We start from the raw sequence: 57,671 nt of genomic DNA on the forward strand, positions 1-57,671 counted from the left end.
TCCTTATCCATCGGCTGCCAAGCGTCCATAAGATGACGCCTACCTGCCTGTTTTTTCCATAGGCAACCAGATCAGGTACATTGATGGCATCCTTCGGATGGGTGATGTCCCAGGTAGACCGGGACCATCCCCATCGAGGATGATGTATTCCAGACCGAATCTGGCTGCAAAGTCGATATAGTATTTATAAGTTTCGTTATTGATACCGAACGGAAGTCAACACCATAGATATTATTATCATTCCACCAGTCCCACGCCGCTTTCCCGGGTTTAATCCAGTCTGTTTCTTTGAGGATATTCGGTGATGCCAGCTGATAAACAAGGTTGTTTTCGATTAGTTCCTTATCCTCGTTGGCTACCATGATCAACCGCCATGGGAAAGACCGGTTGCCATTCGTTCTCGCAATGTAATCAGCCGTTTCTTCTATTTTGGTCACCCTATCCCTGACCAGACTTTCTTTCAATATTACTTTGGGAAAGCCACTGGTAATCTTATTACTGCCTGTACCAAAGAAAAACAGATTAGAATAATCCAGCAGATCAGCTTCACTGAAAAGCATTTTTGTACCCGAAGATGAAGACATATATAGCGGAAGGCCGCAATGTTGTTCATGTGAAAATGAAGCCAGTGTAGTGTCTTTAAACAGCAACTCGAAATGGGAAAGGAATTGTTGTTTTCCTCTACGCCCCATAACACACGGTTGTTGTCCGGAAACAGATAATCGACGATCTCATTTTTAACATTGATGGAGTCTTTAAAATGTGTTATCCATCTGTAGGCAACTCCATTGTCATAAGCCCGGAAAACAATTGTATGGCCACTTTTGAGATCTATTGTAAGCTCATTGTAAATATCGCTTATCACACTTTGTCTTACAGCAACAAGCGGATGTAGAAGCTCATTTTTAGTAGTACGCTTAGTTGATTTTACACGTTCGTCGAACCCTATGTAAGCGTTGTTTTCTATGTCAATACCTGCTATAGCACGTTGGAGTAAAATTTTCTTTCCTTTTGTCAGCCGCCACGACAGACTATCTTTTGTATTGATCTCGATAGTTAAGTTATTATCAGGAGATTTCAGCAGTATAACTGACTGAGGTAATGCGTTCACTGAAAATAAACTGCATATACATATCAAAAATCCCTTTAAATACTTATGCCGGATCATGCTAAATAGTTGTGTTTTAAAACGTCAGGTGAATCTCGTCTGGTACTTCCAAAAATAGCATCCATTTATACCAGTACTTACCCACATATTAACCGATGAAAGACGGAAATTAACTTACTGCAGATATGGTTAATAACAGGTGAATATCTGCGCAGGCTTAGTTAAATACAATGAAATGCCGACTTATTATGAGGGGTATTTTAGTATTCATTAACCCAACTAAAGATGACAAATTTATCTGCTGTCTCACTGTAGCAATCAGTACACTTTTTTATTCCTGTGCTAAAAAGAATATGGCTGAACCATTGGCATCGGTTAAGCGGCTTGCTCCTGTGAAAAAGTATATATTCCGAAAGTGATCTGGAATGTACCCAATAACAATGATTATAATAATGACGCCAGTCTTTATAGCAACCAGCGACGGGTAGAATCGGCGGATTTCGTTGCATTCTGGGCGAAGGATTTTGGCGCTACTCCGGCTGCTAACACTGATCCTGCAAAGCGATTTGATATTACACAGATCCTGAATGAGTGTGAACGCTTTTTCCAGTACTATGCGGATACGCTGAAATTTGTTGATAAAGGCAGGTCTGTTTCAGATAGTCTGAAGGCACTGATATATGTTACTAATTCTACTGATGGCACTGCATATGGAGGCGGTGCCGAGAATAAGGTAGGCATACTGTGGGTAACGCCTCCCCGCATTAATACCTATCCGTTTGGCGCCGTTGCGCATGAGTTAGGACACGTATTCCAGTATTATGTACAGTCGGACGGGAATTGGGGCTATTCCAGTTCTCCGCAGGGAAGTAATGGTCAGACGATATTTGAAATGACTTCGCAGTATATGCTCTGGCAGGTATATCCGCAATGGCTGACTTTTGAGAATTATCATTTACAGGCATTCATGAAGTATACCAACTATGCATTTCTGCATGAGATCAACCAATACCACTCTCCTTTTGTATTGGAGTACTGGTCAGATAAACGGGGAAAGGATTTTGTTGCGAAATTATGGAAAGGCGCCACGCGTGGAGAAGATGCGGTGACAACTTATAAGCGGCTTACCCAGATTAGTCAACAGACATTCAATGATGAACTGTTTGATGCATACAGAAAATTTATCACATGGGATATACCAAGGATCAGGAGCGTGGCCGCTCAGTATGCGAATCAGCATATTTCCAAGCTCAATGCTGCTGCGAACGGCTGGTATACGATCAGTCCGGATGTATGTCCGCAGAACTATGGATATAACGCTATCAGATTAAATGTACCTGCAGCCGGTACGACTGTTCGTTTACAGTTTAGAGGCATTGCCGGACAGACGGGATTCAGAAGTATTAAAATTGATAAAGCCGGATGGCGATATGGATTTGTGGCAGTGAAAACAGATGGCAGCCGTGTTTATGGGAGTACTTATAGTAATGCCAACGGAGAGGTCAATTATACTGTTCCCGCCAATACTGCTTTCCTGTGGTTAGTGGTAAGCGGTGCGCCTTCTGAGCACTGGGAACATTTAAATGATAATAATGATAGCAATGATGAACAATGGCCTTATCAGATAAAGCTGGAAGGAACGACTATCAATAGCAGTTTTATTCAGTAACTTGTTATTAGTAATCAGTAGTCTGACTATACTCATCTTACGCTAATGCTACGTTTTAAACGTAGCATTAGCGTAAGATGAGTATAGTCAGACTATATCTTAAGCCTTCTCATATGTGGCAGGATATAATTTCCTGAACATAACGTAGGTTACAGATAAAACGGTAAATGCAATGATTGCATCAATTGTTGCTGCGAAATTAAGTACAGCCAGTTTGGAGAAGAATGCAAAAGTAATGTCGAAGAACATGCCTGCAAATACCCATTCTTTCAGTCGGAGCAGTTTCTCTGGCGTTAATAGCACGACAACACCGGCGATCTTGGCAACGCCCAGAATATAGATGAAATGTGGAGGATAACCCAGTTGTACGGTGATGTCCCATACGATCGGGTTGTGAGTTAATTCAAAGAAGCCGCTTGCCCCGAACCATAAAGACATGAATACTGCACCTATCCAATAAATTAATCTTGTTGTTTTTGCGTTCATGGTATTGTTGGTTTTAGTTGTTTTGTGTAATTGTTTGTTTGATGACACAAAGATGTTCTAAAACCCATGGCCGGCACAGTAGTATCTGTTGAGGTGGACAAATGAGGTGGGCGACCAGACAATCCGGTACGTCAACGTATATAGTACAGCTACCCGGATATAAAAAACCCACGGTATTATACCGCGGGTCTGACTTAAAATAAACACAACCAAAAAGGCAGGCCAGCTTTCGCCGGCCTGCCCGATCTGCTATACAGCCAAAACTTTTTCCTGTCGTTTCTTAAACTCCGAGAAATTGTAGCCTGTCTCTTTCTTGAATAACTTGCTGAAGTAGCAGATATCCGTGAACCCTAAATCCCATGCGACTTCTTTCATGCTGGCGTCTGAATACGCAGCATATCGCTTGGCTTCAAGTATTACACGTTGGCGGATATGGTGACCAGCGGTATACCCCGTGGCCTTCTTTATAGCTTCGTTCAGGTAACTGGGAGTAACGCACATTTGCTCTGCGAATTCAGACACTTTCTTGTATGTTCTGAAGTTCTGGTCTACCAGCTGAATAAAACGTTTCGCCTGTCTGACGTTATGATGTTGCTGGGTCACCGGTTGCTGACTGTGCGACTGGCGGGACATATGTATGAATAGTATGTTGAGATAACGACTCAGAATATCCGGGCTGTAGAGCTGCTGATGACTGAACTCCTGAATGAGTTTGTCCATGATGGATTGCATCTCCTGACGGATTTCCTGACTGTATCTGATATTAGCGGATTGTATGAGGACCAGAAGCAGATCTGCATGATATACTGAGTTATACTCCTGGAGGAAGAGTTCATTGAAACGGATGATGTAACCGGCTGAATCGTCATCATCATCAATAGAAAAATGATGTGTCTGATTAGGCATGATACAGAATATCTGATCGCCCTCAGGAGAATAAGTTTGCATGTCAACTTTTAGAAAACTGTTGCCAGATACGGTCCAGATAATTTCTATAAGGTCATGAGCATGTGGGGTATTACCGTTGAATTCACGGTTATTGCTGATCTGTTCGAATGTATAGATTTCAAAGAATGGTTTCGCGGTGGTCATAACATCAGTATTTGAGCGTTAAGGAGGAGGATTTTTAGAATGCCATTTCTTTCAGTGTGATGGCGTAGCGACAAGTCTTATATAGGCTGGCATAGTGAAGATGCCCGTTGTATTTTTTGCCATTGATGAAGATCGTAGGAGCAGTATCTACACCACTGCGTTTTGCACCTTCATAGTCATTGATGATTTTATGAAATACTTCCCGGTGCTTTCTGCCTTCTTCGAAGAAAGCCATATCCACACCAACGGCAGATGCGAGATAAGGAAATATACTGCGTGATAAGCGTGATTGGTTTTCGATGATAATATCATGCATTTCCCAGAACTTATTGTATTTGGCAGCTATTTCTGTGGCGATGGCTGCATCCAGTGACAGCGGATGTTTATCAGGTGCCGGATAGTGCCGGAATACAAATTTCAGTTCATTACCCATGATGCTGCGAAGGTGTTGGATCGCTGGATATATAGAAGCGCAGGTTGTATTATGCAGATCAGCGTACATCACCAACTCAACAGGGGCAAATGGATCTCCCTGATAGTGATCGCGAGCGGCGTTAAATATAGGACGTAGCATATGGGTCGCTTTAGATTTTAGTGAATTAATTGCTTGCTGTAAGTGTTGATATAAAACTACTTTAAATGAAAGGCGAAGGGAAGTGTCGTTCGCTAAACAGGCAAAAACTGTCGCTGTCGGAGGAAACTTAAGGGCACAAAAAAAGAGCAGTAGTGAGCTGCTCTTTTAAATGACTGGGTTAACATTACACCTGTGAGTAAAAATCTTCTGCCTCCTTTATTGCATTGTCTGTAAATGATTGCAACAGATCAATATGAAGCTGTAATGGTGGAGTGATGACTGGTGCTGATTCCAGCTCATCCAATGTGGGAGATAGGCGCTCTGTCAGCCCCATAATAGAAATGGTGGTTTTCAGATTGTGTGCCGTACTTCTTAATGTTGTGATGTCGTTGTTGTCAAATGCGTTTTGTAACTGTGCCAGTTCAAGTGGCATTGCGTCAATAAACTGTCTGGTTACTTTCTTCTCATAGACCTTATTGCCCTGACTGATCTCTTTCATGTAATCCAGATTGATATATTGATAAGCTGGTACTGCTAAAGGAACAACCGGTGCCGGTTTATCCTGTCTGACATTGGAGATGGCAGCAAAGCGATTGATCAGCTGATAGAGTTCTTTTTCATTGATGGGCTTGGAGATGTATTCATTCATCCCGTTGCTCAGGCATTTTTCCCTTTCTCCTGCAAGTGCATGCGCAGTCATAGCGACTATCGGCACTTCCAGTTTCATCTCTTTACGGATGACGCGGGTGGCGGTATAGCCATCCATCTCCGGCATCTGGATATCCATTAATATCAGGTCATACCGGTTCTTTTTCAGATAGTCAATTGCCTCCATTCCATTACCTGCCATATCAAAAGGAAGCTCCCATTCTGTAAACAGATGTTTCATCAGACTGCGGTTCATCTCATTATCATCTACAACCAGTATTTTGACGTCATTGTTGTTGGTGATTCTGAACTGACTGATATCTATGCTATCCGGTATCGGCATTTGTCTGGATGCAATGGCATAAGGAATGAAGAACCGGAATGTAGTGCCTTTACCGGGTTCACTTTCAACGCTGATATCTCCCCCTTGTAATATAACCAGATCTTTTACGATAGAAAGTCCCAGCCCCGTACCACCATATTTTCTGGTGATAGAATCTTCCGCCTGATTGAAACGGTCGAAGATAGAGGCCAGTTTATTTGGCTCAATGCCGATGCCTGTATCTGTGATGGCGAATGCCAGTTGAATAATATTACCATCGCTTTGTCTGTTGCTGACAGAAACGACGATACTGCCCTTTTCAGTGAACTTTAAGGCGTTCCCGATCAGATTTACCAGTACCTGCGTCAGACGGGTAGCATCTCCGATAAGTGTATCGGGTACATCGGAAGCAATCTCCCCTTGTAATAAGAGTTTCTTTTCCTTTACTTTTTCGCTGAATAGTGTCTGTATAGAATGTAGCAATCCGCGTACACTGAATGGATTGGATTCTATTCTGACCATACCGGCTTCGATTTTGGAGAGGTCCAGTATGTCGTTGATGATCGTCAGCAGATTTTCTCCTGCCTTCTGGATAGACCCGACAAACTCAGTAGAAGAGTCATCCAGTTTTCTGGATTTTAAGAGGTTTGTAAAGCCCAGAATGGCATTCAGAGGTGTCCGGATCTCATGACTCATATTGGTCATGAAGTTCTCCTTGATCATGGCTACCTCACGGATCTTCTTTTCGGATCTGTCCAGCTCCAGTATCAGCTGTTGCTGTCTGCGGATTCTGCTCATCACAAACCAAAGCATACCGGCTGCTGTCATGAGGATGAGGCAAATCAGGATAATGCCCCAATTTCTTGCCCTTCTGCTGCTTTCATTGATGCTATTGCTTAGTTCCGTCATCACGTGCTGACGGCTATCGTAGATTTTTCTGGTCACAGAACTGATCTCATTAGAGATCTCTCTGGCACGTGGATTGGCGATCAGACTGGTATCGTCCATTCTGCCGGTACGGAAAAATTCATGCATCAACTGGTTCTTGTTGTGCAATTTCAGCCCTGCGAGGTATTGCAGGCGTTCTATATACATGACGGCACTATCGTCCGTATTCATCTCCTTCAGAGTATCGACAAACGCTTCTACCTCATTAATTTTGGCGTCTACCCCTTCAATATGGGAAGTATCGTCAGTGGCTATCGCAGCCCTGATTCTCGATTCCACCCAGATGATATCCCGTTCGAGTTCCCGCAGCTTATTGCCTGCCTGAAGTTCCCGCAGGAGCTTCTGATTACCTTTGATCAGCTGATCAATGTTTTTGGAGGAATTATACTGTATAAAAGCCAGTATAAGCGTACCAATCAGGAACGCGGTAAGGATCAGGTATGTAAAGCGGTTGTTATTCATGTCAATCCGTAAAAGTCATATACCAGGAGCGCCCTGTCGGGCAGCTTTCGCCAGACAGGCAAAATCGGTCGCCGGGACCCCTATTCGATTAGTTGGGTCACAGTACGTTCATGCGCTTATTAAGCGCCTTACGGTAGGCATCTGCTACCGGCAGACTCTTCTCCCCTATGAGAACGGCTCCGTCCTGCAGGGTGTCTATTTTGTCAATTGCCACCATATAGGAACGGTGTATTCTCAGGAAACGGGACGCCGGCAGGCGTTCTTCCAGAGAACGTAAAGATGTATGTACGGCAAAGAACTTCTTGGCAGTGAATAACTTAACATAATCCCCCATCGCCTCGGCATAGAGGATTTCCTCCAGTTTCAGTCTTCTGACAATGTTAGAATCCCGGATGAAGATAAATTCATCATTCTCCCAACGGATCTCTTCTTTATTACTTTCAACTACCTGTCTGGCTTTTTCTATTGCCTGCAGGAATCTGCCCGGAGTGATGGGTTTGACGAGATAGTCGGCTACATTTAGTTCGAATGCCTCTACCGCGTACTCTTTTTTGGAAGTAGTAAAGATGATCACAGGTTTTTTATTACCCATGTTCTTAATCAGTTCGAGTCCGGACATTCCCGGCATTTCTATGTCCAGTAAGAGCAGGTCTACACTATTGTCCTGAAGATAGTTATAGGCATCAATGGCATTTCCGCACTCACAGGCAACAACAACGCCTTTGATCTGGCTGGTTAGTTCCAGCAATGTGCTTCGTGCGATGGCATTGTCGTCAATAATAAGTGTGATCATATAGGTTGCTAATGCTGATTTGATTTATATAGTGTGTCTTTGATAAGTGAATTTTGTGCCAATAGATAACTATTTGATTGTGAATAATATGGAGTTTGGTTCCATGTGACGATTGGCGAAATATCGTTAATCCACAAAGAGAATAGTTATTTTATGATCGTTAAGCAGTGTAATAAGGCCCCGCTATAGTTCATTACAGGTTGATCCGCATATCTTTAGAGACGTCGGCAATGGGACAAAAGACAGCACAATTTTAATACAAAATAAGCTAAAGTCAGCATTCGTTCTACGCTGATCACAGGTAGAATTCGATAATAAGCAGGAATAGGAGCGAATAACGTGGAAAACAGGGATAAAGAAAAGTTCATTGTAGAACGTCTAATCATCCCGCACGATCGCAGGTAAAGTTGCTCCTCCCCTTGTGATCTTCACGTTAACGTTATCAACAAGATCTGCCTCCCCGGACATTCTTGTTGTAGCCATCACAGTTTTTTGAAAAACGAGGATGTGTGCTGTGTTGGTAATATCTTTCCGTCTTGCTTCTGCAATGTCCATCAGGACGCTTACATGAATCATATGATCTGATTTTAATGTACGATTTTATTTGCGCAGGAGGTACTTGCGAAGGCGTGAGGTTTTGCCCGAAAGGTAAAACCCATTCCCATGATGTACCCCATTGCTTCTTTCAATGCATCATTACTCCTGAAGTTCGGATTGGTGTTGATGTCAGCATGTACTTCCATATCCACATTGTATGCTGTGAAAATGTTGCATAATGAGTAAGCCACTTCAATACTTCTGCCCACTTCTTCCAGCATCCTTTCTTTGATGCTCATTTTTCGTTGTGTACTGAAGTTGTGGATGTACATGAATCCTCCTTTACCTTTCCGGAGAAAAACGATAACGGTAGCGAATTCAGTGATTCGTCCCTTTACCTGGCTATCAGTACCGATACACACTTTGAGATCATTACCTGCTGCTCTTTCAGTGATCAGCATTTCAGTGATTTCATCTGCTATAGGCCGTTGTATTTCGTCGCCGTTAAGCCGTCTCCATTTGTTGATGTGTTGCATTGCTATGTCATATTTATTACTAATAATTTTTGTGGGTGTCAGGGGGACTCGAACCCTCATCTCCCGATTCACATTCGGGTATTCTGCCCTTGAATTACTGACACCGTTTATATGTTTCCGGACTCAGATTCGAACTGAGAACATCACAGTCAAAGTGTGATATGTTAACCATTACACTATCCGGAAAAAATGTTGATCTGACCGGATTTGAACCGGTAGCCTGCTGCGTATAAGGCAGTTGCTCTGACCGTTGAGCTACAGATCAATGAATATGTAGGCGCATACGAATCCCTTATGCAGTATGCATTTGCCGGGTACAAGACACACCTTCTCCACCACGGGATTTCAATTCCTGTGCAGATGATGATATTAAAAAACCCGGCCGTTACAACGACCGGGTTTTTAATATCTGAACTGAATACAGCTATTGCTTTTTCAGTCTATAAAAAATCGGTTCGTTGATAAATGGGTCTCTCTGGATCATAGCCCACATACAGCCACGCGCAGCGTGTCAACCCGTTTTGCTGGAGGCCTTCGCTGATGTGTTTGAATCGTATGGACATTTTTCGTGTATGCATAAAATCTGAATTGGGTGAAAAAAGAAAAGCCCCGCAATTGCTTGCAGGGCTTGAGTTATATCGAGTTAGTTTATTTAACTAATTGATAGCATAAGCAGCCCTGCGCGCCCCGTAGTCCTCAATCGGACTAAACGAGCCTTTGCAATCTATATGTAGCTGTATGCGTAACATTGTTTGTTCTTGTGTTTTGATTTAACGGTGCAAAGATGAAACTATTTTTTTAATATTAGCATTTTCTGTAAGAAAATTTTTAAAAAAAATATACCTTGTTTCACACAAGAAAATAATCACTCAAATGACGCTCGGGCAACTGCAAACAACAACAACAGATCTGCTGTTGAAATCTATCAGTGGCAGCAGGGCACAACACTTACACTCCCCTACTTCAGATACAGATATCAGAGGAATTTTTGTGCTGCCTGCGAAAGAACTGTATGGATTGAACTACACCACACAAGTGGCAAATGAATCAAATGATGAAGTGTATTATGAAGTAGGTCGCTTCATAGATCTGCTTACTAAAAACAACCCTAATATTATTGAGTTGCTGAGTACACCGGATGATTGTGTACTCTTTCGTCATCCCCTGATGGATAGCATTAAAGCAGCAGATTTTCTGTCCAGACTATGTAAAGATACTTTTGCAGGTTATGCTGCTTCGCAGATCAAGAAAGCAAAAGGTCTGAATAAAAAGATACATCGTCCGATGGAGCCGGCACGTAAATCCATTCTGGACTTCTGTTATATCATTGCCGGTAATGGTAGTATTCCATTGAAGAAATGGTTGGCTAATAATGGATATACACAGCAGGAATGTGGCCTTACACAAGTAGATCATTTCAGAGATGTATATCTTCTTTTTCATCAGCAACAGCTCACAGATGGCACATACCTGAAAGGAATTGCGTCAGGCGATAGCGCCAATGATGTGCAGCTCAGTTCCATTCCGATCGCCGTGCCGCATCTGGCCGTTATGAATTTTAATAAAGATGGTTATTCTGTTTATTGTCGTGAATACCTTGAATACTGGGAATGGGTGGAAAAACGAAATGATGCCCGTTATCAGAATACAATGAGTCATGGCAAAAATTATGATGCCAAAAACATGATGCATACATTCCGTTTGCTGAGTATGGCGGAAGAAATCGCTACAGAACAAAAAGTGAATGTAAGACGTACAGACCGCGAATTTCTATTACAGATAAAAGCGGGTGCTTTTGAATATGATGATCTGTTAAAAATGGTGGACGAGAAAATGGAAAAGATGGATGACCTTTACGCCCGTTCTGGTTTGCCTGATACGCCGGATCTGAAAAAAGCAGAAGAGATATTGGTAAATATCAGAGCATCTTTTTATAGACATAGTATATGAACGCAGCCTTACATCAACAAGAAATAGCAGAGCGAGGGTTTACTGTCATTGATGGTATATTTACGTCCGGAGAAGTAGCTACATTGCTGTCATGTATTCAACAGGCGGATACATCAAATGATACTTTCCGCAAAACAAAGGACCTCTTTGCTATCCGTCAATTTCTAAAAGAGATACCGGGAGTAGTGCCCGCTGTATTTACTGATAAACTGAAAGAGGTGATCAGCCGTTTGTTCGGCGAAGGGTATTATCCGGTGAAATCTATTTACTTTGATAAGCCGGGAGACTCTAATTGGTTTGTCTCTTATCATCAGGACCTGACCATTTCAGTCAAAGAGAAAGCAGACGTGAACGGCTTCGGACCATGGACAGTAAAACAACAGCAATATGCGGTACAACCTCCGCTGCATATTTTGGAGCAGAACTTTACGATTCGTATACATCTTGATAATACAGACGGGCAGAATGGTGCACTGAGGGTTGTACCCGGCTCTCACAAAAAGGGTATCTACAGGCCCGAAACAATTGACTGGACCACGGAAACAGAAACGACCTGCGATGTACCGGAAGGTGGTATCATGATTATGCGTCCTTTGTTGCTACATGCCTCCAGCAGGACGACCAATGACCATAAACGCCGGGTGATTCATATTGAGTTCAGCGATCAATCATTGCCGGCACCTCTTCAATGGTCTGAGTTACTGCAATAACCGCTGCTTATATTTTCGGATAAAATAGATAATACTGATAATGGTTCCCGCAATGCCTATACCACCTGCTATTAATACGAGATGGGTATAGAATTGCAACCAGTCTGTCTGTATCCGGAACAATGATTTCGTTAATAATACCCCTACACTGCCGAGATATCCGAATGAATCTGCCAGATAGATCAGAAATCCTACATTCCCCGAAAAACGAAACGTCGCAATGAAACGGTCGAATAAAATACTGTTGAAAGGAATATATACCATAAACAATCCCAGCCCTACCAGTATCATCCACATATATAACGAAAGACTATGTTGGAGATAAGCGAGCGTTGCTATAAGAGATAGAATAAATCCTAATAGCATAATGATCTGTGTCAGCAGGAATGCATGATAATTATTCTGTAGAAATATCATAGACGCAATCATCACAAGAATAACGAGTGAAATAATCGTTTCCGTTTGTGTGAAGGTGGCAGCATTGTAAGCCACTCCGGACACCCGCCACATATCTGCCATAAAGCTGTCTCTGACTTCCCGTAGTATAGTGACCAGTATATAAATAATAATCAGCGCGAGTAATCCGGGGAAAAATTCGCTCAACAGCTTTCTTCTTTCCTTTGCCTGCATAGGTAAACGATGCATACGCATGGCTTCATCTCCGGCATCAGGTGGGGGTATCTTTTCCAGCAGGAAAATGAATACAATCAAGGGTAAGAGGAAAATAGCCCCGACGCTAAAAGGCATCCAGTATTCGGTGATGTGCAATGATTGCATTACCCACTGTGCAGTAGACTTTGCCAGTCCGGAGGCAAAGATGAAGCTGACAGCCAAAGCTGCACTGATCAGGTCTGTCGTTTTCCGTCCTTCTACAAATGAGAATACGACACCCCACAGCATCCCAAGCGGAAATCCGTTCAGAAACAGACACCACGCGTTATATGGCGGAGGTATCAGGGCAAACAGTAACCAGGATAGCCAGGAAATCCCGACCAGCAATAATATCAGCTTGCCTCTGCCCACCCGTTTCATTTCGGATATAAAACGAATGCCGTAGAACTTGCTGCTCATATACCCTGCTACCTGCGTGATGACAAGAATGATCTTATAATCAATTCCCAATAGACTGTACCCCTGATAAGCGGCTACATTGAACGCTTTTCTGAATGCAAAAATGCAGGTATATGCCGCAAAAGCGACAAATGCGGAAAACAGGGCTACACCAAGTTGCCGGGAAGATAAGCGGGTAGAGACTGGTTGATGCAAGGATAACAGGTTGATTCCTGTTAAAAATAACAATTAATTGCGCTCCAGGAACACAGCCTTTTCCTGTATAGGAATCTGTTTTCGGAAAGAGGATTTGAAGCCGCCATTGACAATATCTCCTTTGATAGTCACCATATAGCGTTTCGTATGGAGTTTGCTTGTATTGAAGGTAAAAGTGAAATGTTGGTCCTGTTTCAATGGTTCCAGCATTTTCGATTTACAGGGAAGTGCGTTATAGCAGGATGCCTGATAATTACTGCCATCTTCTCTGACAGCAACCGGGAGGACCGGTGTGGCATTGCCCGGAGAAATATTGATCTCAAGATTGTTCAGGTATACCGCCTCGCGGATCCCCTCGAAACTAAGTACGACATCCAGTTCATTATTGTTTTTGACCAGAATTTCCGGAACGGCGGCAAAATAGGGCGCTATAGTAGTATATGCGTCAGTTCGATCGTATAACACGATCGTATCCAATTTGTACGCCAGCAGGAAGTAACTACAGATGGCGGTAGTGGTTACAATAAAGATGGTAATGCCGTATTTGAGCATAAGCTAAAAATATCACTGATTACCGGTAATGCAAATCCCTGAAAACAGGGGTTTTATGCAAAAAAGAAGGGATGATCCTCATCATCCCTTCTTAGCTGGTACGAATATCTGTTTTAGCTGTCCGACTATATCACCTCCGCTTACCGAGATACTACTGATTTTATCAGCGATCTTTTCTACGTATTCCATTTCTTTCAGCTTGAATAACATTTCATTTTCTTCCATCAAACGTGCTGTATTCAGCAGGCTGCGCGTACTCGCTGTTTCTTCCCTTCGCATGATACTGTTGGCCTGTGCTTTCTTTTCAGCGATCAGTACCTGATTCATGATCTCTTTCACATCGCCTGGCAGTATGATATCGCGGATACCACAGTCAAGCAGGGTTACACCCAGCTGAAATGCTTTATCCTTTACGGCATTCATCACCATTGGCGATATATCGTCACGTTTATCCAGCAGTTCGTCGAGCGTATAACTGGATATCTGTTCTCTCAGGGCTAACTGCAGTAATACATACAGCTGTTTTTCGTAATCCTTGTTCTCCAACAGTTTGTAGATATCAGCGTTGCTGTATCGTACAGTGAAGTTAAGGCGGATATTTGCCTTGTCTTTTGTCAGGATCTCCTGACCATTGATCTCCAGCTGGGCCTGACGGATATCTGTTTTATACAGGGTCATTACCGCTGTATTCTTCCAGAAATAATGTATACCTGCTGCCAGTTCTTTATTGAACTTACCATCGACATAAAGTATTGCTTTCTCGTAGTTTTCTACGTTGAAAACTCTCAGGTATGCCTGTAATTCAGATTTTGCCAGTACCGCGCGGTCAATCGCTTCGGTAATCTCATATTTGGAAAGGTCGGCCATTACGACTTTACGTTTTACCAGTCCTTTCCAGTAGGCATACTGACCGGCTGGCAGAGCTGTTTTAATCAGTCCGTTTTCAAATACCAATGCCAGTTGTTCCTGTTCAACGGTGATAATTTCCAGTCTTTCTGCCAGGTCTTTATGCGCCAGCAGTAAATTTAGGTCAATGGAAGGCTGGAATGGCTTTGCCAGGTCGCAGATTGAATAGGTACGTTCTACGGCTCCTTTCCAATAGGCGTATTTACCGGTATTCAATACGGTTTGCAATAGGTTATTTTCATATACCAGACCAATTTCCTGCTGTTTGATGATCAGTACATCCAGCATGCCGGCCAGTGCTTTATTTTGCAGCAATACGTTCAGGTCAGTGGCAGGCTGGAACGCTTTATACATATCATAGATATCGTATTTACGTTCTACCAGTCCTTTCCAGAAGGCGTATTTACCATGTGTCAATACAGTATACAGCTGACCATTTTCGTATACCAGAGCAACTTCCTGCTGGTTGACAGTAATGACATCCAGCGCATCTGCCAGGTCTTTATTTTGCAGTAATATATTCAGATCAGTAGCAGGAGTGAATGGTTTGAACATATCACATAGCACAACGTCTTCTCCGGATTTCTTCCAGTGGCTTCCTTCATTTAACAGCTTCACGTAACGATTTTCTTTGAAAACCAGTCCTTTATGGTATGCTGCTATTTTTACTCGTGATATCATAGTTGATTAATTTAAGGTTAATAGGGTATTATTTATACTGACTCCTGCGATTTGTTAATGAATAAATTAATAGGATCAGCACCGTTAAAACTGGTACCTGCGGAAGCTGGCTTAAGTTGGTGGCGGTGTAACGTGATGCAGGTGATGATAACCGGTGTGCTACATAGTACAGGGATATCAGGGGTATAGGGATGAACCGGTTACCAGCCGGCTATCAGTTACACGTTCAGCAACGGTATCTGCCTTTTTCAAGGCGGTAGCAATCGGATATAATAGCCTTTTGCTATCGATCCAGGTTGCTGATCCTGTTGTGTGAGGCGCATTGATGTAAGGCAGTTTCGCCATCTGCCTGGCTTGTTTTTCTGTTTCAAAGAAAATGAACCTCAAGGGTTCGTTGCTAATCCATTGCTCTACCCTCTGAGCTATCCTGTTTCCAGGAACAGGAATCGAACCTGTGACCCATAGATCCCTCGCTATCATTGCTCTACCAACTGAGCTACCCTGTTTCCAGAGACAGGACTCGAACCTGTGACTGATTGATTGCGCAGCAACAATTACGACCTGCTTTGGAAGCATATTACCATCCATCGGAGGCAATACTACGGGGCTCTCAAAAACCCTCATCCGGCCCGCCACAGTATCTGTAATTGTGTCATCAACGATGACAATACAAATGTGAAGCTCATGTGCGCACTTTTTTTGCGCATTAGAATTTTTTTTCTACTTTTTGAAAAAATAGTCTGCATGCCCGTTAATAAGAATGCCCTTATCCGTTACAGAACAATAGATGCCTGTCTCCGCAACCGCAGGCGTAAATGGACCTTGCAGGACCTGATCGATGCTGTCGGAGATGCCCTGTACGAATATGAGGACATTCACAAAGGGATCAGCCGCAGGGCCATTCAAATGGATCTGCAGGCCATGCGTAGTGATAAACTGGGATACAGTGCGCCTATTATTGTCGTGGATAAGAAGTACTATACCTACGAGGATCCGGAGTATAGTATCACCAATATACCTTTAAGTGAGGTGGACCTGAGCCGGATGAATGAAGCTGTGGAGGTGCTGAAACAGTTTAAGGGTTTTTCTCATTTCAATAGTCTCAATGAAGTGGTGCAGAAACTGGAAGACCATGTATATGCAGCTTCGCATAATACGCGTTCCGTTATAGAATTTGAAAAGAATGAACGGCTGAAAGGACTGGAACATCTGGAGCTGTTGTACCAGTCCGTTGTACAGAAAAAAGCGATCCGTATGGCTTACCAATCTTTCAAAGCCAAAACCGGTAACTCATTTGAGTATCATGTATGGTGGCTTAAAGAGTTCAAAAATCGCTGGTTTGCTGTAGGCGTAAAGGGAAAATCGGACCAGATCTACCACCTGGCATTGGACAGAATATCAGAATTAGAACTTTTGGACGGCCCTTTGTATATTGAGAATGAACATATAGAACCAGTAGATTATTATAAGCATGTAATAGGTGTAACTGTTTCTGATAATGTGCGTCCACGAAATGTTAAATTACTTGTCAGCCATGAACATGCTCCTTACATACTTACAAAACCCATGCATCACTCCCAGGAACTCCTGGAGAGCCGGGAAGATGGTATCATTATTAACCTGAAGGTCCAACAGAATTTTGAACTCGAAAGAGAAATTCTGGGTTACGGTGATGGTATGATCGTGCTAAGCCCACATTCTCTCCGGGACAGAATTCATAAAAAATTCCAGCGGGGCATACAGAATTACGATGACCCTGAACTGTTCCACAAATCTGAAAAATGAAATCGAAGCTTATTTGTTTGTTATTGCTGTTTGCGTGTAAAATATCATTTGCCGGATCCTCCCGGGATAGTTTATTGGACAGGCTGAATCAGACAATTGAAAATGCACATGTTTATGATGCGGACAGGGTTAAGCAAATCAATGTCTTAAGACAGGCATTGTCAACCAGCAGGCATTTGTCCACAGAAGAACAGTTTAATATATGCCAGCAACTCTATGAACAATTCAAGGTTTTTAAATATGATTCGGCTTTTGCCTATGCCCGGAAGTTACAGGAGCTGGCGAAGCAAATGAATGATTCTCAACGGGTAAACTATGCCGTTGTTAAACTGGGATTTGTGCTGCTGTCTTCCGGTATGTTCCGTGAGGCAGGCGATTACCTGTTGACTGTCAATGTTCATTCACTACCTGACACCGCACGGGCTGAATACTACTCCCTGATGGGACGTTATTATTATGATATGTCCGATTATAGCAGTGATACCTACTTCGCTCCTTCCTATACCCGGCAGGGAAATATTTACATTGATTCTGCACTGATGCTATATAAACCTCATTCCTTTAACTACGACTATAGTTATGGATTAATGTATCAGAAGAAGCAAATGTTGGATAGTGCGAAGTACTATTACACCCTCACGGTGGCCCATCAGGACCTGACCATGCACCAACAGGCTATTGCTACTTCCTCTCTTGGTAATATATATATACGTATAGGCAAACAGGACAGTGCTATTACTATGATGACCCGGGCGGCAATGGCAGATATTATGTCCAGCACCAAAGAAACAACGGCTATGTTTATCCTGGCAGAACTGTTGTTTAAGGAACGTGATGTTAAACATGCCTCCCGTTATATAGAATATGCTGTTGCGGACGCCTCTTTCTATGGTGCCCGGCTGAGAAAAGTGCAGGTAAGTGCGATACTTCCGATCATTGAGGTGGAAAAGATCAATACGGTAGAAGCACAGAAAACCCTCCTTTTTGTTTACTCTACGATCGCTACCCTGTTATTGCTGGCACTTATATGGCTGGCAGTGATCATCTTCCGCCAATATAAAAAGTTACAGGCAGCTCAGCAGGTTATTACTTCTGCCCATGCTTTGCAACAGGAAATCAACTATAAGCTGATGGAAGCAAACAAGATCAAAGAGGAATATATAGGCTATTGTTTTCAGATCAACTCTTCCTACCTCGACAAAATCAAAAAGTTCAAAAAGCTGGCTGATCAGAAATTGACAGATAATAAATATGCCGAGGTCAGGTATCTGGTAAATAATATAGATCTGAAAGAAGAAAGAGATGAGTTGTTCCGGAATTTTGACCGTATCTTCCTGAAAATATTTCCCAACTTTGTAATGGTCTTCAACTCCTTCTTTAAAGAAGAGGACCGGATCAGACTAAAAGATAACGAACTACTAAACACCGATCTCAGAATTTTCGCACTGATCAGGATAGGAATCAGCGATAATGTAAAAATTGCCCAGATTCTTGAATATTCAGTGAATACTATTTACACTTACAAAACGAAGATCAAAAACAAGGCTATTATACCAAAAGAAGAGTTTGAAGAGCGATTGATGGACATCAAAGCCCTCTGAAAATTGCTCTGAAATGTTAAGAAAACCCGGTTATTATCGTTATATATAAATAACGATAATATAAATACAATGCATTGTTAATCAGTAAATTATTGCTTATGGAAACACGTTTTAACTCAATATTTTCTATATAAGGACCATATAAATTGTTAACCTGTTTCAGGCAGGCTTACTTTGACTTATCGACCGCAGCCGTAATCTATCCGACGCCGTTGAAACCAGTGAGACCACGTTACGATCAATGTCAGAAAAAATCCGTTATGAATCAAAAATGCCCAGCCCTAATTCAACCAGGTCAGGACTTATAGTGTGACATTATCCACGTTGATGATATGCCATCGGCGCAAAAGAAGTATTCCACGTTTGGCAGGCCGCCAGGCCTACCGGACCCATTCATGCAGGCATCATTATTCCACAAAACCAATAAAAACTGATCTATGACCAATCTTCTATTCCGCAAGGTGCGTCTGTTATGCTCGTTATTACTGCTTATTGCAGGTATAGCCAGCGCACAGACCAAACCCGTGACCGGTAAGATCACGGATGAAAATGGTAGTGCCGTTCCGGGCGCCACTGTGCAGGTAAAGGGTACCAGCACAGGTACAGCTACCGGGGCGGACGGTACATTTAAACTGAATGTGCCTGCCACTGCTACCACACTGGTCGTTTCTTTCGTCGGCTATGTGCAACAGGAAGTTCCCCTGGCCGGCAAATCAGACTTTTCCATCGCATTGGTACCTACCAGCACTACCCTCACTGATGTGGTCGTGGTAGGTTATGGTACCACCCGTAAAAAAGATCTCACCGGTTCAGTGGTGTCTATTAAATCCGCTGACTTTAACCGTGGTATTGTTACTGCACCTGATCAGCTGATTCAGGGTAAAGTAGCCGGTCTCATGGTGATCGCCAACAGTGGTGCGCCAGGTGGTGCTACTACGGTAAGGATCAGAGGTAACTCTTCCGTAAGGACAGGGAACCAGCCATTGTATGTAATAGATGGTATGCCACTGGATGGTCGTACCGCTAAGCCTTCTGTTAGCGCCAACGGTCTTGGTCAGACGCCGGATGCTAACCCTCTGAACTTCATCAACTCCTTTGATATTCAGTCAATGGACGTATTGAAGGATGCCTCTGCTACTGCCATCTACGGTGCAAGAGGTGCTAACGGTGTGGTAATTATCACGACTAAGAAAGGTGCTGTAGGTGCTCCGCGTCTGGATGTCAACTATTCTGCCGGTATGAGTAAGATCCTGAAAAAGCTCGATGTACTGAATGCCGATGAGTACAGAAGCGCATTGAAGCAATACAGCCTTACCGGTGGCGATGAAGGTTCCAGCGTAGACGCTATGGAAAGTATTCTGCGTACCGGTACTACTCACAATGTTAACGTAGGCGTTAGCGGCGGTAATGAAAACGGCGTTTACAGGGCGTCTTTCGGTATGCTGGATCAACAGGGTATCGTTAAGAAAACCGGTCTGAAGAAATATACTGCCAACCTGAACGGTCAGTATAAACTGATGGAAAACAAAAGATTAGGTCTGGATTACTCCATTCAGGCAGCACATACCACCGAACAAATCGCTCCGATCACCAACAACGCTGGTTTTACCGGTAGTTTGATCGGTCAGGCCCTCCAGTGGAATCCAACTCTTGCACTGCATAAGCCTGATGGCTCATTTAATATCCTGGGTGAAGGTTCTGCTATTAACCCTGCCGCGATGTCAGCGGCTTATGATGATAAGGTAGATATCAATAGCATCGTAGCCAACATCTCGCCTTCTTACAAGATCACTAACGATCTGGAATATCGTTTCACTTATAGCATCAACCATCAGGTGGGAGAAAGGGAAACCCAGATAGCCTCCTTTATCAACATTGCTCAGGTAATGAATAATGGACAGGCTTATTATGGTACCACTACCCTGACTTCTCAGTTGATGACACATACCCTGAATTATAGCAAACAGATCACCCCGGCATTATTCCTGGGTGCTGTGATCGGCTATGAGCGTCAGAAATTTGATTATAAAGGAAGAAATCTGGGCGGACTTGGTTTCACGACAGATGTTCTGAAGTATACTGATATCCTCCAGAACCCTTCTCAGACTAATACCTTTATCAACTCCTTCCGCAATCCTCAATCTCAGCTTCAATCTTATTTTGGTAGAGCGAACCTGAACTTTCTGGACAAATACCTGTTGACAGCTACCCTGAGAGCAGATGGTTCCAGCAAGTTTGGGTCTAATAACAGATATGGTTATTTCCCGTCTTTCGCCGCAAAATGGAATATCAGTAATGAAGCTTTCCTGAAAGACAACAAAACCATTAACCAGTTAGCACTGCGTGTAGGCTGGGGTATCACCGGTAATCAGGAATTTCCTGCAGGTGCTGCACAGGAACAGTATACGCTTAATTCAAATGGTGGGGCCAGTCTGAGCAATGTGGCCAACCCTAACCTGAAATGGGAAAGCTCTAAACAGCTGAACGCCGGTATCGATTATACCTTTTTTGGTGGCAGATTATACGGTAGTGTGGATTACTTCCATAAAAATACCTCCGATCTGCTGTTCAACTTCCCGGCTATCCAGCCAGCACCTGCTTCCAACTACTGGATCAACCTGCCGGCTAACGTGATCAACAAGGGTATTGAAGTCGTATTACGCGGAGATATCGTTGCAACCAAAGACTTCAACTGGAATCTCGGTGTCAATGCTACATTCCTGAAAAACAGACTGGAGAATTATGATGGTCCGCCGGTGTTAACAGGTTCTATCAGCGGTCAGGGTGTATCTGATGCATATGCCCAGCGTCTGGCAAATAATGAAGCACTCAACACATTCTATCTCAGAAGATTCGAGGGATTTGATGCTAATGGTCAGGGTCAGTACACAGACGGTGGTAACACCCTGTTCTTCAAAGGAGATCCGAATCCTAAAACCATGTTGGGTATCATCACTGCTGTGAATTATAAAAAATGGGCATTGAATGTGAGTGCGCACGGTGCTTACGGATTTGATGTCTATAATAACACTGCCAACACCGTACTGCCGCTGAATAACCTCGGTTCAAGGAACGTGGCTAAAGACGTGATAGGTACAAAAGAAAATCTCTCCAATCCGATTACAGTATCCAGCCGCTATCTGGAAAAAGGCAATTTCATGAAATTGGATAATGCCACTATCAGTTATAGTATCGGGAACATAGGTAAGGTGATCAAGAATGCATCCATTTACATCACCGGACAAAACCTCTTCATCATCACGAAGTACTCAGGATTTGATCCGGAAGTGAATACGGATAAAAGTATCAATGGCGTAACCTCTTTTGGTATTGAGTATTCCCCTTATCCTACCGCCAGGAACTTTCTGGCAGGCATCAATTTCTCGTTATAATTCACTGATTTAAAAACTACTACTATGCGATTGAATAGAATAGTCATCATATTATCACTTGCATTCGGATGTGGATTATCTTCCTGCTCTCTTGATGAGCAGCTGGGATCTACACTGACACGTGAGCAGGCAGATTCACTGATTGAAGTGCCAGCGTTGCTGGTATCTGCCTATAATGGTCTTCAGTTACCTTATCAGGATCAGTCTAACTTCTGGGCTCTGCAGGAAATGACCGCAGATGAAGCCGTAGCCCCTACCCGTGGTGGCGACTGGGATGATAATGGTGTATGGCGTGCACTGAAACTGCACAACTGGACGCCAGATCATACTTATATCAGTAATACCTTTTCAAATATCCTGCAGTTGCAGTTCCTTGCTTCTAATGTGCTCAGCTTCAAGCCTTCCGCACAACAGGCAGCTGAAGCGCGTTTCCTTCGTGCATATGCGATGTATACGATTCTGGATGGATGGGGACAGGTACCTTTCCGTAATCCGGGAGATACATTGCTGAATGCACCAAGGGTGATGAATTCAACAGAGGCTACTACTTATATTATCGGTGAACTGACCGAGATAATAAATGTACTCGATGAAAACGTGCCTGCTTACACCGCCAATAAAAATGCAGCAAGGGCACTGCTGATGAAGTGTTATCTGAATAAAGGAGCATTTGCCAACAGGCAGTCGCCTACATTTGAGGCTGCTGATATGCAGAAAGTGATCGAACTGGCAGATGCCATCACCGCCAGCGGTAAGTATAGTCTTACCAACTACTTTGACAATTTTGCTTATAATAATGATGCAGTGTCAAAGGAAAACATCTTCACACAGCGTAATGGACCAGGCTTCAGTACTGTCAGAAGCGGTAACGCTGTGTTCTGTCACTGGGCACCTACCCTTCACTACAATCAGGACCCAAGCGGATGGAATGGATATGCAACTATTTCTGATTTCTATGACAAGTTTGAAGCAACAGATGTGCGTCGTGGTGGCGCTTATCCCGGTGTTACAGACAAGAGTGGGCTGAAAGTAGGTTTCCTCGTAGGCCAGCAGGTAAATGCAGCAGGTACGCTGTTGAAAGACAGAAAGGGTAATTTATTGATCTTTACCCGTGAACTTAAATTACAGGAAACAGATCCGAATACGTTGGAAGTAACCGGTATCAGGGTTGTGAAATATCCACCGGATATGACGAATAATGAAACCAAGGGAGGCAATAATGCGAATAACGATTATGTATTCCTTCGTTATGCAGATGTACTGTTGATGAAGGCGGAGGCATTATTGCGGACATCCAATGCCAGTGGTGCGCTTACGATCGTTAATGACATAAGAGCACATCGTAAGGCGAGCGTCTGGACCTCTATCGATCTGGATAAACTGATAGATGAAAGAGGACGCGAACTGTACTGGGAAGGCTGGCGCAGGGAAGACCTGATCCGTTTTGGTAAGTTCCTGGAACCATGGCAGCTGAAGCCATCAGATAATCCTAAAAACCTTTTGTTCCCAATACCCACTAAAGACCTGGCTGTTAATAAAAACCTTAAACAAAACGACGGCTACTAGTTATTCTTCAGGAGAGACTGTGTGATACAGTCTCTCCTGATTTTTTTACATGTGCCCGCGTGTCTGATTGATCATGCGTATGATCATAAAGGACATGGTATGTTCAGAGATATAATATGTTCCTGTTACTAACCCTTAATAAAGTTTCCCATGCATTGAAATTTACATCTTACACTGATGTAGCGTGATTGTAAATACTGCGTTTATCACATCATCATGAAGGGGGGATATGTTTCTGCCGTTGCAGTGACCTGTGGGCAGACATAAAGATAGTGCAGTTTGGAAATGTGGTGGAATTTTGATGCAGCTTATTGCCCGGTTGGGGGTAGAGATTGGTTACCTCCACCGGGAATAGGCATTTTATGAACAATGATGTAGTTATTTTTTTGAAAACCCGTCTGTAATAATTCTTAGGTCAGGTCTGTTTGTCTGCTTTTTTAAAAAGATTGTTCAGTCATATCTTCACTACTGAACGAGAAATACGCTTTCATATGTTGATAAACGTTAGTTGTTCAGTGATGAACGGCAATGAATATCATTATTGGTCCATATTCTGACTCCTACATATTTTTCCGCTGAAACCCTTACTGCTGTTTAAACTGAATGAAATGAATATCATTGTCTTAATGAATGTAATGATGTGAGGTTAATTAAAAACAGCACTTTACTTTTGTTCTGTCATGCAAATATGAATGGCAGAATAATAATAGTTTTTCAGTTAACCATATCAGTAAGAAGATGCAACAACTTATATACCTGTCAATACAAACGAAATATTACGCTAGCTATAAATTGTTACAAGGGATGATGTGTTATATCATAGGAGTAATGCGAAATGCCTGATGATTATAGGAGCCGCGAGGTTGCTTTGTTTTTCATAGTTATTTATTTAGGGGTTAAACAAACATTGTATACCGGGTATCATTCCTGATACCTGGCTTTTAAATCTTTGTTCTGGCAATTCATTTGTTCATTGTAGGATTTCACATAGTAGGTAATGTTTGGAGTTAATAGAGGGTTTAACAAAACAAACAATTTGATCCATTCCCGGGCGCCATTCCTGGCACCTGGTTCTTATTACTGTGTTGTATGATACGGTGTGTGGTTGTATGGTTGCATGGTTGTATGCTTGTGTGGTGTGGTTGTATGGTTGTATGATTGTATGATTGCATGGTTGTGTGGCTGTACGTTCCATGGTGTGGTCGTATGGTAGTAGGGGCGTATAGTATTGCAGAAGGATATAGTGTTGACGAATGTAGTGGTATCATGGATCAATTACTAAGAGCTGAAATAGAAACCAGATTGATATCTCCTGTCCGGATATAAATACATATTGTTAGGATTGGGAGCGGCGCACCGGTAAAGTGAGATGAGTGAAAGAATAACGGGCGCCGTATCTCTTTTTTCAGGAAGTCGCAGCTATTTGTTTGAGTATTTCAATTATGGAGAAATCCGGGAGCTAATTCTGGCACCTGGACATTTTTTGCAACGCCTGAAGATAAGAATTTGCACTATCCAATTATTGAATCGCTCTAACCGCATAATAGTAGGTTATTAGACTGAGTCCGGACGCTATTCCTGGTGTCCGGCATTTTTACTGACTAGCAAATGGTAGTAACAGTCATTATTTAATAGGAGGAGTTGAATTGATATGTCAGCAGATACAAAGAATGAGAGAAATGATTATTCATAATGATGGTGTGCAGGCAGGATGGAATGATAGCGCTGTTATAGCAAATGGTAGTAACAGTCATTATTTAATAGGAGGAGTTGAATTGATATGTCAGCAGGATACAAAGAATGAGAGAAATGATTATTCATAATGATGGTGTGCAGGCAGGATGGAATGATAGCGCTGTTATAGCAAATGATAATGGAGGAGATTCAGCAACATATTGTCAATATGCAAACTCACGACAGAACATAGTGAAACATGGGGTTAATTTGAATACCGGGGATCAATCATGATCCCCGGTTGTTTTTAAAGATGTTATCTGAATAATCTTTTATTAAGGTAACAGGAATAACATGTTACACACTTGCTTTTTGCAGTGTGCTCAATACGGCGTCGTCTATACCACCGAAGAGCGAAACACCTGCTGCACCATTCTGTATCGCCAGACGGATACCTTTTTCCAGATCAGCCATATTACCATGGAAATCCGGCAGATATAAGCCTGCGTATAATGGGAATTTACCATGCAGACCGCTTACGCCTTCAGCTACCGCCTCTCCTATCCAGTTTACGTCTTCTTTATAGAAACCGTGATAGATCATAGGGTTTACTGAATCCAGTGGCCAGTTTGTCCAGTCCTGCCTTACAATACGTTTGGCGATATCTGGTGTCGGGAATACTGCTGCGGAGATTGGCTTTTTGTGTTGTTTGGCTACGGCAGCCAGATTGTTAACCACGTTGGTAATACGGTTATATCTGAATCTTCTCCACGAAGGAATCTGATCAGGATGTTCCATATCCAGCGGATCTACACCTTTCTGCTCTTTATATTTTTCCCGGCAGGTTTCGCAATAGCAGAAATCATACTCAGGAAGTTCTTTCGATTGATCTATTCCATAGTTGCTCCAAAGATTTACCGGCAATACTACATCACAGTAACGCACATAATCCAGATGTAAGCCATCTACATAGTCTTTGGACAATACAGCTTCTGCCTGCTCTTTCAGGTAGTTGATCACTTCCGGTTTGCTTGGACAAAGCCAGCGGTAGTAACCAACATAAGGAGGATGTGTAGCGCACGACTCTCCTTTTCTGTTTTTGGCATACCATTCAGGATGGCTGGCCAGTAATTCTTTCTCACCACGATTCATTGTCCAGATCCATCGGTGTGCCTGGATACCATTCTCTTTGGCCGCCCTGAAATGTTTCTCACTGTCTGCCTCAAAAAAGATAAGACCTATACCCGCCTTTTTATAGGCAGCATAGCGTTTTTGCAGATCGGCAATAGTGTCTTTTTCATCCGGATTGATCCAGACGCGGTGTTTCGCTTTAACTGCTGGTAAGGAGGCTGCTTTAGCTGCGGTGGAAAGGGATGGTAAGCCGGGTTGCATGATAGCGAGGCTACCCAGACCGATTGATTTCAGGAAATTGCGTTTATTCATTTGATGAGTTTTGGGAAATTTTACCTTCCTGGTTAATAGAGCAATGTGGTTTGGAATTCTTATCGAGCAGTGTTGCGGTGAACTGATTCGTAATGCCTTCCAGCTGTAATGTATAGGAAACGCCCTGTTCTTTAATGTTCGTATTAGTTATGCCCAGCTCTTGTAGATTGGTAGCGTAACGGCCATTTTTTCTGCGATATTGTTGTTGTCTGGCATAAACATCCCAGAGGTATTCTTTCGCCGCTTCGATCGCAGGTAATTTGATCGTTACGGGTGCAGCACCTGCAGGTTTGCTGATGAAGTTCAGGTATCCCCATTTCTCAGGTGCATGCATATTGATGATACCTTGTGGAGACCATACCCAGTTATGTTCTGGCAATGGCTTGCCTGTTTTAGGATCTTTTCGTTTTACGTATTGTCCTTTCACAATATCGGTGTCCCATTCTACTCTGGAAAAATTGATTCTCCAACGGGCGCCGTCTTTTGGAGTAAGTCCTTCATTAAAAAATGCGAATGCACTAAAAGGGATGGCCATTTCCACAGTCCATTTCCTGTCTTTATCTGATGGATTGTTCAAAGTACCATCTATCTGCACTGCCGTCTGTATACCTCTGGTATCCCAGGTCATCAGTGCATCACCGCCAACGCGATAAGCTTTGTTCATGAACAGGTCCATGACAGTATTATGCGCATTGATCTCAATTTCGAAATATTTTTCACCATCTCCATCAGGATCTACAAATACTTCGAAATCATTATCCTGAAAAATGATGGTATCATGTTGATGTAAAGTCGCCCATATGTGTTGGTCTTCCAGTTCTGCCAGTATATACAGATTCTCCTGATCCCACAGCATTTTCATGCGGGTACGCATAGCAGGAGTGGGTTGCTTATCTCCTTCAATGTCTGTGAAGTCATCGCTCCACGTGGCTTTGGACCATGCGTCTTCATTGCCGGCTCCATCTATTTTGAGTGGAGTAGTAGTCTGATAAGAATTATACTGCCTGGGTGGCACATAGGCCGGTTTCTGTTGTGCATAGGATGGAAGGTACAGGCAGACCATTCCTAATCCTGTAATCACATGACGAATAAGTTGAGACATGCCTTAAATATAGGAAAGCCGGCTGCCATTTTTATAATTTTTTCAATGGATGGTCTTATTGGATGGTTAAATTGCAAAAAAAGAGCATAATATTAAATTATGCTCTTTTCGACTCAATACATCGGTTTTAATGTGCCGCCATTAATGCAGTCACTTCTGAGCGTTGGTAATCAGGACAACCGCCATGATAGGATGCGACAAGCGCCCCCATTGCACAGGCAAATGATAATGTATCTGCCGGTGAATATTTTTTGATAATACTATACAGGCATCCTGCGAGAAATGCATCTCCGCTACCAATGGTATCAGCTACTTTTACTTTGTAGCCGGGATGTTGATAGAATTTTCCTTCTGTGAACAGAGCCGCGCCATTTTCACCTAAAGTGACAATGATGGTCGGAATGGAATATTGTACACTTAATGCTTTGACCTGCGCTTCCATCGTCTCTGGCCATTGGTGCCAGCTGCCGATGATCGACAATTCTGATTCGTTTAGTTTCAGGATATGGCATTGATGTAGCAGACCGACAAGTAGCTCCTGTTCAAAATGTGGTGGACGCAGATTGATATCCAGTACAAATGTGCGGTTACCTTCCAGTAATGATTGTAAGGTTTGCCGGCTATCTGCATTTCTTGCTGCCAGACTGCCGAATACCAGATAGGTATTATCTGTCTGCTGTGCCAGTTCTTTTAAGGCAGGTGTAAAAGCAATATAGTCCCATGCCACTGGTTGTACGATTTCATACTTCATTTCCAGTGGATTCTCCGGAGAAGGACGTGCATATACTTTACCCGTTTCATGTACCGGGTCTATCTGAACAAAGTCCGTTGTCAGCTGATATCGCTTCATAATTTCCAACAGGGATTTGCCCTGCTCATCATCGCCTATAGCGGATATCATTGCTACGGGAACAGACAATTTCTGAAGATGGTAGGCCACGTTCATGGGAGCTCCTCCGGGTAGGGCCTTATCCGGCAAAATATCCCAGAGCACCTCTCCAAAACAGGCTACTTTATATTGTGTCATAACTAGTGTGTTTGCGCTCAATAAATTATATTTTGACTATATAATAATACTCTTTCCTGTTCAAATTGATAAGATTATTCCAGTGATCAGATCGGTGGTTGTGTCTGATTATTTAGATATTTCCTGTTTTCTCCGGATCTTTAGTTATCTCCATTTATCTTTAAAGATCTCCGGTTATTTCCAGCTATTTCCGGTCATCTCCCGTTTCTTCCTGCCTTTGTTATTACGCTGCTTAATATACTGTCATGCTATCCGTTCATCAACTCCGGATATCACCATTGACAGGGCGTTATGCCGTCATCAGTCCGATAGCTGTTCGTTCATAGAAGAAGAGATATCGGTGTAGTAACGGATTAATGGAGACTGTATCAAAGAATTAATCCTAAAGGACTCATCTTCAATATAATACTTCGCAAAAAGGTATAAAATGCCAGAGCGCTGGACAACGCTCCGGGTTACATCGTTATCAACCTTGGATGTAATCGGAAGACCGAAAAAACACAGTCTCAGGGCATTATAAATAAGTTATAACGCCTCAGATACAAGCAATGGATGTGCTCACAACATTGATGACCAATGCTGCTTCGCAAACGAGAAAAGGTGTACTAAAAGCCGGATTGACTGGTTTTTGTGCCGATACAGGTTTTTCAGATAATGGATATGGACAAGAGATGGTACAGATAGCTGATCATATCCGCATATATCAGCAGATACAAGTTGGATACAACAGACTTACTGCCTGACAAATAATGGTTTATAATATCAATGGTCATAAAACGTTGGTTCAGGATAATAAAGATGAATGGTTTGGTTAACTGCCATCAGAATTGCTCTGATAATGGTTTTTTATAGATATAGCATGTCAAAATGAATGAGTTGGGAGCATTTCGCCTCTCAACAGTTCAAAAGTAAAATGAAAAGATCACAATTGCTGAGTCCATTATGTTCATTTTAATTTTAATAGTTCGTTCCGTTCATTTTTTTAGTGGTTGAATTTCCAACTGTTGGAAATCAATGATTTAGCTTTCAAAACACCTATACTATAATCACCTTATAATTATCTACAACCTTAAAATTTGCTTAAAAAGGTATTATTATCGACTTAAATTTAAACGGTCGTTTGATTAAATTAAATGTTTGTTTAACTTTGTGCGCACAATTCGATTTACACATGGAATACAATCCGAAGCAATTATTAATCCTGGAGTCTGCTGAGAAGCTATTTGCTTCCCACGGTTTTCATGCTACTTCAGTGAGAGATATTGCGCATGAGGCAGGTGTGAACATCGCAATGATATCTTACTATTTCGGCTCAAAAGAGAAATTGATTGAGTCCATCTTCCTGAAAAGGATCATTAACTGGAAAGCACTGCTGACTGAAACACTGGCAGATAATTCCAAAACATATATAGAAAGACTGGATTCACTGATTGAGAATTTTGTACTCAGGATCATCGGTAATCCTTGTTTTAACCTCATGATGATGAGGGCGCAGATCCAGGCAGATATGCTCGTGAATGATCTGATTCACGAAAGTAAAAAGGAAGTATATGAGGTGATCGGTACATTCATCAATGCCGGTCAGGAGCAGGGGGTATTCAATAAAGATGTAGATGTGTTAATGATGGTGGCTACACTTACCGGTACAACCAACCACATTATGTCTACCAGACATCACTTTCAGCGCATGAGCAATCTGGAACATCTGACAGATAGTGAACTACAGGAATATTTAATTATTCATACAAGCAATCATTTGAAAAATTTGTTTAAAGCCATTCTAATCCATGAAGCTTAATAGCACATACAGGCGGTTATGGTCTCTGGCAGTTTGCGTAATACTGGCTATACCTTATACCAGTCAGGCGCAGGACAAGAAGAGCCTGTCTTTGAAAGAAGCCATAACGCTTAGTATACAGAACAGTAAAGAACTTAAACTCAGCAAAACAAGAATCGACGCAGCACTGGCATCTGTAAAAACAGCAAACAATGCACAGTTACCGGATGTTAGTGTTTCAGGCTCATATCTCAGAATCAACGAACCAAATGTAGATCTGAAAATCAAACTTGGCGGTGATAGCACCGGTTCAGGTGGAGGTTCTTCTCCGAAAGTAAACTCTCTGGCATACGCTATGGCTACCGTGTCAGTTCCTATCTTCTCAGGATTTATCATCCAGAGCCAGAAAGAATCCGCACGTTACCTGGCAGAAGCTGCAAAACTCGACGCTGATAAAGACCGCGAAGCAGTTATCCAGAATACCATCAATGCTTACAGTAATCTGTATAAATCACAACAGGCAGTAGAGCTGGTACGTGAGAATCTGAAACAACAGCAACAACGCGTAACTGACTTCACCAATCTCGAAAAGAACGGTCTTGTAGCAAGAAATGACTTATTAAAAGTGCAGTTACAGCAATCAAACGTGGAAGTGTCTCTGGTGGAAGCGGAAAGCAATCTGAAACTGGCTAACGTAGCGATGGATCTGCTTTTAGGTTTGCCGGAAACAACAGAACTGGTAGCAGATACCAATACTTTCGATCAGTCCGGCCCTGCTGCTGCGAAAGCTGCTGCTGAATGGGAACAGATCGCACTGCAGAACCGTAAAGATGCCGCTGCACTGTCAGCACGTGAGAAAGCTGCCACTGCAGGTATCAAAGCCGCGAAAGGTGAATATTATCCTTCTGTTGGTCTGACTGGCGGTTATGCGGCTATATCAGTACCTAATGCTCTCACTGTAACAAATGCACTTAACCTCGGTATTGGTGTTAAATACTCTCCTTCCTCGTTCTGGAAGTCAGGATCAAAAGTAACTGAAGCGAAAGTAAGACTGCAGGAAGTACAGGTAAATGAGGAACTGCTGGTTGATAACATTCACTTATCTATAAATAAAGCCTATCAGGATTATCTGGTAAACCAGAAGAAGATCGAAGCATATCAGAAAGCAATCGACCAGGCAAGTGAGAATTATAAGATAGTAAAGAACAAACAGGAGAACAATCTCGCAACAACTACCGACCTGCTCGAAGCGGATGTAGCCAATGTTCAGGCAAAACTGAACTTCGCCTTCGCAAAAGCTGATGCAGTTGTAGCTTATACCAAACTGCTGGAAACTGCAGGTGTATTAACAGAGACAGGGGCAGAAGCAATTAAGTAACGCATCTATCTAATTCAGGATTTTTAAAAAAAAAGTAACAATCATATATATACTATATGGAAACGCAATCAGCTACAGCTACTAATAAAGGTGCCAATAATGTACAGGAGGCTCCCAAAAAGAGGAACTATCGTTTCATCATCGTACTGGCAGTCCTTGTTATCGGTGGTGGTGCATTCGGTATCTCAAAATATATTCACTCCCTTCACCATGAAGAAACCGACAACGCGCAGGTAGAAGCAAATGTGAGCCCTGTTATACCTCGTGTAACAGGATACGTAAAAGAAGTGCGTGTAAAAGATAACCAGCGCGTAAAGAAAGGTGATACACTGGTAATTCTGGATGACAGAGATCTGCAGATTAAAGTACAACAGGCAGAAGCTGCCATCGCTGCTGCTGAAGTAAACGTACAGGTAGCAGTTGCCAGCACTAACGCTGCACGCTCCAATATTTCATCTTCTCAGGCAAATATCTCTGCTGTAGACGCTCAGATCGAAGCTGCGAAAGTAAATGTATGGCGTGCAAGTCAGGATTACGACCGCTATGCTAATCTGATTAAAGATCACTCTATCACACAACAGCAATATGAGCAGGCACTGGCTGCAAAACAGACAGCTGAACGTCAGCTGAACGTACTGCAGGAGCAGAAAAAAGTAGCTGCCCGTCAGACAAGCGCTGTATCTACACAGAGCGATGCAACTGCTGAACAGATCAATGCTGCAAAAGCAATCATCAAAGAACGTCAGGCGGAAGTTGATAATGCTAAACTTGTCGCAAGCTACGCTGTCATCTTAGCACCTGAAGATGGTGAAGTATCCAAGATTTATGTACAGCCAGGTCAGCTGGTACAGGCTGGTCAATCCCTGTTCAGTGTAGTATTATCCAATGATGTATGGGTAGTGGCTAACTTCAAGGAAACACAGCTGGACAAAATGAAACTTGGCCAGAAAGTAAGTGTACATGTTGACGCTTTCCCTGGTAAATCTATCGAAGGTAAAATTACTTCCTTCTCTCCTGCTACCGGCGCCCGTTTCGCGCTGCTGCCTCCGGATAACGCTTCTGGTAACTTCGTGAAAGTGGTACAGCGTCTGCCGGTGAAGATAGAATTCAATGATCTGAATCAGGCTGAAGTAAAACAACTGCGTCCGGGTATGAACGTAGTAGTAGATGTACATCTTGACTAATATCGGTTACGAATGACCCCGCTGGAGTGGTGCGGTTGATAATTAAATTGGAACTACTCTCAGACTGGCATACTATTAATGCATGTTTCGTGTCACCTGGCGGGAACATTCGGTAACTGATCTTCATATAAAAATTAATAAACGTGTTACTACAACAAGAATCATTGGTAGAGTACGGCGCCCGCAGGGTGATCATTACTATCACTGCCATACTTTGTGCCTTGCTGGAGATCGTAGATACAACTATCGTAAACGTGGCATTGAATGAAATGCGCGGTAACATGGGAGCTACGCTGAGTGAGATTGGTTGGGTGATCACAGCTTATGCAATCGGTAACGTTATCATCGTACCGATGACGAGTTGGTTATCACAACAGTTTGGACGTCGTAACTACTTTGCAGTATCAGTTATAATATTTACAATTTCCTCTTTCCTCTGTGGTAACGCCACGACTATGTGGGAACTCGTATTGTTCCGCTTTATACAGGGTCTTGGTGGTGGTGCATTGCTGGTAACTTCCCAGACAATTATCACCGAAAGTTATCCGCCGGAAAAAAGAGGTATGGCACAGGCTATCTACGGTTTAGGTGTGATCATCGGACCAACACTCGGTCCTCCGTTGGGTGGTTATATCGTTGACCACTATACCTGGCCGTATATTTTCTATATCAACATTCCTATCGGTGTAGTAGCTACCTTGCTGACACTGCAATTCGTAAGAAGTCCGAAATACGGAGAAAAGAAATCAGCTAACGAAATTGACTGGCTGGGTATCGGATTCCTTGCTTTATCAGTTGGTTCTCTTCAATATGTATTGGAACGAGGACAGGAAGATGACTGGTTTAATGATACAACAATACTGATACTCGGAATATTAGCGGTAATGGGCATCTTCTTCTTCATATGGAGAGAGCTGGTCTATAAAAATCCGATCGTGAACGTGAGAGTGTTGTCTAACGGGAACCTCAGAGTAGGTACACTCCTCTCCTTCCTGATGGGTTTCGGATTGTATGGATCAACATTTATCATTCCGCTGTATACACAGAGCTTGCTGGGATGGACCGCTACACAGTCGGGTATGCTGATGATTCCCGCCGCACTCACCACGGCATTTATGATGCCGATCATTGGTAAGATGCTGGAAAGAGGTATACCACAGCAGTATCTGGTGGCAGCAGGTATGTTCCTGTTCTTTGTCTTCTGTTTCTGGGGTTATAAGATCATCACGCCTGACACAGGTTCGGAAGCTTTCTTCTGGATGTTGATCGTACGTGGTATAGGTATGGGGATGTTGTTCATTCCAATCACAACACTTTCTCTGTCTACATTGAAAGGGAAAGAAATTGGAGAAGGTGCGGCATTTACCGGTATGATGAGACAGTTAGGTGGATCTTTCGGTGTGGCATTGATCACCACATTTGTATCCCGCCGCAATGAGTTGCATAGAATGGACCTTGTGAGTAAACTGGATACAAATAACCCGGAAGTGATGAAGAGAGTGGCCGGAGCAACCGCGAATTTTGCTTCAAAAGGTATGGATACGAGAAGAGCATTAGGTAGTGCTTATCAGTCACTGGAGTACAGTGTTACAAAGCAGGCCACCGTAATGTCTTACATGGATGTATTCCTCTACCTCGGTGTACTGTTCCTGATCTGTGTGCCATTTGTGATGATGGTGAAAGGAAAGAAAGCCGCAAAACTGGATCCAAGTGCAATGCACTAAAAGATATTAAAGATATGTTACTAACAGTGTAACAGTTGTAGGTTTAGGTAATGAGCCGGAATAATCTTATTCCGGCTTTTTTTATTTATGGTAAATATGGGAATTATGAATAGGGAAGGGCCATTACTAAAAAATGAGATGGCCGGTTTCATGAACTAGGTGTGTGTACGATTGCTTATTGAGATATTAAAATGCTGATATTAAGATCTATATAGGTCAGAGATAAATACGACTGATAAAATTAAAAGACCCGAGGCCTGGAAAAGCCCATCGGGTTTCACTTTCCCTCAAATTAATCCCATACGGGTGCTTAATTGCACCTCCGTACAGCTTGTCTGATTAAACAGACAAGATTATAACATTTTCGTGTTGATAGTTATTCACAACATATGCGCTTTAATTACAATGAATAGAGCAGGTTGGAATAACGATGTAATCATTAATTATGATAAAAATAAAGTAAAAAAGTTTACAAATGATGCTGTTATGTAAGAATTATCAGTATGATAGATGTCATTTCAATCAGCATTGCGGAGTGTAATAAATAGCTGTGGTTATTCACATTTCTAAGCTTCCTTGAAATGTGGAAAAATATCTACGTGAAAACCCGCGTTGATAGTAACTTTGCAGCGCTAAAGCCATGGCATTCTGTTTGCCCCCTAGTCAATAGGACATAACCAAAAGCAAAAAAACGGACAATTACGATCAATTAATTCGAGAAGATTAAACGGATCCCAAAACGTACCCTTTATGAAGAGAATTGCATTCGCATTTGCGATCATCGGAACAATGCTTGCTGTTGTAGGACAGTACGCTATTATTAATGACTGGAATCTTTTCTGGTTATTTCACACACTCGGTTTTATCGGCTATATACTGATTATCAGCGCAGCCGCGTATTTTTCTCTGTTAGGTATTCATCAGCTTTCAAGAGAAGAGAAAATGCGCATCCGCAATAAAAGCTTTTAATAAGTATATCTTTACCTGCTAACTGAAGAATTATGGAAGGAATGGATGAACCGTTTATACTCAAATTTGAATTTAAAGGGAAACCGCATATCCTGGAAATACATCCATGGATACAGCAATACAGGGTCTCTTTCAAAGTAGTCGTGGAAGGCCATGATATTACATTTGAAAGAGATGAAGAAGGTGAATACCGTGCTATCAGTGATGTTAATGTCAATGCTGGTAAACCGGTTGACACTGAGTTGCTGCAGGAAATAGCACGTCGTATAGAAGAAGCGCTGAACGTTTAATCCTGATTTGCCTCATCAATGAGGGATTGTTCATCCCATCCCTGCGCTGTCGGGTTCCATCTGGTTACCCTGTCGTTGGACATCAGTTTTTCCAGTTCTTCAATCCTTTCTTTTACGGTATTGATGTACAGCTTTTTATCATTACGGATAGCTGATAATCCCTTTAGTGCTTTTTCATCCTGCTTTCTGAACGTACTCACATTACGTTGTGCCTGATAGGCTCTTACTCCCAGCATTTGCAGGGCATCCGCGCCCATGCGGAGGGACGTATCCAGTGTTTCACGATAGATATGCAGTACTCCCAGATCCATGAGCTCATAGGTATCCGGGATATTTTCTGCTTTAACCAGCATCTGGAGATGCGGGAAATGTTTTCTTACCACTTTCACGACCTCCAGTGTCTGTTCCACCGTATCCATCGCTATAATGATCACCTTCGCATCTGCCGCACCGGCTGATGCCAGCAGGTCATGTCTGGAGGCATCTCCATAGTAAACTTTGATACCAAGATTGTGCAGTGCATCTACCCTGTCTGAATCAAGGTCGAGGATGGTAGCCTGTATGCCGTTGACGCGGAGGAAACGGCCTACTATATTACCAAAACGTCCAAAACCGGCAATAATCACAGGATGCTTTTCCTGAATTTCATCCGCTTCGCGCGTATCATCGGGCGCTGTTTTGTTAAATCGTGGCTGAATTATACGTTCATGCAACAATAACAGTAAAGGCGTCAATGCCATACTTAAGGCCACAACAGCGGTCATAATACTGACTGTCTGCTGGGAAAGTATATTGTTTTGCTGTGTAAAGGATAACAGTACAAATGCAAATTCTCCCACCTGTGAAAGCGCCATGGCGAATAAGAGATTTTGCTCAATACTGATACGGAAAATTTTACCCAGTATAATTAATGTCAAAGCCTTAATCAGCATTAGCGCCGCTACAAGGCCAAGTATGACCCAGGGCATAGAAAGTACCAGCTTGAAGTCAATGGACGCTCCTACGGCCATAAAAAACAGTCCCAGCAGCAATCCTTTGAAGGGCTCTATATCGCTTTCCAGTTCATGACGATATTCACTATTGGCCAATACAATGCCTCCCAGGAATGCACCTAACGCCGGACTCAGTCCGACGAGACTCATTAATACTGATATAGAGACAACCAGCAACAGGGCAAAAGCGGTAAACAGTTCTCTTACACGGGCCCTTGCCACCACCCTTAATAAGGGACGCACGAGGTATCTTCCTGCCACTACAATCACCGTTACCGCGCCTAATACCATCAGGGTTTGTGCCCACGCAGGCAGATTATCCCGAAGGGTTTGTTCATGCGGCGTCGTATTTCCTGTGTCTGCACCCGCCAGTAAAGGGAAGATTGCCAGCATGGGGATCACTGCGATATCCTGAAACAACAATACGGAAAAGGCACTTTGTCCTGCTGCAGAAGAGAGTTGTCCCTTCTCTTTCAGACTTTGTAACACGATTGCCGTGGAAGATAACGACAAGGTCATACCTAACGCGAGTGATGCGTTTAAAGGTTGTCCGAGTAACATCGCCAATCCGGTGACAATAGCCGTAGTAATCAGCACCTGCAGACCACCCAGTCCCAATATAGGTGCCCGCATGTTCCACAATAAAGCAGGTTCCAGTTCAATGCCTATCAGAAAGAGCATCATCACTACACCAAACTCTGCGAAGTGCATAATATCCTGTCCTTCCTGCCCGATGAACCCCATCAGCGAAGGACCGATCACTATACCCGCCAGCAGATAACCCAATACAGAACCTAAGCCCAACTTTCTGGCAATGGGAATAAAGATCACCGCCGCCGCCAGATAAATCATTGCTATAAAGAAGTAAGAATGCTCCATGTCATTGAAGTTTTAATTGTCCGTCCCTTAAATTTTCCAGCATTTGTCTGTAACTGATAGCAGCTTCGCTGATCTCCTGATGGCTTAACTTATGTGTGCCATAGACCACAAAAGGATCAAGGTATTGCATGTTACAGAGCGCCGCCGTTTGTCTGAAAGGCAACAGGAAATCATTCACCGGATGTCTGTGCCAGCCTTCTTTATGATAGGCTGCCTCCTGAGAACCGGTACTAACAATGCTACCCGCTATTTTACCCCTCAATGCGTTGCCTGTACGGCCATAAGCCCAGCCATGTTCCAGTACAAGATCCATCCATTGTTTGATCATTGCCGGAGCACTATACCAGTAGAACGGGTGTTGAAACAGAATAATATCATGTTGTAAGAGCAGCGATTGTTCGTGTCTTACGTCTATATTAAGGTCCGGATATATTTCATAAAGATCATGCAGCGTAACTCCCTGCATACCCCGGATGGCACGCACCAGTTGTGCATGTACCCTTGATTTCTCTAATGCAGGATGTGCAAATAAGATCAGAATTTTGGCCATAGATCAATTTATAGGTCGTTGGTTTTACTGACTGACAGATCAGGAATACTCCTGTAATAATAGTCTGTACTGATTAAGGATGCCCGATTTTGAGACAAAGCCTACCAGTTTGTTGCCATCAAGTACCGGCAGATTCCATGTATGTACTTCTTCAAATTTATTAATTACATCAGCGACATTTTCCTGTAACTGGACAGTTACAGGCGGTGGTTTCATAAACTGACTGACGGTCGTGATATCGTAAAGGGAAGCATTAAACATGATCGGACGGATATCATCCAGTGTGATCATGCCATCCAGTCCACCTTGTTCATTCACAACACCGATCATATTGCGATGTCCTTCTTTAATCAGATCAATAAGCGCTCTTAGTTTCTGATCAGCTGTAATAGTCTGTACGTCTTTTTCTAACAGAGTTTCCAGTTTTAAAAGAGAAAGTATATTTCTGTCATGTGCTTTGGTGAAGATCTTTCCTTCTTCCGCCAGATGTTTCAATTCGGGAGAAATCGGCGAAAACCATTTGGCCATTACGAAGGATATGGTAGATACAATCATTAACGGAATGAACAGATCATATCCAAAACTAGATTCTGCGATGAGGAAAATAGCCGTCAGCGGTGCATACATTACACCGCTCATTACACCAGCCATACCGACAAGAACCAGGTTGGCAAACGGAACATCCTGGAATCCGAAATTAGTACACAGCAGGGCGAAGAAATAGCCGAGGAAGCCACCTGCAAACAGGGACGGTGCAAAATTACCACCATTTCCTCCACCTTGAATGGTAAAGCTGGTAGCAAATACTTTCAGCAGACAGGTGAAGCCGGTGAATGCCAGCAATATCCAGCTTTTTTCGGGCAGATACCGGAAGAAACTGTTTTGAATGATCTGTTCTGAGAAGCCACCAGTGAGGAGTTTGAGACTGGAATAACCTTCACCGAACAAGGGTGGCATCAGCACACAAAGTACGGATACGATCACACCTCCCAGTATTGCTTTGCGAAGCGCAGGCCATTTCAATTTAGCCATGAAATGCTCGACGTGTTGTGACACTACGATGTAATAGCGGGCATATAGTGCAGATAACAAACCCAATGCGATATAGAATGGAACATTATGATAGTTAAAAGGCTGTCTGGTCTCAAAGTGAAATAACACCTCTTCCTGAAGAATGACCTTGGATAACAAACTACCACATATTGCCGCCAGTATCAATGGGATGAAATCTGAAAATACAACGCCGGTAAGTAATATCTCAAATGCAAACATTACCCCTGCTATCGGGGCATTGAAAGACGCAGCTATACCGGCAGTGGCACCAGCTGCGAGTAACAGCGTCCTTTCCTTATATCCTAGATTATAATTCGTTGCATAGTTACTGCCAATGGCCGCTCCGGTAACGGCGATAGGACTTTCCAATCCGGCAGAGCCACCCAGTCCCACAGTAATAGCACTTTGTAGTATCTGGGAATACATTTTTACCGGTGGGATCTTGCTGGAATTCTGTGCTATTTCATGTAGAATAAGTCCGATTCCTTTCCGGGATTGTCCTTTAAATACCCAGATGACCAATATAGTGGTCAGTACAATCCCCAGAAACGGAAATAAGGCATAAAATATAACCTGCGTGCTAAAATGCACTTTGTAGGTAATAAAGTAGTGGATATAATGTACCAATACTTTAAGGATGACACCGGCCATACCGGCTACCAGTCCTACAAGAATACCTGAGAGGATCAGGAACTGGCTTCTGCTTAAAACTTTGTGCAGCCAGTGAATAATAATTTCGTAACTCCTTACTTTCCTTAAGCTGTAACGTTCAAAATCCCGTTTAAACCTGAAAAATGAGTGATAACGTCTGATTGTTTTGATTTGGCTCATGGCAAATGCGTTCTAGTGTCATAATTCAATCAATGCATAAACCTTGTCATTCATATACTTACCACCGGGGTGGCGAGCCGTGTAGTCAAGGTTTATCCAATATTCGCCTTTCATTTCGTGGTAGTGGATTTCTTTTACCGGTGGATGGGGAAATAATGTGACGATAGCTTGTTTGATGATCTCGAAATCTTCTTTGCTCCCGCAATAAAGCTCCGGATAAGCATGGCCCTGTATCAGTACAATACGGCAGCGGGCACCGATGGATTGCATACAGGAGGCCATCAGAATAGAATGGTCGTCACAGTCCCCTCCCAGCCCGTTCTGGATGGTTTCCATAGGTGTTGCAAAGTATTCATCACGATGCGTGTCCGGCACATATTTAAAATGCCGGTTCAGATAATGGAATAATGCCAGGTAGCGTGAGATTTTTCCATACTTGGGAAAGTATTCATCAAAATCTTCGAGTGAGTGCGCCACGGAGAAGTTTCTTACAATAGAATCTTTATAGTTCACCTTATCTCTGATACCGCGTACGGTTTTATCCCGATAGGTTTCTACCTTTCTTGGGTACAGACTAAGGATGTCGAATTGTTTATTATTCTTGGCTCCCCAGTTTCCCTGTACCATCCCTTTATAGTCATTCAACACATTGTTGAACGAATAATTGTCATTAAAATAGTTGATGGAAAGTATGGTGCATACCAGAAAAAAAGCCGGGATGATCAATGGTCTGAATACCCAAAGTAACAGACGGGTAAATAGAAAGGTGAGCAGTACTGCGACAGCCATATCCATGTGCCAGCCGTTCAGGACCAGAGGTGGAATATAGCGGTTCAGATATGGTGCTAATGGTATAATAGTAAGCAGGCTCAGTAAATTGAGCAGCAATCGTTGGAATGTAGTGTATTTGCTTTCATCAATAGCCATTATGGTATGCAATAACGCAAAATTATGCCAGAAGACTTGTAAAAATTTGCAAATACGGACGAAAATGGCCGGTTTATTCCGGAATTTGTGTCTTTAATACATTGATAATTAATTAATTGTTTTGGCCGCCGCTGTCAGTATCCTGTCAAAGTGCTTAAATGAGGTACTTTTATTGATCAGTGACATTTGTTGTTGAGCCTGATGATATTGTTTTTCAAAACGGGCTTGCGGATACATCTTACTAAGCAGTTTATAGCCGGTTAGCAATAGCAGCTTGAAATCCATTTTTTGCGAGATTTCAATAGCAGTTTCTGCTGTGCGAATGGCCCTGTTCAATTCATTCTCCTCATAATATACTTCTGCCATGATCAGTTTTTGCAGTACTTCAATATGGCGTCCATTGGTGAAGTCGAAGGAGTAATTGCGAATCAGCTTATCAGTATGCTGACATATTTTGCTGGCCATGCTCAGGTTGTTGAGCCCAAGCTGAGCATATGCCTGCCAGCATAATAATGACAATCTTAACGGATTAGTGCGTTGAAAGGCCAGAGATGGATAACATTCAAATATTCTTTTGGTATAATTGAACATATGAGAATAGTCGGCCAGCATGGCAAAGGCTAACCCATTCATACGGAATACCATTTCCTGCGCGACAGTCGGCGCGTGACGCGTACTGCCGGTCAGGTAACGGGGATAGTTATATATTTTGTCTTTAATGCTCTCGTTGATGATGCCGAATTTCATGTATTCGTAGATAAAGAGATAGAGGTCATAGGGAGACACCCATATTTCATCATCTATTGTATCTCGCGAAATCAGCTTTTTGATGCTGTTCAGTTCCGTTTCACAATGCTCTGCGTCCAGCTGGAGTATGGACATGGTGAATAGGATACTGCGGATTTTCAGTTTATCTTCTGCTACTTCTGAGAGGTCAAGAAGAGCGGTCAGCACGCGTTTTTTACCAAAATGCAGGAAGTTATCATTAATAATACGGCTCAGCGGATTTTTGCGGAAGTATCCTTGTGGGAATACGGCGTTGAGTTGCATCTGTTTTTCGCCTTCATGTTGATAGTGAACGGCCAGGTATTCCAGCAGGTAGGACTTTTCCATCGTACTCAGCGGTAGATAGAATATTTTATGAATCCCTTCCAGTTGTCCATTATTAATAGCATATCGCACGATCCATTTGAATACACCTACTCTATAAGAAGATGCAGGTAGTTGTCGGGTGATCTTTTGCAGCATGTTATCCTCGATCACGTCATTGGCGTGTTTAATATAATGCATGGCGGCAAAATATTCCAGCAGGAACTGATGGGCAAACCGCACTTTCACGAGGAACATGACTTCCTGACTGAGGTTTTCTTCTACCAGTATATTATCGGCAAGCAACTCTTTATAGGCAGGGAAGAGGTCTGCGTTTTTGTTGAGCAGCAGATTTTTATCTGTATACTGTCCTGCTTTACCCAGATCCAGCAACCATAAGAGTTTTTCTATGATCTTGACCTTGAAGGTATTAGTAGGCGAATTGAATACCTTGATCTGGACAAATTTGGAGATCATCTCAAAAAGACTGAGATGTTCATTAACAAACGTTTGTCCGGGGCCGGTATTTAGCTGGCAGAACAACTGCAGATAATAAGGGTATCGCAATTTTTGCAGAAACCCTTCACTAAAAGTGCGTACGGTAGCGGGGTCAATCCGGTGGTTATATAATACGGACTTGACTTCCTGTTCTGTGAGATAAGGCACATTGATACTGGTTTCTTCGTCCATTTCGGGGCCGAGGTACCAATATCTGCGGAAGGCAGGGTATTGTAATGAATGCTGGAAGATATCTGACCATGTGCTGCTGCGGATGGACAGGATCACTTTTACCCAGGGGAACAGATCGTTTGAATAAACGAATTCCTCGAGTTTGGTATATAGCAGCTTCAGTTTATCGCCTGCTACTGCGATTTCATCGAATCCATCAATAATTAAGATGAGCCGTCCACGTATTTTATCAAAATGACTGGCGAAATACTCGCGGAAGTTCTCTCCTGTACCGAGGTTCAGCTGATTATCCAGCCAGGTGGCAAGAGAGAATCCTCTTAACAGGAGGCTACCGGCGGCGTGTGCATGAATAAACCAGCAGATATCCTTTTTATACTTGGCGTCTTTGCTGAACCAGAAGTGTTCTGCCATATGTACGAGGGTGACTGATTTCCCCCAGCCGGAGGGAGCGATCAGCGCGGTGGCTGCATAGTCACTTTCCAAAAAACGTTCAATATGAGCAAAGCAGGATGGTCTTGGGACAGTCAATGCGAAGGGAATACCAGATCTGTTTTTCAGCGTAAGGATGGTATAATGCGAGATGGTAACGGCCTTATTTTTCAGGTCCAGCCACTTGCTGTCGTTCAGTTCATTACCATCAGTCTGCACATAGTGCTGGGCCTGAAAATCATCCCAGTCCCGGTAATTACAATATTGCGCTAAGGTATTTAGCGTATAACGTGAAAAACTATGCTTGGTCGTTGCAAAACCGAATACCCTTTTAAGAGTGGTCTCGCTGACGGCCTTGGTAGTTTCATCCCTAATGAGATCAGAGAGTCTTTTGCAATCGCTGGGCGTAATAGTGTCAGCGCCGAACTTTCTTGATACTTCATTTTGCAGAGTTATGATAAAGTCATAGGAGAGATCTATCATATGGGGACAAGAAAATGGATTTTGAGTAAATGGATTTCGGTTCTCGAAAGTAAACATACGTATCCATTTTTAGTTCAGATTTATTTGTGTGAAAAATGGATGAAATGAACAAAATGAATTAGAATGAACGCAATATGATATGTGCTGATAATTAATTAACTATCTGAAAATTAACTATTTCTGGCATGGCTCGCCAAAATGGATATAGGAATTATCAGTTGGAAATATTCTTTTCGATTGATTAGCACTGCTTACCTATTTATGGGCTCAGGTAGGAAGGACTACCCCGGTAAAAATAATGAGTAGTCATAACAGGCAATTTTTTGCCGGACCTATCGTTTGATAATGAACTTCTTTCCCATCTGATAACCCCCTTATTATAGTAATATTTTCAATTACTGGAAGCTGTTGAATAAAAATGAACGTTCATAAATCAATGAATGAACGAAATGAACAGATTTTTCTATACTGAATAAAAAGAACCTCCTTTAAATCGTAGCCCCTACATACTTTCGCTTTGTTGTTTTACATTTTTTTAACAAAAACAACTGTATAAGGACCACCTACGTGTTTCATGTATTTGTTAAATCAGCCTTGGTAGCTCCCTTATCTTATCCCCAAGTTTCATAGCCTGCCTATAAAGAGTTTAATGACCAGAATCCGTGGTACGAGAAATTGTATTTCAAACTGTGAAAAACATACACGCTTTATAACCCGAACCAATTGATTGCTATGCATTTCAAAGCTACTCCTAAAAGCCCGTTAAGAGCTTTTATTCTTATTTTCTTTTGCCTGGTCTGGCTGGTTGGGTTACCGGTGGGTAAGGCTTCCTATAAGAAGCTCCCTGTAACTAAAGCCGTCCTTAAAGATGGCGCAATCGCTAGGTTGGACAATTACCTATTGCATCACCCCTATGCACCGTTATTACCTAATGCCTGGCGTAATGCCGGCGCTGCCGATGGGCCACTATGGAGCTACGCGGGCAGTCAGTCCTTCGTTACATTCGGCGTTGCCTGTGCACTCTGCCGTGTGGACGATGGGGCCAATGCTATTGATGCCAATCCCAATACTGCAGCAACACTTGTACTGCCAGTAGGCGCTGTCGGAGGGGTTGGATTAAAACTAAAATTCAATGGCGGTTATCAGGTAGGCGATCAGGTGGCCTTTGACCTTGAAATACCTGATCAGATCTACTCCCAGCAATTACTTTCTGCGCTTACTGTAACCTCCTTTAACGGAGGTATTTCTAATAATGATGCTACCCCACTGAATAGCTCTCAGATCCGCCTCGATTTATTGGGTCTCGGTCTTGGTTCTACGCCGAAATTCAGGGTAACGGCGCCTGTTACACATGCTTTTGATGAAGTACAGATCAGTTTATCAACGCTGGTCAGCACCTTTACTTCTCTACGTGTATATGAAGCCGCCGCATTTATTCCCGTAACCGTCAGTCCGGCTAGCCCCGCTATCACTTCCGGCGCTACTGTTACCTTCTCTCCCACTATCAGAATTCCTGGCGCCACCTACGCATGGTATACCACTCCTGATGGTGGTTCTCCCGTTTTTAATGGCGCCGGTTTTACTACTCCTCCGCTGAAACGCAGTACTACCTATTATGTAGCTGCCACCAATCCACTGGATGGATTGGTGAGCCCTGTACGTACACCTGTTACAGTACGTGTGAGCGGCGGCGTGGGTCCTATCTGGACATATGCTGATCAGCAGGTAAGCCCCGTAACAGGAGGTGTTGCCTGTGCACTATGTTATGTAGATAATCCAGCTGCAGCAGTCGATGCCGACACCACCACAGCTTCCATGCTGCAACTGCCGGTAGGTGCGCTGACTTCTGTCGGACAACTCTTAAAATTCCCGGGCGACTATAAAGCCGGTGATGTCATTGTACTGGACGTGGATATTCCCGGGCAGATCGTTTCTCTCGGCGCCCTGTCTGCCATTCAGATACAGACATTTAATAATGATGTCGCCAACAATGACGTAATTAATCTGGGCGCTACTACCGTTGGTGTTAATGTACTGGGTCTCGGACTGGGTACTTCACCTAAAGTGCGCCTGACAATCCCTGTAACTAAAGATTTCGATGCCGCTCAGGTGAGTCTGACCACCGCATTTACTGCGTTTGGTTCTTTGCGTATTTATGAAGCGGCAGCTACTATACCCGTAAAAGTAAGTCCTGCTGCTCCGCTGATCACAGCCGGCAGCAGTGTAACGCTTTCCGCAACTACTGATGCCCGTATCGCAAGTCCTGTATACAGATGGTACACTACACCTACCGGCGGCACACCTGTTGCTACCGGCAATAGTTTCCCTACCCCCCTGCTGAACCGTACTACTACCTATTATGCAGAAGCTTACAGTGCTGCGGATAATCTAAGCAGCTATGTACGCACGCCCGTAACCGTGAAAGTAGCAGGTGGGCCTGGTACGATCTGGAGCTATGGTCAGGAAGAGGATGGTCCTTTCACCAGTGGTGTCGCCTGTGCGACTTGTGCGATCGGAACACCGGAAGCGGCAGCTGATGGTGATACCGCAACGGCATCCACATTGACCGTTCCTTTAGGACTGGCTGCCTATGTAGGCCAGCTGGTAAAATTACCGGGTGTATATCAGGCAGGCGATAGCATCGTGCTCTTTCTGGAGGCACCAACCGAGAATCTGGCAGCTGTCGTGTTGCCCAAAGTAAGAGTTACTACCTTCAATAATAGCATCGCAGGTCCGGCGGTCTCTAATAACGACGCCGTGACGCTGGATGCACCGACCGTAAAACTCCAGCTGCTGGGCACTGGATTGAATAATGCCCGCAAATTCCGTGTAACCATACCGGCTACTAAAACCTTCGATGGTGTGCAGGTTGATTTTGGTGGACTGGTAGGGGTCTCAGGCTCACTGAAATTATACGAAGTAGCAGCTATGATCCCGGTATCAGTGTTGCCCAATCCTGCAAGAACACCATACAATACCGGTGTTACATTAACTCCTTCTATCCGGATCTCTAATCCGACTTACAACTGGTATACAACGCCTAACGGCGGCTCTCCTGTTTTCAGCGGTTCCGGCGCCTTTACATCACCGGCACTGATCCGCAATACAACATATTATGTTGAAGCGGAAGATCCTGCAGGTACAGCCAGTCTGGTAAGAACTGCCGTACCGGTAACCATCGGTGGTGGTACAGGCCCATTGTGGACATATGGTACTGGTCAGACAGGCCCTATTACCGGTGGAGTTGCCTGCGCGCTATGTGCCATTACAGATCCTGCATTTGCAGCTGACGGAGACTCAACAACAGCTTCCAGATTGTCATTACCATTGGGCATTGCCTCAACCGTAGGACAGAAGATCAACTTTCCGGGTATCTATCACAGTGGTGATAGTATCATTCTGATCCTCGGTAGCAAAGCAGATTTTCTGGCGGATGCCTCTGTGCTGGGTAGCATTCGGGTGACTACCTCTTTGAATAATGTCAGCAATAATGATCCGCAGTCATTAAACAATCCGCTTTTAAAAGCAAACCTCCTGCAAACAACAGCAGGTATTAATAAATTCCGCGTAGCGATACCGGTATCTAAAACGTTTGACGCAGCACAGGTTGATATCAGCAGCCTGCTGGCGGTTGACAATAGTCTGTATATCTATGAAGCTATTGCAATGACGCCTGTAACTATAACACCAAGTCCTGCGACTATCACCGCAGGACAAACTGCAACCCTGAATGCATCTCTACCCAGCATTCCCGGAGTGATCTTTAACTGGTATGAAACCAAAGAAGGAGGATCTCCTATTCATACTGGCAATAGTCTGACAACGCCTCCTCTGTTTCAGGATAAAACTTACTATGTAGAAGCCGTTTCTCCAACTGATGGTCTGATCAGTATTACGAGAACCGCTGTGGAAGTGGATGTAAATGGTGCTACTGGTAATGGCCCGCTGAGTTGTAGTGGCGCAACGACTCAAAGCAGTGGTACAGGTGGTTTAGCCTGTCTGCTTTGTGGCACACAAAACCCTGCGTTGGCAGTAGATAACAGTACCAGTACTGCATCAACCATCCGTCTGGGGGTTGGAGCACTTGGTTATGCTTATCAGGATGTGGTATTTCCTTTCAAAGGGAAAGCCGGTGATTCCGTACGTATTGGTCTCGGTAGTACAACTGGTCTGCTGGATCTCGGTGTGATCAGTGGTATCGGTGTGGGTCTTGGCAACGGTGCAAGACCAGCAGATGCAGAGATGGCTGGTCTTTCCAGTCCGCTGCTGACGATCCGTCTGCTCAATGGCGTTCAACAGAATGCCTACACTTTTGTGGCTAACAAAGATTTTGACAGAATTGAAATAAGGGTGAATGCAGTAGTTGGTGCATTGACTTCACTGAATCTTTATTACGCACAGGTAGTAACGCCTATCGTGCAACCAGCTGTCGCTACAGCATATGTATGTACCGGTAGTCCGGCTACCTTGAGCGCTATTGCTCCAGCTGGTTATACCTATCGTTGGTATACAGCTTATACAGGGGGCTCTCCTGTTGGCTATGGCGCTACTTTCGTAACGCCTGCTATCACCAAAGACACTACTTATTTTGTGGAAGCGGCCGGCGCTGACAGCTGCGGCAGCGAAAGACGTACGCCTGTTCAGATTAAAACTGGTCTGCCGGGGGTAACCGTAACACCATCTTCCGCTTCTGTAGAAAAAGGTACTACCCCGACTTTCAATATCGTTTCTCCAAATCCTGCTTATCAATATAACTGGTATAGTACACCAACAGGTGGCACACCGGTATTTGTAGGCAACCAGTTCACCGTTCCTCCGGTTACAGGTAATGTGACCTACTATGCGGAAGCGGTAGCACAGGGTAATACGAACTGTCGTAGTTTACGTACACCGGTATCTATCACCCTGAATGGTGATGGTGGACCGGTTAATCCTGGTGATATCGACTGTGGTGGCGCTACCAGCCAGCAAAGTGTTACAAGTGGTATCTGTGTAGGCTGCTATGTCGAAAAACAGGATTCTGCGGTAGATAACAGTTCTCAGACGGCTTCTATTATCCACACTATCCTTGGTGTGGGAGCTAATATCCAGCAGTCCCTGATCTTCCCGGCTCCGGGTGTGAAAGGTGACAGCATCCGTATTAAACTTGGTTTCACCACCGGACTGGCTGACCTGAACGTATTGGCAGGTATCCAGATCTCTTCTTCTAATGGTGGTACATTAAATCCTGATCAGGTGACCCTGAATTCAGCTACGCTGAATCTGCAACTGTTGAACGGTAACAGAGATCTGATTTACTCCTTTGCTCCGGGAGCAGCTTTCGACAGGGTAAACATCAAACTCAATGGACTGGCTACAGCATTGACTGCCCTGAAGGTGTATTCTGCACAGATCTACGCAGGTACACCGACTGTTGAAAAAGACACGGTTTATATCTGTCAAGGTACTACAGGTACATTACGCGCTACCGGTCCGGGAGCGACCTTCCGTTGGTATAATCAGCCTGCGGGTGGCACAGTGTTAGGCACTGGCGCAACCTTCCAGGTCAGCGATATGACCAACGCGATTTATTATGTTGAGTCAATTTCTTCTACGGGATGTGTGAATCCTGTAAGAAAACCAGTATATGTGATTGTTGGTCTGCCTCAGCCACTGGTTTCACCAACGGTGAGAACTATCAATGCTGGTCAGACAGCCACTTTCACTGTTACCAGTCCGAATCCGGCTTATCAGTATACCTGGTATGACGCTCCTGCAGGTGGCAATGTGGTACGAAGTAATTCATCCACCTTTACAACACCGGCGCTTTCAGCGGCTACAGTATACTATGTAGAGGTAAAAGATCCGTCTAACAATTGTACCAGCTCAGCACGTACAAGAGTACAGGTGGATATCAATCTGCCTACAGAGCCAACGCCATGTAGCTATGCCAGACAACAGGTGAGCCCTGTCATCTCTGGCGTATGTCTGCTGTGTTCTGTAGCAGATCCGGCATTGGCTGTGGATGAGAATTCCAATTCTGCCTCTACTATCACTGCTACTGTTAGTGCATTAGGGTATGTTGGTCAGCTGTTACAGTTTGACAACAGCTACCCTGCCGGTGACAGTGTAACTCTGGATCTGGAAATTCCGGGTCAGCTGGCAGATGCTGCATTGCTGGGAGGTATCAGACTGGAAACTTATAATGGTAGTACGCCAAATGCAGATGCCGTATTCCTGAATAATACTTTAGTACATCTCAACCTGTTGAATACAGGTAATAAATTCCGCGTAACACTGCCGGTATCCAAAGCCTTCAACGGTGTGATGGTCAGCATCAATGGTGTGCTGGCTGCATTGACAAGTGTGAAAGTATATTTCGCGGCAGTAGTGACGCCTCGTCCAGTAGTAACTGTTGCCAGTGTAGATGTATGTAGTGGCAGCACGGCAACACTGAATGCGACTACTGCGAATGGTGCTGATCTTGCATGGTACACTACCGCTGTCGGCGGCACAGCTGTACAGGTTGGACCTACCTATACCACCGGTGTATTGACCGCTTCTGCTACTTATTATGTAGAAGCAGGTCGCTTTGGTTGTGCCAATCCGACAAGGGTGCCAGTAAGAGTAAATGTAGGAGCTACACCTGCTGCTCCGACAGCTGCCGGCAGAACAATTTGTACAGGTAGTCCTGCATCCCTGCTGGCAACAGCTCCTGCCGGTGCTACCTTCCGTTGGTACACAGCACCAACTGGTGGCACATTATTGTCTTCGACTGCAAATTATACTACTAATACGCTGACTGCTGATACCGCGTTCTATGTTGAAGCTGACAACAATGGTTGTAAGAGTACTACAAGAACCAGAGTCCCTGTTACGGTGAGCCCTGCTCCTGTCAACCTTACAGTGACTCCACTGAATACAACAGTGAGCGTTGGTCAGGGTGCGATTTTTACCGCATTCGCGACCGGTACGAATGTGATCTATAAATGGTATAACGCTGCAGGTGATTCTATCTACACTGGTGCTGTATTCAATACTGGTCCGCTGACAGCTACAACTACTTTCTCTGTTGCAGCCATGAATACAGGCGGTTGTAGCAGTGGTCCGAGAGTATCTGTGACGGCTACAGTAGTACCGGGCGGCAACGATATTCCTTGTGATGCCGCTACCAGTGAACAGCATACTTCCAATGGCGTATGTGTGGGTTGCTTTGTTGAAAATCCTGCACTGGCAGTAGATAACAGCACGGCTACTAAATCTACGTTACATGTGGTACTTGGACTGCTGAACGGTTATGTACAGCAATCACTGGTATTCCCACAGATCAGTGAACTGAATGACAGCACCGTTATTGGTTTGTCTTTTGATGGTTCACTGGCTGATATCGGTCTGCTCTCCACTGTTGAAATAGGTTCTTATAACGGTGCTACCTCCAATAACGACTTTGTGGCGCTGAATAGTCCGCTGGTGAAAGTGGCCCTGTTGAGTGGCAGCCAGCAGGCACTGGTAGGCTTCAAGCCGAAAGCACTGTTTGACAGGATTGTGGTACGTCTGAATTCAGGTGTAGCGACTGCTCTGAGTGCAGTAAGCGTGAACTTCGCCAGCCGCGTGGTAGGTCTGCCTGTAGTACAGGGAGATACGATCTGTGCAGGTAATCGCGCAAACCTGACTGCGAGTGGTCCGGCGAATGTATCCTTCCGTTGGTATACTACTGCAACAGGTGGTACATCTATCTTCACCGGTACGGCTTATCAGACACCTGCCCTGACAGCGAACACCACTTATTATGTGGAGGCTGTGAAGACAAGTCTGAATTGTCCGAATCTGCAACGTGTGCCGGTAACGGCTATTGTTGATCCTGTTCCGGATGCACCGGTACTGGATACGACAGCACTGACTATCTGCAGTGGCAGTACAGCTACCTTCAATGTGAAACCTGTTGCCGGTATTACCTATCGCTGGTATACTGTTTTGACAGGAGGTACAGCCTTCTTCACAGGTACATCTTATACTACACCGGCGCTGACAGCGACGACTGTATACTATATCGAAGCATCTAATGCGACTGGTTGTGGCAACACCACCCGTACAAGGGTAACTGCCAATGTGATCGATCAACCAGCAGTTCCGGTGGTAACACCAACCAGCGCAACCATCTGTGCTAATAACAGCACACAGCTGGTCGCTACATCTGCAACGCCAGGTGTAATATTCCGTTGGTATACTGTGGCGACAGGCGGTACACTTATATTTGAAGGCGCTTCGTTCCAGACACCAGTACTGACAGCTACTACTACTTTATGTAGAGCTGTAACAGGTACTTGCTCAAGTGCATCCAGAACAGCAACTACTGTTACTGTAAATACAGTTCCTGCCGCTCCGACTGTGACAACCGCACCAGCTAATGGTCAGGTAATATCTGGTCAGACAGCAGTACTGACTGCCAGCTCCACAACACCGGTGTGACTTACGCATGGTATACTGTGGCGACAGGCGGTAGTCCGGTTGCAACAGGTGCTTCATTCACTACGCCGGCACTGACCAGCAATATCACTTATTATGTAGAAGCGGTGGCTGGCGCAGGTAGCTGTCCGAGCCAGCGTACAGCAGTACCGCTGACTGTGACAGTTGCGCCAAATACAGCGTGTGATTTCGCAAATGCACAAACAAACAGTACAACAGCCGTGTGTGTACTCTGCTCCGTACAGGATGCAGCGAATACAACAGATGCTGATGTTAATAACTTCTCCATACTTTCTGTACCATTGGCTGCCGGCAGCGGTAGCGTACAGCAAAGCCTCATCTTCCCGGATGCAGCAGCAGCTGGCGATAGCGTACGCATCGTCATGGAACTGCCTGCGCAGGTAGTGGATGCTGGTCTGCTGAGTTCTCTGGAAGTATCCAGCTTCAATGGTGCAACTGCAAATAATGATGCGATCCTGTTGAATAATAGTGCTGTAAGTGTTCGTCTGCTGACAGGCACCAGCAAATTCACGGTTGCATTTGCACCGGGTGGCACTTATGACCGTGTGCAGGTACGCCTGAGAGCCGGTATCATTGCCGCACTGGTGAAAGCTAATGTCTACTATGCTACAAGACAGGTATCCGCTCCTGCTGTTGCAGTTCGTAACGTTACGATCTGTAGCGGTAATACAGCGACACTGACAGCAACGGGTAGCGCTGTTTCTTCACTGGAATGGTATACACAACCAGTAGGCGGCGCGAAAGTAGGTGATGGCGGAAGCTTCACTACACCGCAACTGACGGCGACTACTACTTATTATGTACAGAGCGTACGTACCAGCAATAGTTGCGCAAATCCGAACAGAGTATCTGTCACTGTAAGTGTGGTGCCAGGTCTGGTAACACCGACTGTCACCAATGCAACGATCTGTGCTGGTCAGCAGGCCACCCTGACGGCAACTGTAACGGGTCAGAATATCCAGACCCGTTGGTATAGTGCACCAACAGGTGGTACATTACTCTTTACAGGTACAACATATGTTACCAATGCACTGAATGCAGATACTGCATTCTATGTAGAACTGGCAATGGTTCCTGCGTACTTTCTTCAAGAGTAAGGGCAACCGTAAGCGTAGGTGCTGCTGCTCCGACACCAGTACTGGAAGCATCGAATGTTGATATCTGTTCAGGCGGTACTGCTACCTTCAGCGTAGTCTCTCCGGCTGCAGGTGTGACTTACAGATGGTATACAGCGCTCACTGGCGGTACTCCGGTATCAACAGGTGCTACCTTCACTACAGGTGCACTCACAGCAACTACAGTTTACTATGTGGAAGCCATCAATAATGCATCACAGTGTGGTTCAGCCAGTGCAAGAGTCGCTGCTACTGCAAGTGTGGCCCTGAATCCGGGTACACCTGTATTGCAGACGGCAAGTGTGCAGGTTTGTGCTGGTCAGGATGCAACTCTGGCAATCCTGAATCCACAGGCGAATCTGACTTACCAATGGTATGATGCCGCTACTGGCGGTACATTGGTAGCTACCGGTCCGACCTTCGTGGTAAGAGCAGCAACCGCCAGTGTAGATTACTATGTACAGGCGGTGAACAGCAATGGTTGTATCAGCACAGGTGCCCGTGCGAAAGCAAGCGTGGTGGTAACACCTGCTCCGGGTACACCAACAGTGACCAGTACTGCGGTAAATATCTGCCGTGGCACCACTGCAACACTCGCTGTACAAACACCAAATAATAGCTTCACCTATCGTTGGTATACTACCGCTACCGGTGGTACAGCAGTGGGTACAGGCGCAACATTTATAACACCAGTTATTAATGCAGATACTGACTACTATGTGGAAGCTACCAGTGGAAACTGTAGCAGTGCCGTAAGAGCAAGAGTGAGTGTGATCGTAAGTGATCCGGCACCGACTCCTACTCTGGAATCTGCCAATCTCTCTGTATGTACAGGTGCAGCTGCAACTTTGCGTGTAACTTCCCTGACCACGGGTATTACTTATAACTGGTATACTGTGGCCACAGGTGGTACCCGGTATTCTCCGGCCCTGAGTTCACTACAGCGCCGCTGACAGCTACGACCGTATACTATGTAGAGGCGGTGAATACTGCTTCCGGCTGTGGCGCTTCAGGTGCAAGAGTAGCTGCTACAGTGACTGTAGTGCCAAGACCTGGTACACCTGCCGTAGTAAGCAATAATATAGATGTATGTGCAGGTCAGAATACGATCATATTCATACAGAATCCACAGGATGACCTGGCTTACCAGTTCTATGACGCTCCGACCGGCGGTACGCTAGTATCTACCGGACCTGTATTTGTAGTATATGCAGTAAACAGCAATGTAACCTACTATGTACAGGCAGTGAATGCGAATGGTTGTGCGAATGCAGGCGCCCGCGTAGCTGTGGCGATCAATGTTACACAAGCTCCGGCTACACCGGTAACAGCTTCAGATGTGACAGCTTGTCCGGGTACTACTATTGACCTGGCCGTACAGAATCCAAATCCGTCACTTACCTATAACTGGTACACAGCAGCTACTGGTGGTACATTGGCAGGTACAGGAAGTACTTTCACTACACCGGTTATCAATGCCGCAACTACTTATTATGTTGAGGCTACCAATGGTAACTGTAGCAGCGCGACAAGAGCAGCTGTGAACGTGACCTTGTCCAGTGCTCCGCCTGTTCCGACCCTCGAATCCAATAATGTAAACATCTGTACTGGTGGTACTGCAACACTGCGTGTGACATCAAGTACAACAGGTGTAACTTATAACTGGTACACTACTGCAACAGGTGGCACGCCTGCATTCAGTGGCCCTGAATTTGTAACGCCAAATCTGACCGCAAGTACTACTTACTATGTACAGGCTGTCAGCACCAACAGCCAGTGTGCAGGTACCAGCGCAAGAATAGCTGTTACGGTAACTGTTAACCAGAATCCTTCAACTCCGGTACTGACGGCTGCAAACGTAGGTATCTGTGCAGGTCAGGATGTGAGCCTTTCTGTACAGAATCCACAGGCAGGTGTCGATTACCAATGGTTCAATGCAGCAACAGGTGGTACGCTTGTCTTTACCGGCAACGCCTTCACTGTGACAGGTGTAACAGCTAATGCGAGCTACTACGTACAGGCAGTGAATGCAGGTGGTTGTGTGAATACAGGCGCACGTGCAACTGCAACGATTACAGTAACACAGGCTCCGGCTACACCGGTAACTGCTTCAACAGTCAATACATGTCCGGGTACAACAGTTGATCTGACTGTACAGAATCCGGATGCAGCACTGACCTACAACTGGTATACTGCTGCTACAGGTGGTACGCTTGCAGGTACAGGCAGCACCTTCACTACACCGGTGATCAATACAGCTACTACATTCTATGTAGAAGCCAGCAATGGTAACTGTAACAGTGCAACAAGAGCTGCTGTGAATGTCACAGTATCCAGTGTTCCGCCTGCTCCGACCCTTGAATCTAATAATGTAAACACTTGTACAGGCGGTACCGCAAGACTGCGTGTTACCTCTTCTACAACAGGTGTAACCTATAACTGGTACACAACAGCAACAGGTGGTACAGCTGTATTCAGTGGTCCTGAATTCGTAACACCAAACCTGAATGCAAGCACTACCTACTATGTAGAAGCTGTAAGCACCAACAGCCAGTGTGCTGGTACAAGTACAAGAGTGGCCGCTACAGTGACTGTAGGTCAGTCTCCTGATGTTCCGGTACTGACTGCCGCCAGTGTAAGAGTATGTGCGGGTCAGGATGCGACATTCTCCGTACAGAGTCCACAGGCAGGTGTTGATTACCAGTGGTTTGATGCTTCAAATGGTGGCACGCTTGTCTTCACAGGCACTACGTTCACCGTTACAGCTGTAACTGCAAATGTCAGCTACTATGTGCAGGCTGCTTCAGGTGCTACCTGTATCAGTGCAAGCCGCGCGACTGCAAGCATCGTGGTAGATGCAGCCGCACCGACACCAGATGTAGCTACTGCTAATGTAGTGACCTGTGTAGGTGGTACTGCTACCCTCAATGTGCTCAATCCGGATGCAGCACTTACCTATCGCTGGTATGATGCTCCGGCAAACGGTAACCTGCTGGCTACCGGCCCTGAGTATACCACAGCGGCACTGAACAGCAACACGACCTTCTATGTGGAAGCACTGAATGGTTCAGGTTGTAGCAGTCAGGCAAGAAAAGGTGTGACAGTCACAATAGTGAATACAATTGATCCGCCGCTGGCAGATGGAGCGACTATCTGTGCTGGTACTTCTGCACTGCTTTCTGTGAAGAATCCACAGCCTGGTATCAGCTATAAATGGTACGAAGCTGCTGTAGGTGGTACTGCCGGTTTCACCGGCGCTGAGTTCACCACTCCGCAGCTGAATTCAAGCATGACTTACTATGTGGAAGCTTCTTCCGGTGGTTGTGTAAGCCAGAGCCGTACAATTGTACAGGTAACTGTAAATACTACGCCTGCTTCTCCTGTAGTGGCCAGTGCGAGTGTAACAGCCTGTCAGGGTCAGACAGCTATGCTGAGCGTACAGAATCCAAATGCAGCCCTCACCTATCGCTGGTATACTACTCCGACAGGAGGCACAGCGGCTGGCACAGGCAGCACATTTACAACACCTCCAATTAATGCAAACGTCACATATTATGTGGAAGCACTGAATGCTTCCGGTTGTGCAAGCGCTACTCGTACTACAGTCAATGTAAATGTGGGTGCGCCGGCCAATAACGCTACCGTAACCGGCAATGAGGCTGGTATCTGTCCGGGAGCTACCGCAACGCTTACTGCGGCTTCAACAACACCAAATGCAAGCTTCCGCTGGTATACAACGGCAACAGGAGGTACAGCAGTAGCGACAACAGCTGCATTTACGACACCAGCCCTGAATCAGAACACTACCTATTATGTGGAAGTGGTAACCGCTGGTGGTTGTACCAGCAGCAGCAGAATAGCGGTACAGGTGAATATCCTTGAAGCGCTGGATGCTCCGGTGGTAACTGTCAGCGAAACAACACCAACACAAGTGACCTTCCAGTGGTCAGCTGTTCCAGGTGCAGTCGCTTATGAAGTAACACTTGATAATGGTACTACTTATATCGTTCCAAGC

At 44.2% G+C, this 57,671-nt stretch carries 35 protein-coding genes, 2 tRNA genes and 4 pseudogenes (1 of these 41 running past the window's edge); 17 read left to right on the forward strand and 24 right to left on the reverse strand.

Annotation, left to right across the window (positions count from 1 at the left end; genetic code table 11):
• Positions 1-71 precede the first annotated feature (71 nt).
• Positions 72-692 carry a glycoside hydrolase family 97 N-terminal domain-containing protein gene (locus tag FEF09_RS32690; RefSeq protein ID WP_146303800.1) on the reverse strand — a complete coding sequence of 207 codons (621 nt, stop codon included), beginning with the start codon at positions 690-692 and terminating at the stop codon, positions 72-74.
• Between the two features lie 44 nt (positions 693-736).
• Positions 737-1,168, reverse strand: a pseudogene (locus FEF09_RS34660) (glycoside hydrolase family 97 N-terminal domain-containing protein); the annotation flags it as partial.
• Positions 1,169-1,511: 343 nt separating this feature from the next.
• Between FEF09_RS34660 and FEF09_RS03510 the strand changes: the two are divergent.
• Positions 1,512-2,777: pseudogene (locus tag FEF09_RS03510) on the forward strand (DUF6055 domain-containing protein); the annotation flags it as partial.
• A gap of 99 nt (positions 2,778-2,876) precedes the next feature.
• On the opposite strand, the gene FEF09_RS03515 reads toward FEF09_RS03510, so the two are convergent.
• The 9 genes from FEF09_RS03515 to FEF09_RS03560 form a co-directional block, all read right to left on the reverse strand.
• Positions 2,877-3,263, reverse strand: a complete 387-nt coding sequence (locus FEF09_RS03515; protein ID WP_146303805.1) for a DoxX family protein — start codon at positions 3,261-3,263, stop codon at positions 2,877-2,879.
• Positions 3,264-3,512: 249 nt separating this feature from the next.
• The gene (locus FEF09_RS03520) at positions 3,513-4,355 is read right to left on the reverse strand and encodes an AraC family transcriptional regulator (RefSeq protein ID WP_146303807.1); all 843 of its coding nucleotides are present in this window, start codon (positions 4,353-4,355) and stop codon (positions 3,513-3,515) included.
• A gap of 34 nt (positions 4,356-4,389) precedes the next feature.
• Positions 4,390-4,929, reverse strand: a complete 540-nt coding sequence (locus FEF09_RS03525) for a DsbA family protein (protein ID WP_146303809.1) — start codon at positions 4,927-4,929, stop codon at positions 4,390-4,392.
• Between the two features lie 184 nt (positions 4,930-5,113).
• Positions 5,114-7,309 carry an ATP-binding protein gene (locus FEF09_RS03530; RefSeq protein ID WP_146303811.1) on the reverse strand — a complete coding sequence of 732 codons (2,196 nt, stop codon included), beginning with the start codon at positions 7,307-7,309 and terminating at the stop codon, positions 5,114-5,116.
• Positions 7,310-7,406: 97 nt separating this feature from the next.
• The gene (locus FEF09_RS03535) at positions 7,407-8,102 is read right to left on the reverse strand and encodes a LytR/AlgR family response regulator transcription factor (RefSeq protein ID WP_146303813.1); all 696 of its coding nucleotides are present in this window, start codon (positions 8,100-8,102) and stop codon (positions 7,407-7,409) included.
• Between the two features lie 378 nt (positions 8,103-8,480).
• A complete protein-coding gene (locus FEF09_RS03540) occupies positions 8,481-8,678 on the reverse strand; it encodes a hypothetical protein (protein ID WP_146303815.1) in 198 nt (65 codons plus the stop codon).
• 11 nt (positions 8,679-8,689) lie between these two features.
• Positions 8,690-9,175 (reverse strand): ribonuclease H-like YkuK family protein, encoded by a 486-nt coding sequence (locus tag FEF09_RS03545; protein WP_146303817.1) that lies wholly within the window; start codon positions 9,173-9,175, stop codon positions 8,690-8,692.
• A 33-nt stretch (positions 9,176-9,208) separates the two neighbouring features.
• Positions 9,209-9,280 (reverse strand) — tRNA-His (locus tag FEF09_RS03550).
• A gap of 87 nt (positions 9,281-9,367) precedes the next feature.
• Positions 9,368-9,440 (reverse strand) — tRNA-Ile (locus FEF09_RS03560).
• Positions 9,441-10,048: 608 nt separating this feature from the next.
• On the opposite strand from FEF09_RS03560, the gene FEF09_RS03565 reads away from it, so the two are divergent.
• Positions 10,049-11,125: a DNA polymerase beta superfamily protein gene (locus FEF09_RS03565; RefSeq protein WP_146303819.1), complete on the forward strand. Its 1,077-nt coding sequence runs from the start codon at positions 10,049-10,051 to the stop codon at positions 11,123-11,125.
• On the forward strand, positions 11,122-11,835 hold the full coding sequence (locus tag FEF09_RS03570) for a phytanoyl-CoA dioxygenase family protein (protein WP_146303821.1): 714 nt from the start codon (positions 11,122-11,124) through the stop codon (positions 11,833-11,835). The genes FEF09_RS03565 and FEF09_RS03570 overlap by 4 nt, the downstream gene beginning before the upstream one ends.
• On the opposite strand, the gene FEF09_RS03575 is transcribed toward FEF09_RS03570, so the two are convergent.
• From FEF09_RS03575 to FEF09_RS03590, 5 genes and pseudogenes are all read right to left on the reverse strand, one after another.
• Positions 11,824-13,101 (reverse strand): DUF5690 family protein, encoded by a 1,278-nt coding sequence (locus FEF09_RS03575; protein ID WP_146303823.1) that lies wholly within the window; start codon positions 13,099-13,101, stop codon positions 11,824-11,826. The genes FEF09_RS03570 and FEF09_RS03575 overlap by 12 nt on opposite strands.
• A gap of 33 nt (positions 13,102-13,134) precedes the next feature.
• Positions 13,135-13,653: a hypothetical protein gene (locus tag FEF09_RS03580; RefSeq protein ID WP_146303825.1), complete on the reverse strand. Its 519-nt coding sequence runs from the start codon at positions 13,651-13,653 to the stop codon at positions 13,135-13,137.
• Between the two features lie 81 nt (positions 13,654-13,734).
• Positions 13,735-15,240, reverse strand: a complete 1,506-nt coding sequence (locus FEF09_RS03585) for a slipin family protein (protein ID WP_261387315.1) — start codon at positions 15,238-15,240, stop codon at positions 13,735-13,737.
• A 177-nt stretch (positions 15,241-15,417) separates the two neighbouring features.
• Positions 15,418-15,585, reverse strand: a complete 168-nt coding sequence (locus FEF09_RS30590) for a hypothetical protein (RefSeq protein WP_186774181.1) — start codon at positions 15,583-15,585, stop codon at positions 15,418-15,420.
• 89 nt (positions 15,586-15,674) lie between these two features.
• A pseudogene (locus FEF09_RS03590) lies at positions 15,675-15,746 on the reverse strand.
• Between the two features lie 238 nt (positions 15,747-15,984).
• Here FEF09_RS03590 and FEF09_RS03595 point away from each other — a divergent pair.
• The 4 genes from FEF09_RS03595 to FEF09_RS03610 all read left to right on the forward strand — a co-directional run bounded on the left by FEF09_RS03595 (position 15,985) and on the right by FEF09_RS03610 (position 23,584).
• The gene (locus FEF09_RS03595; protein ID WP_146303827.1) at positions 15,985-17,025 is read left to right on the forward strand and encodes a helix-turn-helix transcriptional regulator; all 1,041 of its coding nucleotides are present in this window, start codon (positions 15,985-15,987) and stop codon (positions 17,023-17,025) included.
• Entirely contained in the window at positions 17,022-18,626 is a 1,605-nt protein-coding gene (locus FEF09_RS03600) for a DUF6377 domain-containing protein (protein ID WP_146303829.1), read from the forward strand. The genes FEF09_RS03595 and FEF09_RS03600 overlap by 4 nt, the downstream gene beginning before the upstream one ends.
• 437 nt (positions 18,627-19,063) lie before the next feature.
• Positions 19,064-22,018 carry a SusC/RagA family TonB-linked outer membrane protein gene (locus FEF09_RS03605; protein WP_146303830.1) on the forward strand — a complete coding sequence of 985 codons (2,955 nt, stop codon included), beginning with the start codon at positions 19,064-19,066 and terminating at the stop codon, positions 22,016-22,018.
• A 24-nt stretch (positions 22,019-22,042) separates the two neighbouring features.
• A complete protein-coding gene (locus tag FEF09_RS03610; protein WP_146303832.1) occupies positions 22,043-23,584 on the forward strand; it encodes a RagB/SusD family nutrient uptake outer membrane protein in 1,542 nt (513 codons plus the stop codon).
• Between the two features lie 2,031 nt (positions 23,585-25,615).
• Here the strand turns inward: FEF09_RS03610 and FEF09_RS03615 are convergent.
• The 3 genes from FEF09_RS03615 to FEF09_RS03625 form a co-directional block, all read right to left on the reverse strand.
• The gene (locus FEF09_RS03615) at positions 25,616-26,701 is read right to left on the reverse strand and encodes a family 10 glycosylhydrolase (protein WP_146303834.1); all 1,086 of its coding nucleotides are present in this window, start codon (positions 26,699-26,701) and stop codon (positions 25,616-25,618) included.
• Positions 26,694-27,803, reverse strand: coding sequence for a carbohydrate-binding family 9-like protein (locus FEF09_RS03620; protein ID WP_146303836.1), 1,110 nt, complete (start codon positions 27,801-27,803; stop codon positions 26,694-26,696). The genes FEF09_RS03615 and FEF09_RS03620 overlap by 8 nt, the downstream gene beginning before the upstream one ends.
• A 127-nt stretch (positions 27,804-27,930) precedes the next feature.
• Complete coding sequence (locus FEF09_RS03625; protein ID WP_146303838.1) at positions 27,931-28,830, reverse strand: carbohydrate kinase family protein; 900 nt, start codon at positions 28,828-28,830, stop codon at positions 27,931-27,933.
• A gap of 1,171 nt (positions 28,831-30,001) precedes the next feature.
• Here FEF09_RS03625 and FEF09_RS03630 point away from each other — a divergent pair.
• The 6 genes from FEF09_RS03630 to FEF09_RS03655 all read left to right on the forward strand — a co-directional run bounded on the left by FEF09_RS03630 (position 30,002) and on the right by FEF09_RS03655 (position 36,152).
• Positions 30,002-30,628 carry a TetR/AcrR family transcriptional regulator gene (locus tag FEF09_RS03630; RefSeq protein WP_146303840.1) on the forward strand — a complete coding sequence of 209 codons (627 nt, stop codon included), beginning with the start codon at positions 30,002-30,004 and terminating at the stop codon, positions 30,626-30,628.
• A complete protein-coding gene (locus tag FEF09_RS03635) occupies positions 30,618-31,985 on the forward strand; it encodes a TolC family protein (RefSeq protein ID WP_146303841.1) in 1,368 nt (455 codons plus the stop codon). Before FEF09_RS03630 ends, FEF09_RS03635 begins: the two co-directional genes overlap by 11 nt.
• Positions 31,986-32,041: 56 nt before the next feature.
• Entirely contained in the window at positions 32,042-33,169 is a 1,128-nt protein-coding gene (locus tag FEF09_RS03640; protein ID WP_146303843.1) for an HlyD family secretion protein, read from the forward strand.
• Between the two features lie 143 nt (positions 33,170-33,312).
• Entirely contained in the window at positions 33,313-34,893 is a 1,581-nt protein-coding gene (locus tag FEF09_RS03645; RefSeq protein WP_146303845.1) for a DHA2 family efflux MFS transporter permease subunit, read from the forward strand.
• 750 nt (positions 34,894-35,643) lie between these two features.
• Entirely contained in the window at positions 35,644-35,862 is a 219-nt protein-coding gene (locus FEF09_RS03650) for a hypothetical protein (RefSeq protein WP_089810139.1), read from the forward strand.
• Positions 35,863-35,894: 32 nt separating this feature from the next.
• A complete protein-coding gene (locus FEF09_RS03655; protein WP_146303847.1) occupies positions 35,895-36,152 on the forward strand; it encodes a hypothetical protein in 258 nt (85 codons plus the stop codon).
• Here the strand turns inward: FEF09_RS03655 and FEF09_RS03660 are convergent.
• From FEF09_RS03660 to FEF09_RS03680, 5 genes are all read right to left on the reverse strand, one after another.
• Positions 36,149-38,023: a monovalent cation:proton antiporter-2 (CPA2) family protein gene (locus tag FEF09_RS03660; RefSeq protein ID WP_146303849.1), complete on the reverse strand. Its 1,875-nt coding sequence runs from the start codon at positions 38,021-38,023 to the stop codon at positions 36,149-36,151. The genes FEF09_RS03655 and FEF09_RS03660 overlap by 4 nt on opposite strands.
• A 1-nt stretch (position 38,024) precedes the next feature.
• Positions 38,025-38,573, reverse strand: coding sequence for an NAD(P)H-dependent oxidoreductase (locus tag FEF09_RS03665; RefSeq protein WP_146303851.1), 549 nt, complete (start codon positions 38,571-38,573; stop codon positions 38,025-38,027).
• 39 nt (positions 38,574-38,612) lie between these two features.
• Complete coding sequence (locus tag FEF09_RS03670; RefSeq protein WP_146303852.1) at positions 38,613-40,457, reverse strand: chloride channel protein; 1,845 nt, start codon at positions 40,455-40,457, stop codon at positions 38,613-38,615.
• 18 nt (positions 40,458-40,475) lie between these two features.
• A complete protein-coding gene (locus FEF09_RS03675) occupies positions 40,476-41,384 on the reverse strand; it encodes a transglutaminase-like domain-containing protein (RefSeq protein WP_146303853.1) in 909 nt (302 codons plus the stop codon).
• A 108-nt stretch (positions 41,385-41,492) separates the two neighbouring features.
• A complete protein-coding gene (locus tag FEF09_RS03680; protein ID WP_146303854.1) occupies positions 41,493-44,075 on the reverse strand; it encodes a hypothetical protein in 2,583 nt (860 codons plus the stop codon).
• An 885-nt stretch (positions 44,076-44,960) separates the two neighbouring features.
• On the opposite strand from FEF09_RS03680, the gene FEF09_RS03685 reads away from it, so the two are divergent.
• The 4 genes and pseudogenes from FEF09_RS03685 to FEF09_RS34670 form a co-directional block, all read left to right on the forward strand.
• Positions 44,961-52,523 carry a hypothetical protein gene (locus FEF09_RS03685; RefSeq protein ID WP_146303855.1) on the forward strand — a complete coding sequence of 2,521 codons (7,563 nt, stop codon included), beginning with the start codon at positions 44,961-44,963 and terminating at the stop codon, positions 52,521-52,523.
• A complete protein-coding gene (locus tag FEF09_RS03690; RefSeq protein ID WP_146303856.1) occupies positions 52,520-53,638 on the forward strand; it encodes a hypothetical protein in 1,119 nt (372 codons plus the stop codon). The genes FEF09_RS03685 and FEF09_RS03690 overlap by 4 nt, the downstream gene beginning before the upstream one ends.
• A 41-nt stretch (positions 53,639-53,679) precedes the next feature.
• A pseudogene (locus FEF09_RS34665) lies at positions 53,680-54,950 on the forward strand (hypothetical protein); the annotation flags it as partial.
• Positions 54,945-57,671 carry the 5' portion of a gliding motility-associated C-terminal domain-containing protein gene (locus FEF09_RS34670; protein ID WP_409994845.1) on the forward strand. 420 nt of this gene lie beyond the right edge of the window, so the window shows 2,727 of its 3,147 coding nt (coding positions 1-2,727); the start codon lies at positions 54,945-54,947; its stop codon lies off the right edge, out of view. The pseudogene FEF09_RS34665 and the gene FEF09_RS34670, both read left to right, overlap by 6 nt.

It is taken from the genome of Chitinophaga pinensis, assembly GCF_007896845.1.
Taxonomy (GTDB): Bacteria; Bacteroidota; Bacteroidia; order Chitinophagales; family Chitinophagaceae; genus Chitinophaga; species Chitinophaga pinensis_C.

Excerpts from the sequence above, each read along its gene's own strand:
- FEF09_RS03535 (WP_146303813.1), bottom strand. The coding sequence starts at position 8,102 with ATGATCACACTTATTATTGACGACAATGCCATCGCACGAAGCACATTG.
- FEF09_RS03565 (WP_146303819.1), top strand. The coding sequence starts at position 10,049 with ATGACGCTCGGGCAACTGCAAACAACAACAACAGATCTGCTGTTGAAA.
- FEF09_RS03620 (WP_146303836.1), bottom strand. The coding sequence starts at position 27,803 with ATGTCTCAACTTATTCGTCATGTGATTACAGGATTAGGAATGGTCTGC.
- FEF09_RS03540 (WP_146303815.1), bottom strand. The coding sequence starts at position 8,678 with ATGATTCATGTAAGCGTCCTGATGGACATTGCAGAAGCAAGACGGAAA.
- FEF09_RS03680 (WP_146303854.1), bottom strand. The coding sequence starts at position 44,075 with ATGATAGATCTCTCCTATGACTTTATCATAACTCTGCAAAATGAAGTA.
- FEF09_RS03515 (WP_146303805.1), bottom strand. The coding sequence starts at position 3,263 with ATGAACGCAAAAACAACAAGATTAATTTATTGGATAGGTGCAGTATTC.
- FEF09_RS03570 (WP_146303821.1), top strand. The coding sequence starts at position 11,122 with ATGAACGCAGCCTTACATCAACAAGAAATAGCAGAGCGAGGGTTTACT.
- FEF09_RS32690 (WP_146303800.1), bottom strand. The coding sequence starts at position 692 with ATGGGGCGTAGAGGAAAACAACAATTCCTTTCCCATTTCGAGTTGCTG.
- FEF09_RS03580 (WP_146303825.1), bottom strand. The coding sequence starts at position 13,653 with ATGCTCAAATACGGCATTACCATCTTTATTGTAACCACTACCGCCATC.
- FEF09_RS03660 (WP_146303849.1), bottom strand. The coding sequence starts at position 38,023 with ATGGAGCATTCTTACTTCTTTATAGCAATGATTTATCTGGCGGCGGCG.
- FEF09_RS03625 (WP_146303838.1), bottom strand. The coding sequence starts at position 28,830 with ATGACACAATATAAAGTAGCCTGTTTTGGAGAGGTGCTCTGGGATATT.
- FEF09_RS30590 (WP_186774181.1), bottom strand. The coding sequence starts at position 15,585 with ATGGCGAAACTGCCTTACATCAATGCGCCTCACACAACAGGATCAGCA.
- FEF09_RS03650 (WP_089810139.1), top strand. The coding sequence starts at position 35,644 with ATGAAGAGAATTGCATTCGCATTTGCGATCATCGGAACAATGCTTGCT.
- FEF09_RS03530 (WP_146303811.1), bottom strand. The coding sequence starts at position 7,309 with ATGAATAACAACCGCTTTACATACCTGATCCTTACCGCGTTCCTGATT.
- FEF09_RS03520 (WP_146303807.1), bottom strand. The coding sequence starts at position 4,355 with ATGACCACCGCGAAACCATTCTTTGAAATCTATACATTCGAACAGATC.
- FEF09_RS03610 (WP_146303832.1), top strand. The coding sequence starts at position 22,043 with ATGCGATTGAATAGAATAGTCATCATATTATCACTTGCATTCGGATGT.
- FEF09_RS03595 (WP_146303827.1), top strand. The coding sequence starts at position 15,985 with ATGCCCGTTAATAAGAATGCCCTTATCCGTTACAGAACAATAGATGCC.
- FEF09_RS03615 (WP_146303834.1), bottom strand. The coding sequence starts at position 26,701 with ATGAATAAACGCAATTTCCTGAAATCAATCGGTCTGGGTAGCCTCGCT.
- FEF09_RS03655 (WP_146303847.1), top strand. The coding sequence starts at position 35,895 with ATGGAAGGAATGGATGAACCGTTTATACTCAAATTTGAATTTAAAGGG.
- FEF09_RS03585 (WP_261387315.1), bottom strand. The coding sequence starts at position 15,240 with ATGATATCACGAGTAAAAATAGCAGCATACCATAAAGGACTGGTTTTC.
- FEF09_RS03640 (WP_146303843.1), top strand. The coding sequence starts at position 32,042 with ATGGAAACGCAATCAGCTACAGCTACTAATAAAGGTGCCAATAATGTA.
- FEF09_RS03670 (WP_146303852.1), bottom strand. The coding sequence starts at position 40,457 with ATGAGCCAAATCAAAACAATCAGACGTTATCACTCATTTTTCAGGTTT.
- FEF09_RS03630 (WP_146303840.1), top strand. The coding sequence starts at position 30,002 with ATGGAATACAATCCGAAGCAATTATTAATCCTGGAGTCTGCTGAGAAG.
- FEF09_RS03675 (WP_146303853.1), bottom strand. The coding sequence starts at position 41,384 with ATGGCTATTGATGAAAGCAAATACACTACATTCCAACGATTGCTGCTC.
- FEF09_RS03635 (WP_146303841.1), top strand. The coding sequence starts at position 30,618 with ATGAAGCTTAATAGCACATACAGGCGGTTATGGTCTCTGGCAGTTTGC.
- FEF09_RS03600 (WP_146303829.1), top strand. The coding sequence starts at position 17,022 with ATGAAATCGAAGCTTATTTGTTTGTTATTGCTGTTTGCGTGTAAAATA.
- FEF09_RS03665 (WP_146303851.1), bottom strand. The coding sequence starts at position 38,573 with ATGGCCAAAATTCTGATCTTATTTGCACATCCTGCATTAGAGAAATCA.
- FEF09_RS03605 (WP_146303830.1), top strand. The coding sequence starts at position 19,064 with ATGACCAATCTTCTATTCCGCAAGGTGCGTCTGTTATGCTCGTTATTA.
- FEF09_RS03545 (WP_146303817.1), bottom strand. The coding sequence starts at position 9,175 with ATGCAACACATCAACAAATGGAGACGGCTTAACGGCGACGAAATACAA.
- FEF09_RS03525 (WP_146303809.1), bottom strand. The coding sequence starts at position 4,929 with ATGCTACGTCCTATATTTAACGCCGCTCGCGATCACTATCAGGGAGAT.